The organism is Aestuariicoccus sp. MJ-SS9 (genome assembly GCF_032586235.1).
Classification (GTDB): Bacteria; Pseudomonadota; Alphaproteobacteria; order Rhodobacterales; family Rhodobacteraceae; genus Aestuariicoccus.
Window position 1 is genome coordinate 1 of record NZ_JAWHTD010000011.1, and the last position, 57,015, is coordinate 57,015.

Consider the following 57,015-nt stretch of genomic DNA (forward strand, 5'->3'; position numbering starts at 1 on the left):
CCGATGCCCGGCCCCGCATCAACGCCTCCCCGAATTGCCTCAAATCAATGATGGCAAATTTGGTTCCGGGTGACTAGCGTCTCTCGACATAAGGTTCGATCAGCGCGCGCACCGGCACCCGGGCGCGCAGGCGCGTGGCCAGCAGGAAAAGCCCCGCCATCTTGCGCTGCAGGAACAGCGCGTCGATGGGCGGGATTTCACGGAACTCTTCCTCGACGCCCAGCCGCATCCCCTCGTCGCGCAGCCGCGCGATCAGGGCGGTGTCGCCGAAATCGAACGACGCATGCGAGGCGATCATCGGCAGCGCCATGTCGGCCATGCGCAGGATCGCCTCTTGCTGGCGCGAGGGCGTGGTATCGCGGAAATAGCCGATGGCGATCATCGCCGCGCGGATCGCCTCGCGTTCGCGCGCCAGCCCGGCGCGCAGCAAGGCGCGGAAGCGTTCGGTCAGGGGTTCGTCGAACGACCGCGCAGCACCGAAATCCAGCAGCACGATCCGGCCGCTTTCTGGGTCGACGCGGTAATTGGCGAAGTTCGGGTCGGTCTGGACCATTCGCCAGTCGAAGAGCTCTTTCAGGAAAAGGCGGGTCAGATCGGTCATCGCCCGGTCGCGCGTGTCCTGGTCGGCCTGGGCCAGATCGTCGATGTCATGCGACGGCTCGAACGACATGGCGAGGATGTCGGACGTGCTGAAATCGGCGTGATGCCGGGGCACGCGGAAAGCGGCATCGTGCTTCAGGAGATCGCCGAAGCGGGCCAGATAGCGCGCCTCGCGGGCGTAATCGGCCTCGTCATGCAGCTGTTTGCGGGCCTCTTCCAGCAGCGGGGCCAGGTCCAGCCCTCTGGGCAGAAGCCCCGACATGCGCAGCAAGGTGTCGACGTTGCGCACATCGGCGTCGATGGCGGCGCGGACACCGGGGTACTGGATCTTGAGCGCCAGGTCGCGCCCGTCGTGGGCGGTGGCGCGGTGGACCTGCCCGATGCTGGCGGCGGCGATGGGGCGGACGTCGAACCGGGCGAAGCGTTTCAGGAAATCCGCGCCGTAATTGGCGGTCAGCACCCGTTTCAGCTGGGCGGGCGGCATGAAATGTGCCTGCGCGCGCAGCGGGGCGAGGATCTGCGCCAGCTCGGGCGGAAGCAGGTCGCCGGCCTCCATCGAGATCAGCTGCCCCATCTTCATCGCCGCGCCGCGCATGGTGGCCAATTTCTCGGTGATGCGCCGGGCATTGCCCGGCGTCAGCAGAAGGTCGCGCGCGGCGGGGCGCTGGCCGCCGGCCAGCCGCCGCGTGCCTTCGACAGCCATGGCGCCGAGGATGCCCGAGGTCAGGCCGCCCAGCCGTGCGGCGCGGCCCAGGCGGCCGGATGGCACGGCGAGGCCGCGGGGTTCGTAAGGTTTGCTCATGCGACGTGAGCTAGAGCGCGGCCGCCGCGCGGACAGGGGCGATGCGCGGTCCCGGGCCTGACCCGGGACCATCCGGTCCGCATTGCGTCCGACGGCGGCGGGTTATTCCGCCGCGAGTTGCTTGTTCTGCGTTTTGGTGTCGAAATCCGACGCGTCGTGGCGTTCGTGCAATTGCATCGCCGGGTCGCCCGACGTGCGGTTGACCATACGCCCGCGCTGCACCGCCGGCCTCGCGTCGATCTCCTTGGCCCAGCGCTGCACGTTGGTGTAGCTGTCCACATCCAGGAAGGTGCCCGCGTTATAGAGCCGCCCCAGCGCCAGCTGGCCATACCACGACCAGATCGCGATATCGGCGATGGTGTAGTCGTCGCCGGTGAGGAAACGGCGATCGGCGAGCGCGCGGTCGAGCACGTCGAGCTGGCGCTTGGCCTCCATCGTGAAGCGGTTGATGGGGTATTCCATCGGCTCGGGCGCATAGGCGTAGAAATGCCCGAAGCCGCCGCCCAGATAAGGCGCGCTGCCCATCTGCCAGAAAAGCCACGACAGCATTTCCGCGCGGTGTTCCGGCGCGCCGAGGAAGGCGCCGAATTTCTCGGCCAGATGCAGCAGGATCGCACCGGATTCGAAAACGCGCACGGGCGTGTCGCCCGAGCGGTCCATCAGCGCGGGGATCTTGGAATTGGGGTTCACCTCGACAAAGCCGCTGCCGAACTGGTCGCCTTCGTGGATGCGGATCAGCCAGGCGTCGTATTCGGCCCCGGTGTGGCCCGCGGCCAGCAATTCCTCGAAGAGCACGGTGACCTTCACCCCGTTAGGCGTGGCCAGGCTATAGAGCTGGAACGGGTGCTTGCCGACGGGCAGCGCCTTGTCGTGCGTGGCCCCGGCGACGGGGCGGTTGATGCTGGCGAAGGCGCCGCCATTCTCGGTGTCCTGGGTCCAGACTTCGGGCGGGGTGTAGACGTCTTTCATGTACGCTCCTTTTGTACCTCGTCCGTTGAGGTAAGTCTCGCGCGCACGATTACAACCGGTGGCGAGGACGCCCGCAAGGGCGGAGGAGCGGCCCCTCCTCAAGCCCTTGCGGGCTTTCCTCGGGACTTACAGAACGCCGATGTCGGCCAGCGCGCCGGCGAGTTCGGGGGGCAGGGCGTCCTCGCTCTGGCGGTTTTGCGGCAGGTCCGGCGGCGCATCGGCCGGATCGAGATAGCGCCAGCCCTGGAACGGCCGCTTGGGCACCGCCGTCGTGCGGATCAGCTGCGGGTCCAGCACGATACCGCAGCGGCGGATGCCGTCGTCGCCGACGATCTCTTGCAGCCGCAGGATGCGCTGGCGCGCCTGCATCACGCCCTTGACCACCCAGTAGATCGACCCGCCGTTCAGCAGCTCGGCCTCGCGTTTGGGCCACATGCGGGTCAGGTGGTAATAATCGCCGTCCGCCCGCTGCCTGGAGCGGCGCTGCTGCCAGTCCTCGATCGCCTCGACGCTTTCGGAGCCGACGCTCAGTTTCATCAGGTGAACGAATTTATCCACAGATTCTTCCCCATTTGCCGCAGGATATGGTATAACACCGGCCCACCGCTTCAAGCAGTTGTGGACTTTGTCGCAGTCAGGCTATCTTTGCCTTCTGCCTCTCTCCGACCGCACAGGGAATCACCTGATATGACCCGTTTTGCCGCCCCTATCGCCGAACAGATCTGGGACATGAAGTACCGTTTCAAGGAAGCGGACGGCACGCCCATCGACATTACCGTCGAGGACACCTGGCGGCGGATCGCGCGCGCGCTGGCGCGGGTTGAGAAAGAGCCCGCCCTCTGGGAAGACAAATTCTACGCCGCGCTGGAGGATTTCAAATATCTGCCCGCCGGCCGGATCACCGCCGGGGCGGGGACGGCGCGGTCGGTCACTCTTTTCAACTGTTTCGTGATGGGCACGATCCCCGACAGCATGGGCGGCATTTTCGAGATGCTGAAAGAGGCCGCGCTGACCATGCAGCAGGGCGGGGGGATCGGCTATGATTTCAGCACCATCCGGCCCAAGGGCGCGCCGGTCAGCGGGGTGGCCGCCGATGCCTCGGGGCCGCTGTCGTTCATGGATGTGTGGGACGCCATGTGCCGCACCATCATGTCGGCGGGCAGCCGGCGCGGGGCGATGATGGCCACCATGCGCTGCGATCATCCGGATATCGAGGATTTCATCGGCGCCAAGGCTGACAGCGCGCGGCTGCGGATGTTCAACCTCAGCGTTCTGGTCACCGATCCGTTCATGGAGGCGGTCAAGACCGACGGGTCCTGGGATCTGGTCTTTGACGGGGTGGTCTACCGCACCGTGCAGGCGCGCGATCTGTGGAACCGGATCATGCGGGCGACCTACGATTATGCCGAACCCGGCGTGATCTTCATCGACCGCATCAACGCCGCCAACAACCTGCGGTATTGCGAGACGATCTCGGCCACCAACCCTTGCGGCGAGCAGCCGCTGCCGCCTTATGGCGCCTGTCTTTTGGGGTCGATCAACCTGGCGCGGCTGGTGGCCGATCCGTTCGGCGAGGCCGCGCAGCTCGACGAGGGCAAGCTGACCGATCTGGTCGCGACCGCCGTGCGGATGATGGACAACGTGGTGGACGCGTCGAAATTCCCGCTCGAGGCGCAGCGTGCCGAGGCGCAGGCCAAGCGGCGGATCGGGCTGGGCGTCACGGGGCTGGCCGATGCCTTGCTTATGGTCGGGCTGCGCTACGGCTCTGAGGAGGCGGCGGAACAGACCGACCGCTGGCTGCACATGATCGCGCGCGCCGCCTATCTGGCCAGCGTCGAGCTGGCCAAGGAAAAGGGGCCGTTCCCGCTTTTCGAGGCCGAGGCCTTTCTGGCCTCGGGAGCGATGCAGCACATGGACGAGGACGTGCGCGCGGCCATCGCCGAGCACGGCATCCGCAACGCGCTGCTGACCTCGATTGCGCCCACGGGCACGATCAGCCTTTACGCCGGGAACGTCAGTTCGGGGATCGAGCCGGTCTTTGCCTACAGCTACACCCGCAAGGTGCTGCAAAAGGACGGGTCGCGGACCGAGGAAGAGGTGGTCGATTACGCGGTGCAGATGTGGCGCGACCTCAAGGCCGACGCGCCGCTGCCCGACCATTTCGTCAACGCCCAGACGCTGGCCCCGCTCGATCATGTGCGGATGCAGGCTGCGGCGCAGGCATGGGTGGACAGCTCGATTTCCAAGACGATCAACTGCCCCGAGGACATCAGCTTTGAGGCGTTTAAGGATGTCTACATGCAGGCCTACGAGACCGGCTGCAAAGGCTGCACGACCTATCGTCCGAACGACGTGACGGGGTCAGTGCTGAGCGTGGCCGAAACCGCTGCTAACGACAAATCGCTTCCCGAAAAGCTGAAGAGCGCCATTGCAGCACAAGGCACGACTGCTGCAGCCGTTTCTAAGAAAGCGGGGCTGAACGCACGAGCCGTAACCGATATTATTGAGGGGCGCTCAAAAAACCCGCGCATTGACACATTGAAGGCGTTGGCTTCGGCCTTGAAAGTGGAACTCAATTCGCTTCTCACACCGGCAAGTCCCGAAGTCATCGCCACTCCCGCCGCAGAGCCCAACCACCCCCACGGCGACGTCATCTATATGTCCGAACCGCTGGACCGGCCGCAGGCGCTGGAGGGGGCGACCTACAAGCTCAAGTGGCCGGACAGCGAACATGCCATCTATCTGACGATCAACGATATCATCGTCGGCGGGCACCGGCGGCCCTTCGAGGTCTTCATCAACTCCAAGAACATGGAGCATTTCGCCTGGACCGTGGCGCTGACGCGGATGATCTCGGCGGTGTTCCGGCGCGGGGGCGACGTGTCCTTCGTGGTGGAAGAGCTGAAAGCGGTGTTCGATCCGCGTGGTGGGGCCTGGGTCAACGGCAAGTACATCCCCTCGATTCTGGCCGCCATCGGCGGGGTGATCGAGCGCCACATGATCGCCATCGGTTTCCTGGAAGGCGAGGGTATGGGGCTGAAATCGGACCCGCAGGCACAGGTCGTGGGGCTCGATCTGCCGCGCGGCAAGGCCTGCCCAAGCTGCGGCCAGTACGACATGCGCATGGTCGAGGGCTGCATGACCTGCGCCAGCTGCGGCTTTTCGAAATGCGGATAAGACGGCCCGCAGACCAGGCCCGCCGTCGCCCCCTTTGATCCCTGGCGACCGGCGGGGTGGGAAAGTTCGCGTGCCGCGCGACCGAGGTCGAGCGGTCGAAACGCGGAACGTTCACCGGCGGGGTGAGGGCGATTGCGGCCCAAGGCATCCCTTGGGTGCCTGTCGTGACGGGGTTCGGGCCGTACCCCTTTGGTTTCCAACGCGTTTTCGGAGCGATCAGAGCCGTGGTGCCGGCCTATTGCCGGACATAGGTCACGTAGAACCCTTTCACCATGCGGTGTTCCTGTAACCGGTCGCCGAGGCTGAAGCCCTCTCGGCGGATCGGGGCCTGAAAGATATCCAGCCCACGGTCCAGCACGATCTTCCAGCCGGTATCCGTCACGATATCGCGCGCATGTGCCGATCCGGAGGTGTCGAAGGCCCAGGTGAAATCGACACCCGAGCCGGTGCAGGCCTCGGCGATGCTGTCGAGCAGATCGCGTTGCTTTTGGATGTCGCCGTCATGCGGGCCTGTGACGAGATGGATTGCGACCTGATCCTCGGGCGATTTGCGCCGGATGATCATCTCGGCGAATTCCATCATGTTCTTGATCTGGTAGAAAAAGCGGATGTAGGGGTCGGTCACCACGATCCGCGAGGCGCCGTCGGTGTAGGGGCCGAAAAGCGTTTCGTAACTGACACCCTTGCGGTTCTCGGCGAAGGTGACATGCCCTTCCTCTGGCGCCGGTCGCGGCGGCGTTTTCGTGGATGACGGCGCCCGGGCGTCGGTATCGTTTTCGATCACCTCCCCGCCTGCGTCCTCGGGGGACGGTTCTTTGGGGTCGCGCGCTTGCTTTTTGTAATAGAACTGAGGGAATTCCTGCTCTTCCACGGTCTCGACCCGCCGCTTTTCGCCGTCGGAGCCGGTGTAGTAGCAGTCGACCTCGGGATAGGTCGCGTCGATGCGGAAAAGCTGATCCTTGACCCTCTTGCGGCTTTCGAGCGCGAGTTGCAGCAATTCCTCGACATCCTCGGCGGTTTCGCCGCCGGCCGGGAAGAGCACTTTCAGCAGGCCGGACATGGTCTTGTAGACGGCGTCGCGGTCCCTGGTTGAAATATTCTCGGCGATGCTGAAATGCAGGTCCGGGCGGTTGGAAAAATCCTCTTGCCGCAGGTGCCGCAGGATTTCGGCGAGATAATCGACGATGAAGCCGTAGCCGCGGGTGAACATCTCTGCGCGGATCACGTCCACCTCCCAGCCGGGCAGATAGGCGTGCAGGCGGTCGATGAAGGCGGAATCGTGGAACTGTGGGGGCAGGGCCTCGAAGAGGTCGCTGTTCTTGAGCATGAAGGGCACGTTGTGGTCGGTATTGCCGACGAAGGCAAAGCTCGCCTCGGCGCCCATGGGGTTCACCCCGCGCGAAAAGGTCTTGTTCGCCATGTAGTTCTTCATGATGTCGACCAGCGCCTTGTTGGCGGTCTTTTCGCGGCCGGCGAATTCGTCGAAGGCGACCACGTCCCAATAGCCGACCAGACCGATCCGTCCGTTGGAATTGTTCACGAAGAGCTTGGGGATGGTGACCTCGCCGCCCGAGATCAGCTGCCCATGGGGTGAGAATTCGGAATAGATATGCGACTTGCCGGTGCCCTTGGGGCCAAGCTCGATGATGTTGTAGTTGCGTTCCACGAAGGGGATCAGACGCATCAGTTGCAGCAGCTTGCTGCGCCGCCCGAAGGCTTGGGGCTCGAAACCGATGGACTGCATAAGCAGGTCGATCCATTCGTCCTTGGTGAACTCGCTGCGGGCCTCTTTGTAGCCCTCGTAATCCACCTTTGCGATCTGGATCGGCTTGATGGTTTCCAGCATCCAGGGGGATGTGCGCGTCTCTTCCGAGAATTCGTACTGGACGTCGGCGATGCACCAGACGCCGGTGACCAGCAGCTTGGGGTGGGCCTTTACCGTGCCGCTGTCGACCGCCACCTTCTTGATGCCGAGATTGTCGAAGACGGCCTCGTAGCTGTCGGTCTTTTCGTTCAGGGTGACGCTGATCTGGTCGATGACCTTATAGCGGCCCTTTTCCTTGATCGTGGACTGGATCAGCCCGGCCTCGTTGCGGTGGACGTAATGTTTGCGCAGGATCTCCTTGACGGTCTCGATCCCGCTCTGGATCGAGGCCTCGTCATCGGTCGCGCAGTATTGACCGAGCAGGTATTCAAGCACGTAGGTCGGGACGATCGCATTGCCCTTGACCGCCTTGACCAGGTCCTTTCGGACGACATAGCCGGCGAAATGTTCGTTGATCTTGTCGTCGAGAGAGCTCATGTCCGCTCCTTAAAAATCGAAATCGGTCGGGATGCCGCGGCTCAGCTGAAAGCGGTGCTGCGCGTAGTCCTCGAAATGGCTGGTCTTGCCGACGCGTTCGCGCAGCTTCAGCAGGACATCCTGCTTGTTAAAGCGGTCCGCCTCGCGCGAGAGCAGGAAGGTGACCGGCATTTCGCGTTCGCGCGGGTTCTGCGCCGTGAAGTCGAAGACGACCTGATGCTCATCCGAGATCAGCGTGCCGTCCTGCGCGTAGATACCGGCCGTCAGGTCGCGCGGCTGTTGCTTTTCGGAAACCGGCTGCGCCTGATACAGCACGACAGAGGTCTGCCCCGAGGAAATCAGGTTCCGGTTCGGGGCGATGATCTGGACATCGACCAAGCCGACATCCGCCTCGCGCCGTTTGCCGACCCGCAGCACCGGTATGACGATTTCCTGCAGCGTGGCACCGCCGTGGACAAAGCGGCTGCCGGCGCCCTTGATCCGCATCCGGTTGATCGAGTTGGGGATCAGCACATCCAGATCGCCCCCCAGGCCAAGCTGTTCCGGCGTGAACTTCTTCATCCCGGCGGTTTCGTCCAGACCGCGCCCGATCACGAACCGGCGGTTCCTGAAGAGGATTTCGGCTCCGCGTGGGTCGGCGAGGGAATATTCGGTCTCGTCCAGGGGGCGATGCTGGTAGAGGAACCCGTGATCCGCGGTGATCAGGATGTTCGAGAAATTCGCGGTCGTGAGCTTGCGAACGAGCTTGGTCAGATCCTCGATCGCATCCTCGGCGGCCTCGGTCGTGCGTTCCTCGGTCGCCAGTTTGTCGCCGACGATGTCGATCCGGTTGTGGTAGAGGTAGAGGATATCGTGTTCGCGAAACAGCGTCTTGCCGTCCTCGGTTTTCATGCTCGTGAAATCGTTGGCTTTCATGGCCACCGCCCTGTCGCCGCCGCGCCCCATGCCGAGGATCTTTTCGCGGTTCGCGGTGCCCTGGGTGGGGTTTCCGAAGGATGACACCGACGCGTTGCCCGACAGCGTCAGATCCCGGTTCGGCAACAACGCGGCCATGCCCAGCTGCGTGTAGCTCGGCAAGGCCGCGATCATCGGTCTGAGCTCTGCTTCGAAGCGGTTCAACTTGCGGATCTCGCGCAGGCATTCCTCGGCGACCTCGTAGCGCAGCGCATCCGAGACGATCACGACCACCTTCTGGTCGCGACGGCGAAACTCTGCCGCCTGATCCATGTAGAAATCCGACTGCCTGGGATAGCCCGGCACCGACCAATCCGTCATCCTGGCGATCTGGTCCTGCCAGGCGTCGTTCACGGCCAAGAGGAAGTTGGTCGTATACCGGTTCTCGACGCTTTCGAAGAGCGCCCCCAAAAGCGACGCCTGACCGCTTTTCTGCATGTGATGGATGAACTTGCGGTAAAGCTGGTCGATCCTGAACCAGCTCGCCACATAGCGTTTCACCCCTTCGGCGGGCGAGCTCATGCCCAGCGCCGCCTCTGACAGCGCCTGCTGGAATTCGGTGGCGTATCCGATGGCCTCGTAGACATCCGCATAGGTCGGATACCAGTGGCTCTGACGGCGTTCGCGGACGGTCTTGAGCACTTCGGCCGCGGTGACGGTCTGGCTGGACATCTCTTTCACGAGGGTCCGGATGATCTGGCGGTCGATCTCTTCGAAATGGTCGATCGGGCGGAGAGCCTTGATCTCGCGGTCGCTCAGATCCTCGGGGATGCGCAGGTTGTCCTGGTACTTGCGGCTGAGGGTCGCGAAGGCATCGCCACCCAGGCGGTTGTTCTTCCAGCGGCGAAAGACCAGCAGGGCCTCGGCGTTCAGCTTGCCGTCCTCGCCCAGGGCGCGGGCATAGCACGACTGAAAGAGCGTGATCGCGAAATCCTCGAAATCCGGCGCGTCCGAAACATAGCCATAGGCTTGCGACACCTGCGTCCAGAAGAACCCGGTCAGACCCGCCCGGTCGATCAGCCGAAGGGCGTCGTCGCGGCCCTCGGCCAGCTCGCCCAGCAGCGCCTCGATCACCGTGTCCAGCGCGCCGTCCGCATCCGCGCAGACGGCCAGCATCTTGCGCCGCACCGCCGAGACGGTGTCGGACGGCTGTCCGGCCTCCAACGCCTTCAGCCGGTCCAGCCGCGCCGCCGAGCGGTAGAACGCCATGTGCTCGCGCACGGCGGCCTCGTGTTTGCCGGGCAGGCCCAGCTCGGCCAGCCAGATCGCCGCCTGGTCGGCCTTGAACACGGCGGTGGCCAGTTGCAGGTCGAGCAGCCAGTTGTCGGCCATCGCGGGCTCGGGACCGTCCTTGTATACCAGGAACTTCTGCCTGGGCTCTTGCCGCAGCATCCGGTATTTCAACCCGAACTCGTTGTTGGCGATCTCGACCTTCTCGACCTCCGGCAGCGCGACCGCCTCATAGGCGTCGCGCATGTCCCGCGCGGCGTCGTACCAAAAGACCACCCGGTGCTCGTCAAAGAGCCGCGACAGCCCCGCCTGGATACGGTCGGACATCAGCTCAGCCCCGGGATCTTCTTCAGCGCCGCGCCGAATTTCGGATAGTTCGCCTTGACCCCGTCATCGAGGTCGATCTCGATCTTCTGCTGCGCCAGCGGGAAGATCACCTCGCGCTCCCACTCGTTCAGCTCGTCGATCTGTTTGGCCACGACGCCCGCCTCTTTCAGCGCCTTGGTGCGCTGGCCCTGGGTCGCGGCCGCGTCGTCCGACAGCTTTTCCAGCCGTGCGCGCTCGGCCTCCAGCTTGGTTATGAACTCGCGCAGGTAGTCGTTCAGTAGAACCGACACCGTGTCGCCGCGATAGCGGTGCATGTAGACCGCCGCGTTGAACGTGCCCCTGGGGCTGGAGAACATCCAGTAAATCGGGCGTTTTTTATAGCGCTTGACGTGGTCGGCATAGAAATCGCGGGTGAAGTACTTGCGGATGTCCTTGCCCAGGCTCTCTTCGACAAAGCGCAGGTTCTCGCGGAAATGCGCCTCGCCGAAGGTCACCCGCAGGAACAGGCGAAAGCGTTCGGTGATGTCGTCGGCAAACCAGTCGCCGTCGAGCACGGGTATGACGTTGTCTTCGTCGGGCAGAAAGCGCGGCTCGGGGATGCGGGCGAGGTAATCCGCCAGCGTCTCGCCCTGATTGGCGAGGATCAGACCGGGGTCGTCGAGGCTGTAACGCCCGAACATGCAGCCCACGGCGTAATGCAGGAACTCGGCCATGGTGTCGGCGCGCAGGCGTGTCTCGCGGTCGGCCTCAAGGCCCTTCACGCCATAGCGATAGGCGGGGTTGCAGGTGAGGGTGATCTCCTGGATCGGCACCTCGGGCGTCAGCTCGTCCTGCAGGCCGTAAGCGTCGATGAAGATGCGGTTGTTCTCTTCCTCAAGGGCTTTCATGTCGTCCGTCATGGACTGCCAGTGGGCGCGGAGGGCGGCATAGCTCGCCTCCAACGTCGCGCCGCGATGATCCTCGGAGAGCAGCGGGAGCGTGGTGAAATCCCAGGAGGTTTCGTAGGCGTCCCAGTCGGAGCGAGAGAGCGCAACACAACCTTGTGCGGGCCTTTGATTCATATTTCGGGACAAGGCTGGCACCGGTATCTTAGAAACATGCCCACTTTGGAAGTCCAATGATGGTGCGAGCATTCCAAGTACAAGCTTTGAGAAGTTGCTATTCAGCAGGCCAAGTGCAACGAACGTGGGAATGTCATTCGCGAATACACACGGCCCGGTGGATTCAAAAATCTGTCCCTCATCAAAGGCTCGAAAGGCCGGTGGAGCGCTGGAAACCCGCGTCCAAGAAATCCCAGAGCGCATATAATTCTGTGAGTTTCGAAGGTTAGCCTTTGGAAAGTTCCGGAGCGCGGTTCCATTATCGGCCCAGTCGATCACAACATCATTGTTACCATACCATTTCCGAAAAGGGCCTTTTGGCACGGAACCCAGCGTTGGTCATACTGCCCGACTTCAAACCATTGCCGAAGAAATTTCTCGTTGTCGCCAGTGTCCAAGCCTTTTCCAACGGACGCATGGTTTGTCAGAAGTTGACTGTTACCGAATGCATGGTAAACACCATCGCTCGCCCAATAGGCTAGAGGACTGCCGGGGATATTGCGAAAATTTTCAGGAGCTGGCGTAAAGAAGTCCGATGTTCTAATTTTCTCAAGATAAACAAGGCGTTTATCCGCTGATTGAGGCGCATTGTTGAGGTTAAAGAAAATTCCGCGTCCAGCGTTCTTCCTCTTTTCAATCACAAAAGCAGCCGCCTGAGCGACCTTAGAGTTCATTTCGGGGAAGCTATTGTATCCAATTTGACAGAGGTTTCGCAGAGTTCGCTTAGCCAACAGATCGTCACGAAGTAGTTCGAATGAAGAAAGGAACATCCAGTTTTGCATCGTAACCATGCCAGAAAATCCGGATGGCAGATTTAATGTGCCGGTTCTCTCAATGAACATTGAAAAAGCATCGGAAAAGCTATTCGAATAGTTTGCTTCGGCCCATGACTTCATAGCGGCGTTCATACCGCCTACGCTCATATAAGGCGGGTTGGCCACGACCACGTGATACTTGGGCGACAGCGCCTCGGCCATGCGCAGCACGGTGACGACGCGCTCCTGCACGGACCGGAGCAGCAGGTCGGGGCCGAAGTCGCGGGCCTCGACGGCCCGGAGCGTCTCGGACGGGTCGCGCAGTTTCGGCACGATCAGCGAGCCGAAGTTCGTGGCCTCTTCGAACTGCCCAAGCGTCTCGCGCAGCTCGTCGGTCCAGAGATCCTCGCCCACCACTCTGGCCACGTCCTGCATCTCGGCCTCGGTGAAGCGGACGTTTGTCAGGACGCGGATGTCGGGCCGCGCGGTCATCCTGAGGGCCCGCCGCCGCCCCAGCCGTGCATAGGCCTTCATGGTCAGCGCAAAGGCCGCGAGCGCGCCCGCGCGGGCGTCGATCTCGACCCCTGTCAGGTTGTGCGTCAGGATCAGCGCGGGGATCGTGGCGGGGTCATACCCCTCTTCCTCGTAGATCGCGTAAAGCAGGTCGAACGCATAGGTCAGCATGTGGCCCGACCCCGCGGCGGGATCGCAGATGCGGATCTCTTCGGGCGCGTTCAGGCGCAGAAAGTCGGATTCGGGCTCTTCGGGGGCGATGTAATAGTCCATCCGCTCGGCCAGGCGGCTTTGCTGCCGGTTGAGCAGCCAGAGCCGGCCCAGCGAGTTTTCGACCAGGTAGCGCACGATCCAGTGCGGGGTGAAGAGCTGCGTGGCGGCGGGGATGTTCTCGGCGGTGATCTTGACGTTCTTCTTGAGCCCGGCAAAGACCTGATCCTTCTTTTCCGAGATGTAGAACTGGTAGAGCCAGCCGATGATCTCGACGTCGCGGCAGGCGTCCTCGGTCATCACCTCGCGCAGGCGAGCGAGGATGGAGGATTGCGACAGCAGGTCCTCGGGCATCAAAAGTTCGGTGTAGTCGTCCAGTTCTTCGAAGAGGAAGGGCATGTGAGCGTGCCAGCCGTTGCAGGCATGCACCAGCAGCAGGCGATAGGCCTCGGCCTGCGGGTCGTTCGAGGGCGTGCGCCCGTCGAGCAGCGCCTGAACGGCGGCGGGGGCGCCGTCGGGCAGGTTGCCGGCCATGGCCTCGGACAGGATCTCGGGGCGGGTGGCGCCCTGGGCGGGCGAGACCACGCGGACCTGCGTATAGCCGCCCGCATCCATGAAGCGCAGCGCGGTGAAGCGGTTGAACCAGGTATAGGCGACCTGTTCGACGACCTGCGTCCGGCCGTCCTTGCGGATGGCATTCTCAAGCTCTTTGACGCCCGCCGGGTGTTCGCGCCGCGCCGTTGCGCCGTCGGCCAGCACGAGGTCGAGCTTGGCGGAGACCTGATCCATCAGAAGGGTCCGGGCCGCCTGGGCGAATTTCCTGAGCGCGTTGGTGTCCATGTCAGACGATCACTTTCTTGCCCGAGCGGATCTCGGCCATCAGGGTCTTTTTCAGCTCGTCGACATAGGCGTCGACATCGGTGTCGTCCGACAGATAGGCCTTTGTGAACGGCACCTTGATCTGCGAGGCATTGACATAGCTCGGCGCCTGCGGGGCGGGCGCGGGCGGGTCCTCGACGCCGGGGGCGGGGTCGAACCTTTGCTGGGGCGGATGGGCGAGGCGATCCACCTCGGCGATCGTCTCGGCCAGCAGGCCGGTGCGTGCATGGTTGGCCTTGTTCTGGAGCAGGGGGATCAGGGCCACGGTGTCGAGCCCGGCCTTCTCGCGGTCCAGCCGGCCGGTGATGCGGGCGCGCTTGTCGGCGTCGAGGCCCTGGAATTCGGGCATCTGCGTCACCTTGCCGGCGACCTCGTCCACCGCGGCGATGACCGCCTTGCGTTCCTCCAGCACCCTCAGGTCGACCCGTTCCTTCAGATCGTAGAGCGCGGATTTGACCGCCTGAATGGCGTTGCCGGTGTGGCAGGACGGATCGAGCAGCACCGCCTCGATCTTCTGGCCGGCCTCTGGGTCGACGCAATCGATGTTGGTCTTGTGCCGGGTCAGCGTGTCGCGTGCCTCGTCGTAGATTCTGCGCTGCGCGCCGCCCATGAAGGATTTGACCTTGTCCAGGATGTCTTCCTTGGGGGGCAGCAGATCGTCCTCGTGTCGCGGCGCATCGGTTATGAACCATGCGGCGGGTTTGGTCCTCATGCCGCGCAGCCGGTCCCGGAACGGCTCGAGCGCCGCGAGGAACGGATAGTCGCGGGTCTGGCGTGTCAGCTCGTCCACCTCGGCGTCCAGCTCGGCCAGGCTGTCCGCCCATTCCGCGCCGAGGCTGCGGGCGTCGGTTCCGGACACCGGTTTCGAAAAGAGCTCTTGATAGAGCTCTTTCGAGCGGCGGATTTCGGCCGCAGTGAAATCCTGTTGCGGGGTCAGCAGGATGTTCGGCAGAGCGTGCGAATTGTTCAGGGCCTTCGCCAGGTCGGCGCCTTCGACCGGTGTGCTGTCGACGCGGGCCTCGATCCTGCCCTTGGCCGAGAGGCTGCCCGCGAGGCACAGGACCGCGACCGTCGGCCAGCCGTAGGGTTTCGTCGTGAACTTCTCGACCAGATACTTGACCGAGACCTTCACCCCGTTCCGGGCCTGACCGTTGACAAAGCTCAGCACGTCCTGTTCCGCCTCGCCAAGCCCGGTGCCGCCCGGGCCGAAGAGCCCGCTGTCGGGCTGGACGGATTTGGTGATGTCCGCCTCGGCATAGCCGACGCCACGCAGCATGGGCAGGTTGGTGTAGACCTTGTCCACCAGCGTCTGGAACGCCTTGGTGATCCGATCCTGTACGTCCTCGCCGCCGATATCGAGCTCGTCGCCGCGCACAAAGAGGCGCGCTTCGCCCATGAGGCGGCGCAGGCGCATCTCGAGGTCCCTGGAACGGCGGGCGTTCTGCTCGCCCTTCTCGGCGATGATGCGGTCGCGCCCGGGCTGCGGCGATCCGGTCCGGGACTGGCGAATGAATTTGACCGTCTGCTTGAAAAGGATCAGGTCGCGGACGAAGGCCGTGTCCGGCTTCAGCGCGACGGCCAGCTCTTCGCGGGACATCGTCTTCATCCGGACGGCATCCGGACTGTCGGCATCCTCGCTGAACGGCGACGCGATGTTGATGGCGAGCTCGTGCTCGCGGCCCAGCGTGTGATCGTCGAGCCGCCGTGTGAAGGCGTATTCATTGCCCGTAGCCGTGTGCCAGAGGCGGCGATGGCGCAGGATCGTGTCGAACGCGAGGGTCTCGAGCTCTTTCGACAGCTCCGACGGGTCGATCCCAAGCGACTTGATTTCGGCCTCCACGTCCTTTTCCTCGTCGGTCAGAAACTCGTAGACCTCACCGTTTCGCTGGATCAGCGTGTTGCGTTCGAGCAGGCCCCGCGCCTCTTCGATCCTGCGGCGCTGCGCGGTCTGATCGGTGTCCAGTTCGGACAGCAGCAGGATCGAGATGTTGCGCACCGACGGTTTGAACTCCTTGACGTATTTCACCAGGAACAGCGCCTTGAGCACGCGCACGGCGAAATCGTCCAGGTCCTGGATCTGACGTTCGGCGAGGTGGATGGATTGCTGGACGTTCGATTTCAGCGCTGTACGGATCCCCTCGAACATCAGATCGAACGTGGCCAGCCCGCCGACCGGACTGTCCATCAGCTTTTTCGACACTTCCTGGAACACGCCGAGCATCGAGCGTTCCCCGACCGAGCTGTGCTTGCCCTCGAAGGCGTTGTGCTGCGACAGCGACCGGATGGCCATCTGGAACAGCGTGAATTGATAGGGCGGGAACGGATAGCTGGCGATAAAGTGGTCGCGGTCGGTGTAATTCTTCAGCTTGATCGACTCGTCCGCAAAGTCGAACAGCGTCTTGAGATTGTTCTCTTCGCGGTCATGCAGGTTGCCGAGGGTCACCTGCGCCTCTTGTGTCTTCGAAAGCAGGCGTTTCTGGATCACCTCGGCCACGTTCTGCGAATCCAGCGGCATCCGGATCGCGAAGCGGGCCATGATCTTGGAAAAGTCCTGGCTTTGAAAGGCCTTGGTGTCGCCGACGATGGCCTCCATGTCCTGCTGCGAGGTCACGATGATCCAGGCCCGGCCCTTGCAGCGGGTGTTCAGGGTTTCGGCGACCGTCTGCAGGTTGGTCATCAGCTTGACGTTGTCGGCGATGTACTGGCCCACCTCGTCCACGAAGAAATTCAGCCGAAAGCCCTTCGGCTGTTCGTCGATCCAGGCTTTGACCGTGTCGGCGAAATCCTCGATCGAGACCCGCGTGTCCTTGCGATACTGGGTGAGGATGTCCTTGGCATCCGCCGGATCGCCGCCTGTCGCCTCGGCAAAGGCCGTGGCGATGTTGCGGGCCTCTAGAAGCGCCTGTTCGCGGCCATGCTCCCAGGGTTTTCCGGATGCCTGGCGGAACGCGGCGCGGAACGTCTCGAGTTGGCCGCGCTGGTGCAGGTCGCGCTCGAACTGGGCGATATGCGGCTGCTTGCCGTAAAAGCCGCAGGCCTCGTCGAACACCTTCTGGAACACGGCCAGCAGCGCGTCGACATCCGTCTTCGAGATCACGTCGGCCTTCTGGTCGATGTTGAACAGGATGGATTTCGACGGAATCGAGACGGCCTTGTCCAGGGCGCCCCTGAGCATCGGCTCTTCCTTCAGTTTCGCCGCAAAGATTTCATGTGCCGAGGCGCCGTCCACCTCGCGGTTTTCCAGCAGCAGCGCCAGCATCTTCAGCAGGTGCGATTTGCCGGACCCGAAAAACCCCGAAATCCACACCCCGTTCGCCGTGTCGTAATTGTTGTAGGCCTCGAGAAACCGGTCCAGCTTCTGGCCGATTTCGCCGGTGATCACATATTCGTCCAGCTCGACGCGCAGACTGGCCTCGTCATCGGCCTTGATCACACCGTCGATGGCGCGGTCGACCGGTTTCTCGAAAATGTCCTTGAGCAACTCGTACATGGGTCAGACCTCGTAATTCAGGATATTGAAGGCGCGGTAATACTTGTCGTCGTGCAGCTGGCCGAAAAGGTCCAGTGACGCGCCCGTCGCCAGGGCGTGGGTGTAGCTGCCCGGAAAGAACAGCACCGTCGGCGCGGCCTTCGCGGTGCTTTGCAGATTGTTCAGAACGTTGTGGGACCGGATGAACGGGTAGACCTCGCCGACGCCGGACAGAAAGATCACATCGTGCGGCGCGGCTTCTATGGCGGCGCCGATCCGGGGCACCAAGTGGGTCTCGGGATCGAGCACACCTTGCAGAAGCTCCTTGATCTCGGATTTCTCGCTGTCGGGCTCGATCTCGACGATCCGCTCGAGGATGCCGCGCTCTTCGAGGATGTCCAGCGCGATGTAATAGAGACTGAGGTCGAGCACGCGCACGCCGGAATGGCCGGCGCGGGACACCAGATCCCTGCGGTCCTCGATCATGCTCAGGCCTTCCGAGGCTGGGAACGGGCAGATGAAGAAGGGCACTTCGTTGCCGAGCCCCTGCTTGGTCAGGAACCGTTCGCTGGTGACGACGCGATGAAGGCGCTCGGCACGCTCCTTGCGATTCAGTTCGGGCTTCACGTGTTACGCTCCATCAAGGGAATACCGGGAAAAAACGCCAGCTCGCCGGGGGTTTCCGACTGGACGAGGCCTGTCAGACGCGGCGAAAGAAGGGCTGATTGAATGCGGCCGTCCGCGGACAGGATGTCGGATTCGCGCAGCATCCGAAAGAGCGCCTGGCGCAATTTCTTTCGCGTCGAGGCGCTGAGCCCGGCCAGCCACTCATCCCATTCCGCCTTGGCGTCGAAAAGGATGTCGAACGTCTCGAGCGGCAGGTCGAACTGGTAGGAAAGGTACCGCTCCCGGATCACCTCCAAGGCGAATTCGCCCACGAAGCGGTAGGCGCGGCAGGCCGCCAGCCAGAGCAGCGCCCGCTGGTCCGTGCGATCAGCCTCTTGCAGCAGAAAGCGGCGCTCTTCGGGGCTGAGCCGCTCGAGCCGGTTGGTGATCTCGCGCAGGGTCCGGCGGTTCGAGGCGATCTTCGGCAAGGACGTGGCGCCCTCGCCCATGGCGCGGCCTATGGTCCGTTTCCAGGGCTCGCCTTCGACATGAAGCCGGGCGACGATCAGGCTTTCGTTCACCAAGAGCCCGCCCAGGCCGAACGACATGAGATACCGCTGCCGCCGCTCGCCGCTCATGTGAGGTGCCTTTTTGGTGCGGATCGTGCCGCTGGCCCGGTGACGGGGACGTCGCGCCCGGTCAACGGGGTCAGGCCGCGCGCCGGGGCCGCCGATGCGGGGCTGCCGGCAAGATCGACCACCCGTGCCGGCGTCGGTGCCACGCCCGCGCGCGCGATGGCGGCGCGATGTTTCGCGGGGCCGGTCGCGCGGTCATACGCCTCATTGCCGAGCCCCGTGACATAGGTCCGGGCGCTCTTGTCGTAAGGCAGGGGATCGGGGATATGCCTGCTCGGCTCTCTGATGGCCCGGGCGCGACCGATGTCCAAGACGCCCCTCGGCTCCGCCGGACCCATCGCCCCGTGCCGACAGTTGCGATGCCAGATAAAGGCGCGGCATTCCCGCTGCCAGCGCATCGTCTGGTGTGAGCCCTGGGTCGTCATACGCCACGGGTAATCCGAATGACCTGGACGGTCCACCGAAAAGGCCCCTTGGCCGGCCACCCCGCAACGATGTTTCGCAGGGATGGGGGGCGGTCATTCGTCCACCTCGCACCAGACGGGGCGCCCCCCCGCCCGGGGGGCGTTCGCGGTTTGCTTTATGCGACAGACGCGGCTGGCGCGCACGGCCTGGGGGCGCTATCAGGAGTGGCAACACCGGTCGGAAGGGGGATGAGATGAGCGTATTCGACGAGGATCTGTTTCTGAAGGGGCTCGAGCAGCGCAAGGCGACGCTGGGCGCGGAGTATGTCGAGCGCAACCTTGCCGCCGCCGACGATTTCTCTCGGCCCTTCCAAGAGGCGATGACGGCCTGGTGCTGGGGGTTCGGCTGGGGCGACGACGTGATCGACCCCAAGACGCGGTCGATGATGAACCTGTCGATGATCGGCGCGCTGGGCAAGATGCACGAATGGGAAATCCATTGCCGGGGCGCCATCAACAACGGCGTCACGCCCGAGGAAATCCGCGCGATCCTGCATGTGATCGGGATTTATTGCGGCGTGCCGCAGGCGCTGGAATGCTTTCGCGTCGCGCGCAAGGTGCTTGACGAGGCCTGAGGCAGGGCGGCCCGTCAGCCGGGCTTCGGCACCGGGCCGAGCGAGTCGCGCATTGTCAGCGTGGCCTGCAGCAGCGTCGGTTCCGGCGCAGGCCCGCCCTCGAGCGCGGCCACCAGCATCCGCGCCGCGCGCCGGCCCATATCGCGGTGCGGGACGTGCACGGTCGTCAGCGCCGGCAGCGCCACCTGCGCCAGTTCGATATCGTCGAAGCCGGTGATCGACACGTCGTCCGGCACCTCAAGCCCCAGCTCGCGCGCGCGCCGCAGCGCGCCCACTGCCAGAACGTCGTTGGCGCAGAGCACCGCCGTGGGCGGCGCGTCGCGCTGCATGAGCGTATCGAAGGCCTCGGCCCCGGTTTCGATCCCGTAGGGCGTCTCGATCACGGTCAGGGCGTCCCGGGGCAGGCCCGCCGCCGCCATCGCATCCAGAATGCCGTCGCGGCGGGCCCGGGCGCGGTCGTTGCTTGCGATCTCGGCCGAGATCAGGCCCAGATTGCGGTGGCCGAGGCCGATCACCCGGTCGGCCAGAGCGCGCATCGCGGCACGGTTGTCAAAGCCGACCGAGGGGCGCGGCGCCGCCGGGTCAAAGGCCCATGTCACCAGAACGGGGATCTGGCGGGCTTCGAGAAAGCGGTAGATTTCGGGGTCGCGGTCGTGCCCGATCAGCAAGAGCGCGTCCGCCCCACGAGCGACAAGCGCCTTGATCTGGTCACGCTCGAGATCGGCCCGGTAGGACGAAGAAGCCACCAGCAGCGTGTAACCGTGATTGCCCAGCTCTTCCTGGAAGGCCTGCAAACCGCGGGCGAAAATGGCGTTCTCCATCGTCGGGATGATCGCGCCCACGGTCATGGTCCGGCGCGCGGCCATGACCCTGGCGCCGAAATTCGGGGAATACCCAAGGTCGTTGATCGCTTCGGTCACGCGCTGACGGGTGTCTTCGGCAACGCGGTCGGGAAAGTTGATGCATCGCGACACGGTGGCGGTGGAGACCTGCGCGCGCGCGGCGACGTCGGCCAGCGTCGGTGCCTGTCTGCCATCATTCATCTGCGTCACCCATCTTGTTCAATTGCAACGTCTTTTCCAAAGGTTAGAATAGTCATCCCGGTAAAAAACGGCCAGTGCTACAAAAAACTCTTGTAAGACTAGCATGTAAGCGCTTACATTCAAGGGGAATCGCATTCCGGAACGAAAGGCACGGAATTATGGCATTGATCGGCGCTATCATTTTCTTCGTAATCTTCGCAGCGAATGTGGCGTTGGGATCGGCTACGGGAGAGCCGTTTCTAAGTGACATCGGTGAAATGCTGGTTCTGATGGTGGCGGCGGTTCTGTTCGTTGTCGCCATTCTCAAAAAAGAAGCGGACCATAAAGCCGCGCAACAGAATCCAAAGGGAGGACAAGACATTGACTAAGGAAATCGAAGAGCTGAAGTCGGCCGAACGGCGCAACTTCCTCAAGCTGGCCGGCATGGGCAGCTTTACCGCGGCGCTGGTCGCGGGTGCGGCCGGGACGCTCTGGTCGTCCGAGGCGGCGGCGCAGACCGCCAATGAAGAGCGCGAGCGCGAGAATGCGGCAGAGCACGTCATGACCATCGCCACGGCCTATGTGCTGGGCGCGACGCGCAGCTATCCGATCATGCAGCTCGACCTGAAGGAAAACATCCAGAACGCCACTAACGGCAAGGTCTATGTCAAGCTGGCCCCGGGCGGGCAGCTGGGCGCTGGCGGCGCATTGGCGCAAAAGGTTCAGGGCGGCACGATCCAGGCGGCGCAGCATTCGCTGTCGAACTTCGCACCCTTCGCGTCGGTGGTCGACCTGATCAACATGCCGTATCTCTGCGGCTCGAACCAGCGTTTCACCAACCTCGTGCATTCCGACATCTGGGCGCAGGAAGTGAACCCCAAGGTCGAGGCGGCGGGCTTCAAGGCGCTGTTCTATGTCAACATCGACCCGCGCGTCGTGGCCCTGCGCGCCGGTGGCGGCGGGCCCGTTCTGACGCCGTCCGACCTCGATGGCGTCAAGTTCCGCGTACCCGGTTCGGCAATGCTGCAGCAGTATTACCGCATGGTTGGCGCCAACCCGACGCCGGTGGCCTGGGGCGAAACCCCCTCGGCGATCAAGCAGGGCGTGGCCGATGCGCTCGACCCCTCTGTCGGCGCGCTCTACGTCTTTGGCTTCAAGGATATCCTGAGCCACGTGACCTTCACCCAGGCGGTACCGGACAGCCAAGTCTATTCGTGCAACCTGGAATGGTTCAACTCGATGCCCGCCGACGTTCAGGACGGCATCATGGAGGCGGCCGAGATCACCCGTCACCAGAACCTGGCCAAGGTGCCCTCGGCGCGCAACTACGCCATGGCCGAGCTGCGCAAGGCGGGCGTCCAGTTCCATTCGCTGAGCGACGACCAGTTGGCCGAATGGCAGGCTGCCGGCGGTTACCAGAACTCCGAGTGGGACAGCTTCAAGGTCGAGCTGGCCGGGTCGATGGAGACCTTCGCCAAGCTCGAAGAGGCTGCGGGCACCATGGGCCGTTACTACGTCCACGACGCCTGATCGTGACAGGCGGGCGCCCGGGGCGGCGCCCGCCGCTACTTCTGTCTTTCACAGGGTTGCGCCCGCCGGCGCGATGCCATTGGCGTGGTTCCGCGCCTGACCGAAAGGGCCGTCATGTCACTTCTCAGAACGCTTGACCGCAACGCGGAACGCTGGCTGCTGCTGGGTTTCTACGTGATGCTGGTCGCGACCATGGCCATCGAGGTGCTGCGCCGCGAAATCTTTGCCTATTCCTCGATCTGGGGCGAAGAGATCGTCCGCTACGCCTTCATCTACCTCGCCTGGATCGGCGCCGCCGTCGCGGTCAAGGAGCGCGGGCACATCCGCATCGACGTTCTGATGCATTACGTGCCGCCGCGCGTGAAGGCGCTGCTTTATATCTTCGGCGACATCGTGATGTTCATCGTCGCCGTCATCGCCGTCTACTGGTCGTTCGAAACGGTGCACGTTTCGTGGAAATTCGGCTCTGTCAGCCACGGGCTGCGGGTGTCGATGGTCTGGTTCCTGATGGCCGTGCCGGTGGGCTTCAGCCTGATGATCCTGCGGCTGGTCCAATCCTTCCTGCGCGACCTGCGCAGCCTTCGCGACGGCACCCCCGTCTACGAAGGCGACAAGATGTTTGATTGAGAGGATCTGAACGATGCTTTGGCAACAACTCAATCAGACCGTCGAGCTGGGGTGGGATTTCTATATTCCGGTGATCATGTTCGTGGGTCTCATCGCGCTTGCGGTGCCGGTCTGGGCCGCCATCGGCGCGGCCGCAATCACCATGCTGATCATGTCCGGCGACATGCCGCTGTCGGCGGTGGGCGAGAGCCTCTTTACCGGCATCGACGCCTTTGCGCTGACGGCCGTGCCGCTCTTCATCCTGACCGGCGACGTGCTGGTGCGCACGGGGCTGAGCCGAAAATTCCTCGACGTGGCCGAGGCGCTGACGCAATTCGCCAAGGGCGGGTTCGGGTCGGCCACCGTTCTGGTCTGCGGCATGTTCGCCGCGATCTCGGGCTCGGACGCGGCGGGGGCCGCCGCCGTGGGCCGGATGACCATCGACCGCCTGGTCGAGAGCGGCTATCCGCGCCCCTATGCCTGCGCGCTGGTGGCGGCGGGGGCCTGTACAGGTATCCTGATCCCGCCCTCCATCGCCTATATCATCATCGGTCTGGTGCTGGGCATATCTGCCTCGACGCTGTTCCTGGCGGCGCTGATCCCCGGTATCTGCATCCTGGTGTCGATCCTGATCACCAACATCGTGGTCAACCGGATCTACGGTTACGAGGGCGGCGGCAACATCACCTTTGGCGAATACCTGGCGAACCTCTTGGCGGCGCTGAAATCTGGCTGGTATGCGTTCATCGTGCCGGGGATCATTTTCTACGGCATCTTCTCGGGCCGACTGACCCCGACCGAGGCGGGCGCGACCGCCGTCGTGGTGACCATCGCCATGGGCTTCATCCTGCGCACCCTCAGACTGAGCGATTTCCCGGCGATGCTGCTGGGCTCGGCCAAGGTCAACGGCGTGATCCTGCCGATCATCGCCTTTTCCGCCCCGCTGGCCGAGGCGCTGGCGATCATGGGCGTGCCGCAGGGCTTCGTGACCGCCGTCACAGGCCTCACGGATGAGCCCTGGGTACTGATCCTTCTGATGATCGGCATTCTGATCGCGGCGGGCTGCGTGATGGAAACCACGCCCAACATCGTGATCCTGGCGCCGATCCTCAAGCCGCTGGCCGACAACATCGGGATGAACGAGATTCAGTTCTGCATCATGATGATCACGGCGCTGGGGGTGGGCTTTATCACGCCGCCGCTGGGGCTGAACCTGTTCGTGGTGTCGGGCATCACCGGGGAATCCATCCTCAAGATCGCGGCCCGCGCGGTGCCCTTCGTCTTCTTCATGCTTCTGGTCGTGCTGATGATCGCCTACATCCCGGCGCTCTCGACGACCTTCCTTCCAGACATCTACAAATAGGACCCTTTCAATGGCGCGAGAGTACCTGAAAAAAGCGACGCTGACCTCGAAATCCGGGGCATCCGACGTTACTGCGACGGTGCAAGGCATCCTCGACGAGATCGAGGCCGGCGGCGACGCGGCGGCGCTGGACTATGCCAAGAAGTTCGACAAGTACGAAGGCACCATCCTGCTGACCGACGAAGAGATCGCCGCCGCCGCGGCGCTGGTGCCGGAAAAGCTCAAGGCCGACATCCGCTTTGCGCATGACAACGTGCGCCGCTTCGCCGAGGCACAGAAATCGACAATGACCGATGTCGAGGTCGAGATCGTGCCGGGCCTGATCGCGGGCCAGAAGGTGATCCCGGTGGATGCGGCGGGCTGCTATGTGCCCGGCGGGCGCTACAGCCACATCGCCAGCGCGATCATGACCGTGACCACCGCCAAGGTGGCGGGCTGCAAGCACATCACGGCCTGTTCGCCCCCGCGCCCTGACGTGGGCGTCGCCCCGGCGATCGTCTATGCCGCGCATGTCTGCGGTGCCGACAAGATCATGGCGATGGGCGGCGTGCAGGGCGTGGCGGCCATGGCCTTCGGTCTCTTTGGCCTGCCCAAGGCGAATATCCTCGTCGGACCGGGCAACCAGTTCGTCGCCGAGGCCAAGCGCACCCTCTTCGGTCGCGTCGGCATCGACATGATCGCGGGCCCCACCGACAGCCTGATCCTGGCGGATTCCACCGCCGATCCGCTGATCGTGGCCACCGACCTGGTGGGGCAGGCCGAGCACGGCTACAACTCGCCGGTCTGGCTGGTGACGGACGACCGCGCGCTGGCCGAAGAGGTCATGCGCCTGGTGCCGACGCTGATCGACGACCTTCCGGATGTGAACCGCGAGAACGCCACCGCCGCCTGGCGCGATTACGCCGAGGTGATCCTTTGCCCCGACCGCGAGGAAATGGCCGCGACCTCGGACGATTACGCGCCCGAGCACCTGACCGTGCAGGCGCAGGATCTGGACTGGTGGCTGAACCGGCTGACCTGCTACGGCTCGCTCTTTCTGGGCGAGGAAACCACCGTGGCCTTCGGCGACAAGGCCAGCGGCACCAACCACGTGCTGCCGACCTCTGGGGCGGCGACCTATACCGGCGGTCTGTCGGTGCACAAGTACATGAAGATCGTCACCTGGCAGCGCGCCACCCGCGAAGGCTCCAAGCCCGTTGCCGAGGCGACCGCGCGCATCTCGCGGCTCGAAGGGATGGAGGGCCACGCCCGCACCGCCGATGTGCGGCTGGCGAAATACTTCCCCGGCGAAAACTTCGATCTGAGCGCCGATGGCTGACCCCCGCGCCCTTTTCGACCTGACGGGCCGCGTGGCCTGTGTGACCGGGGCCAGTTCCGGCCTCGGGCGTCATGCCGCGGCCGCGCTGGCCGCTGCGGGCGCGCAGGTCGTGGGTGTGGCGCGCCGCGCCGAGGCGCTTGACGTGCTCAAGGCCGAGGTCGGGGACGGTGTGGCGGCGGTGGCCGCCGATCTGTCGGACCGCGACGGTCTGGCGGATGTGGCCCGGGCCATCGCGGCACCCTTCGGCGCGCCGGATATCGTCGTGCATGCGGCGGGGCTTAACACCCGCCAACCCGCCGACGATGTGACGCCCGAAGGCTGGGACGCGACGCTGGCCATCAACCTGACCGCGCCGTTCTTTCTCAGCCAGGCGCTGGTGCCGGCGATGAAGGCCAAGGGCTGGGGGCGGATCGTCAACTTTGCATCGCTGCAGACCTGGCGCGCCTTTCCCGGCGGCATCGCCTATGGCGCGTCCAAGGCCGGGGTGGCGCAGATGACCCGCGCCATGGCCGAGGCCTGGTCGCCCAGCGGCATCACCGCCAACGCCATCGGGCCGGGGTTCTTTCCGACCGAACTGACCGAGGCGGTGTTCGCCGACCCGGACCGCGCCGCGCGCAACGCGGCGCAGACCTGCATCGGGCGCAACGGCACCATGGCGGACATGGACGGCCCGCTGCTTTTCCTCTGCTCGGAGGCGTCGGGATACGTCACCGGGCAGGTTCTGATGGTCGACGGAGGGTTCACCGCGAAATGAAAGCGCTGGTCTATGACGCACCCGAAACGCTGGTCTACCGCGACGCGCCCGATCCGACGCCAGGCGCGGGCGAGCACCTTGTGCGCATCGACGCGGTGGGGATCTGCGGGTCGGACATGCACGCCTATCTGGGCCACGACAACCGCCGGCCCGCGCCGCTGATCCTGGGTCACGAGGCGGCGGGCGTGGTCACCGGCGGGCCGATGGACGGCCGCCGTGTCACGATCAACCCGCTGGTCACCTGCGGCACCTGTCCGGCCTGCGTGGCGGGGCGCGACAACCTGTGTTCCACGCGGCAGATCATCTCGATGCCCCCGCGCGAGGGCGCCTTTGCCGAATGGGTCGCCATGCCCGAGCGCAACCTCGTCACCGTGCCGGACGGCGTGCCGCTGGCCAAGGCCGCGCTGGCCGAGCCCATCGCCTGCGGCTGGCACACGGTACGGCTGTCGCTGGCGGCGTTGGGAGAGGACCCCGGCGGACTGCGGGCGCTGGTGATCGGCGGCGGAGCGATCGGGCTGGGTGCGGCGCTCAGCCTGACGGCGCAGGGCGTCGGCGACGTCACCATCCTGGAACCGAACCCGGCGCGGCGCGCGCATCTGCAGCTGCATTGCGACCAGAACGCGGTGGACCCCGAAAAGCTCGAACCCGACGCGATGTTCGATTTGGTGATCGACGGGGTCGGCTATGCCGCCACCCGCGCCACCGCCTCGGCCCATGCGCGGCCGGGCGGGGTGATCGGCCATATCGGGCTGGGGCAGGACGAAGGCGGGCTCGACGTGCGGCGCATGACGCTGCAAGAGATCACCTTCATCGGCACCTATACCTACACCGCCGAGGATTTCCGCCAGACCGCCGCCGCCATCTTCGATGGCCGTCTGGGCGCGCTCGACTGGACCGAAACCCGGCCGCTCGCCGATGGCGCGCGTGCCTTTGCCGACATCCGTTCCGGGGCCGCCGCGGCCCCGAAGATCATTCTCGACCCCGCGGGCTGACCGCCCGCCAACCGACAGGAGTGGCCCGATGTATTCCAAAATCCTGGTTCCCATGGCGCTCGATCATGGCTTTGGCGACACCGCGCTCGACGTGGCGCGCAAGCTGTTGTCCGAGGGCGGCACCATCACCGCGCTGCACGTCTACGAGGCGCCGCAGGGCTCGGTAAGCGCCTATCTCGACGAAGAGGCCGTGCGCGCGTCTTTCCTGGCGGTCCAGAAGCGGCTCGAGGAGCGCATGAAGGATCAGCCCGGCGTGACGCCGGTCACGATCAAGGGCCACAGCGGCCGGACGATCATCGACTACGCCGAGAAAGAGGGCGCGGATCTGATCATCATGGGCTCGCACCGGCCCGGGCTGATCGACTATCTGCTGGGCTCGACCGCCGCGCGTGTGGTGCGCCACGCGCCCTGCGCGGTGCATGTCCTGCGCCATCCCTGACACCCGCACATTCTCATCCGTTTCACTTCGCCTTGCCGGGGCATCCCGCCGAAGGCACAGCATAGGAAGACCAAACCTTGGATATCAGCAAAAGGATCGTGGACGACTTCGTGGCCAACGATGTGTCGTTCATCACAACGGTGCCGTGCAAACAGCTTGCCGGCGTCATCGACGAGGTCGAGGCCCGGCCCGAAATCCACCATGTCCCCTCGAACAAGGAAGACGAGGGCATGGGGCTTTGCGCCGGGGCCTTCATGGGCGGCAAGCGGCCCGCGATCATCATGCAGAACACCGCCATCGGCGTGACCATCAACACGCTGGCCACCCTGACCCAGTTCTACCGGATGCCGCTGCCCATGCTGATCAGCTATCGCGGCGAGCTGCGCGAACCGGTGGCCTGCCAGGTGGAAATGGCCGTGCACACCAAGGCGCTTCTGGCGCAGATGCATATCCCGACCTACCACTTCCACTGGCAGAAGGATGTCGAAGAGCTCGACAACATCCTGAAATACACCTTCATGTGCAACAAGCCCGTCGCGATCCTGACCGACGCCAATTTCTGGGGAGGCTACGGCGACCAATGATCCGTTCCGAAATCCTGCGCGAGATCGCGCCGATCCTTAATCCGCACCTTGTCGTCTGCAACATCGGCCTGCCCAGCCAGGAATTGCACATGATCGACGACAACGAGCGCAATTTCTACATGCTGGGCACCATGGGGCTGTCGTCCTCGATCGGTCTCGGCCTTGCGCTGGCGCAAGACAAGACCGTCATCTCGATCGACGGCGACGGGTCGGTGCTGACCAACCTCGGCACGCTGCCCACCATCGCCAACAACGTGGCGGACAATTACATCCTGCTGGTCATCGACAACGGCTCTTACGGCTCGACCGGCGACCAGCCGACCTATGCAGGCAAGAAGACCAAACTGGAAAACGTGGCCAAGGCCTGCGGCTGTGAAAACGTCGTGACCTGCCAGGCCGAAGAGACCGGCAAGGTCCTGCAAGAGGCCATCGACAGCAAGAAGATGACCGTGATCGTCGCCAAATGCGAGAGCGGCAACATCAAGCTGCCGGTGATCACCAAGGATCCGGTGGTGATCCGCGACCGGTTCATGACCGCCGTCGCGAGCTAGGGCCTTGGCCCCGGCGATCCATTCCAGCGCCGACGCCCGCCGCCTGGCGCGGCGTCGGCTGCCGTGGATGGTGTTCGATTACATCGACGGCGCGGCGGGGGGCGAGGCCGGGGCAGGGCGCGCCCGCGCGGCCTTTGACGCGCTGGAATTCCGCCCGCGCATCCTGCGCGACGTCAGCCAGCGGTCGCTGTCGGTGCCTCTCTTCGGGGGGCAGACCAAGGCCCCGTTCGGGATCAGCCCGATGGGCATGTGCAACCTGTCGGGCCCCGGCGCGGACATGATGCTGGCGCGGCTCGCGGCGCGCGAGAAGGTGCCGCTGGGGGTCTCGACCGTCGCCTCAACCGCGATGGAGCCCCTGATCGAAAAGGCCGAGGGCAACGCCTGGTTCCAGCTTTACTTCAGCGGCGACGGCACCGGCACCTTCAAGCTGGTGGAACGGGCGCGGGCGGCGGGCTACGAAACCCTGATCCTGACCGTCGACGTGCCCGAGGTCGGCCGCCGCCCGCGCGAGCTGCGGCATGGGTTCACCATGCCGTTCCGGATCGGGCCCTGGCAGTTCCTGGACTTCGCCCTGCACCCGCGCTGGTCGATCTCGTCACTGCTGGCGGGCAAGCCGCAGATGGCGAATTTCCAGATGGAGGGCTATGCCTTCGACCGCACCGAAAGCCGCGCCAAGGCCGATTGGGACACGCTGAAGCGGCTGCGCGACATGTGGCCGGGCAAGCTGGTCATCAAGGGCGTGCTGGATGTCGAGGACGCGCTGGCGCTCAAATCCGCCGGGGTCGATGCCATTCAGGTCTCAAGCCACGGCGCGCGCCAGCTGGAAGGCGCGCCCGCGCCCATCGCCATGCTGGATCCGATCCGCCAGGCGGTCGGCCCCGACATGCCGCTCTTTTACGACAGCGGTCTCAGGACGGGCGAGGATGTGCTCAAGGCCTATGCGCAGGGCGCGAATTTCACCTTCCTGGGCCGCATCCTGCAATTCGCCATCGCGGCGGGCGGTGAGGACGGGCTGAAAGAGCTCTGGCGCGTTCTGACCAGCGAGCTGAGCATCGCCATGGCGCAGGTGGGCCTTACCGGCCTGACCGGCGCGGCCGTGCGCGACGTTGTCAGGCGCTGAGATAGCTGCGCAGCGCCGCCTCTGTGCCGTCCGCCCAGATCATCCGCAGCCAGCGCGTGAAGGCCTCGGCAAAGCGCGGCTCGCCTTTCAGATCGCCGTAGATATGATCCTGCGCCAGCCAGGCGTTGGGGTCGTCTTTGGCGGCCAGCGCCGCCGCCTGAAGCGTGTCCCAGAACGGATCGTTGGGCTCGATCGTGGTGCCGTCCTCGCGGGTGCCGGCGCACATCCGCGCCCAAAGCGCCTCGACCAGCGCCAGCCCCTCGACCGGCACGCCACCGGCCAGGCCATCGCGCAGGATCGGCAGAAGGAACCCGGTGTGCCGCGACGAGCCGTCAAAGGCCACCCGGCGGGTCGTGTCGACAATGGCCGGGTTGGAAAACCGGCTGTCGATCAGGTCGACATAGGCCTCGGGCGTCATGCCGGGCACGGGTTTGACATGCGGGGCGATCTCGGTGCGTTCGACCTTGCGGAAGAAATCGCCGATCAGGGGGTGCGCCATGCAGTCCGAGATGGTCGGCACGGACAGGATCTCGCCCGGGTTGGCGATGACCTGGTGCCCGGCGTTGAGGATGCGGATCTTCATCGCCTCGTAGTCGTGCACATGGTCCGAGAACGTCGCCCCTGCAAGGTCCCAGGCCGGGCGTCCGGCGCAGAAATCGTCCTCGATCACCCATTGGCGAAAATTTTCATGCGTCACCGGCGCGGCATCGTCGATGCCAAAGCCCCGCGCCAGCGCGATTTCCTTGGGGCCGGTGGCGGGGACGATGCAATCGACCATGGAATTGGGGAAGGTGCAGTGCGTGTCGATCCACTCGGCCAGATCGGGGTCTGACATCCGGGCCAGAGACACCACGGTCTGGCGCAGGATCGCGCCGTTGCCTTGCAGATTGTCGCAACTTTGCCCGGTGAAGGGCCCCGCACCGCTGTCGCGCCGCCGCTTCAGCGCGGCGACCATCGCGCCGAAGGCCGTGCGCGGGGCGTCGGGATGCGCGGCGTCGTGCTGGATATCGGGATGCGCGGCGTCGAAGCGGCCCGAGACCGGATCGATGTAATAGCCGCCCTCGGTCACGGTCAGCGCCACGATGCGGATCTCGGGCTCGGCCATCTTGGCAATCAGCGGCCCGTTGCCCTCTTCGATGGGCAGATAGTCGATCATCGAGCCGATCACCTCGGCGGAGCTGCCGGATGGGTCGAGCTCGATCAGCGTGGTCAGGCAATCCTGCGCCAGCAGCTTTTCGCGCTGTGCTGCGTCGTAGGGGCGGACACCCGCACCGACGATGGCCCAGTCGTGATCGCGCCCCGTCTCGAACACCCGGTGCAGATACCAGGCCTGATGGCCGCGGTGAAAATTGCCCAGCCCGATATGCACGATCCCGGGGGTCAGTTCGTACCGGTCGTAGGTCGGGCGCTTGACCTCTGGAGGGAGGGCGGAAAGCGTGGCGTTCGACAGTTTCATCAGCTCATCCATTGGCCGCCATCGACGTTATAGGTTTGCGAGACGATGTAATTCGCCTCGTCCGAAGCCAGAAAGACCGCCATGCCGGTCAGATCCTCGGGGTTGGCGAAGCGCCCGTAGGGCACGCCCGCCTCGACCTCGGCCTTCTTCTGGCCCGGCGGCTTGCCTTCGAGCTTGGCGAACATGCTGTCCACATGTTCCCAATGCGCGCCGGCCACGACGCCCGGGGCGATGGCGTTCACGTTGATGCCGTGCTGGATCAGGTTCAGACCGGCCGATTGCGTCAGCGAGATTACCGCCGCCTTGGTCGAGCAATAGACGGCGACAAGGCTTTCGCCCCGGCGTCCGGCCTGGCTGGCCATGTTGATGATCTTGCCGCCGTGGCCCTGGGCGATCATCTGGCGCGCGGCGGCCTGCAGGGTAAAGAGCGTCCCCGCGACGTTGACCGAATACAACCGCTCATAGCTTTCGCGGGTGATGTCGACGATGTTGGCCGCATCGAAGAGCGCCGCGTTGTTGATCAGGATGTCGAGCTTGCCGCCCTCGGCCACGACCGCGGCGATGGCGGCGTCGATGCTGTCCTGCCGGGTGACATCCAGCTCGACGGCAAAGGCGGCGTCGCCGATTTCGGCCGCCGCTTCTTCGGCGGCGGCCAGGTTGATGTCGCCGATGGCCACCCGCGCGCCCTCGCGGACATAGGCGGCGGCAAAGGCCTTGCCGATGCCGCGCGCCGCGCCGGTGATCAACGTAACCTTGCCGTTCAGCCGTGTCATGCCAGCCGCATCCCGTCCTTGTCGAAGCGGTGCAGATGCTCGGCATCCGGCGTCAGGTAGACGGTGTCGCCATAGTGGATATCCACCTCGCCGCCCGCACGCACGGTCAGCGGATCGCCGAAGCCGTCGACGGTGACATGGAAGAACGTGTCGGAACCAAGATGCTCGGACACGCCGACCTTGCCTTTCCAGGCACCCTCGGTGGCCGACACCGCGATATGCTCGGGGCGGATGCCGATGGTCGCGGCGTCGTGCTTGGCGGCCTCCGGCCCCTCGACGAAATTCATTCGCGGCGAGCCGATGAACCCGGCCACGAACTTGTTGCGCGGGTTGCGGTAGAGCTCGAGCGGGCTGCCTACCTGCTCGATCACGCCAGCCTGCAGCACCACGATCTTGTCGGCCATGGTCATGGCCTCGACCTGGTCGTGGGTGACGTAGATCATCGTCGTCGCCAGGCGCTTGTGCAGCTCGGATATTTCCAGCCGCATCCCCACCCGCAGCGCCGCGTCGAGGTTCGACAGCGGTTCGTCAAAGAGGAAGGCCGCCGGTTCGCGCACGATGGCCCGGCCGATGGCGACGCGCTGTCGCTGGCCGCCCGACAGCTGGCCGGGGCGGCGGTCGATATAGTCGGTGAGGTTCAGCACCTCGGCCGCGCCGTTCACCCGGCGGTCGATCTCTGCCTGGTCGAGCTTGGCCATCTTCAGCGGGAAGGCGATGTTCTTGCGCACCGACATATGCGGATAAAGCGCGTAGGACTGGAACACCATCGCCAGACCGCGCTTGGCGGGGGGCAGTTCGGTGGCATCCTGACCGTCGATGCTGATCTGGCCGCCCGACACGTCCTCGAGCCCGGCGATCAGCCGCAGGAGGGTGGACTTGCCGCAGCCCGAGGGGCCCACGAACACCACGAACTCGCCGTCTTCGATGGTCAGGTCCAGCGGCGGAATGACTTCGACTTCGCCAAAGGCCTTCCGCACTTTTTCAAGAGTGATACGTCCCATTATACGTTCCTCACTTAACCGCGCCGAAGGTCAGGCCGCGGACGAGTTGTTTCTGGCTGAACCAGCCCATGATCAGGATCGGCGCAATGGCCATGGTCGAGGCCGCGCTGAGCTTGGCAAAGAAGAGGCCTTCGGGGCTGGAGTAGCTGGCGATGAAGGCGGTCAGCGGTGCCGCGTTGACCGCGGTCAGGTTAAGCGTCCAGAAGGCCTCGTTCCACGCCAGGATGAAGTTGAGCAGCACCGTCGAGGCGATCCCCGGAATGGCCATCGGCGTCAGTACATAGAGCACCTCTTCCTTCAGCCCGGCACCGTCCATCCGCGCGGCTTCCAGGATTTCGCCCGGGATTTCGCGGAAGTATGTGTAAAGCATCCAGACGATGATCGGCAGGTTGATCAGCATCATCACCACCACAAGGGCGATGCGGCTGTCGAGCACGCCGAGCTCGACGCAGATCAGGTAGATCGGATAAAGCACACCGACCGCCGGCAGCATCTTTGTCGACAGCATCCAAAGCAGAATGTCCTTGGTCCGCTTCGACGGGACGAAGGCCATGGACCAGGCCGCCGGCACCGCGATGATGATGCCGAGGATGGTCGAGCCGCCCGCGATGATCACCGAATTCCACAGGAACCGCACATAGTTCGAACGTTCCTGCACGATGGCGTAGTTTTCCAGCGTCCAGTCGAAGAACAGGAAGACCGGCGGGTTGCTGATGGCCTGGGCCTCGGTCTTGAAGCTGGTCAGGATGGTCCAGAGGATCGGGAAGAAGATGATGAACCCGATCGCCCATGCCAGCCCGGTATTGAGCGTCTTGCGACGGTTGGTGACAGCGCGTGCCATGATCGTCCCCCCTCAGGTGTCCAGGTTCTTGCCGACGATGCGCATCAGGAAGATGGCAACGATGTTGGCAAGGATGATGGCATAGACGCCGCCCGCCGATCCCAGCCCGACGTTCTGGCTTTCCAGAACCCGCTGGAAGATCAGGTAGGTCAGGGTCCGGGTGCCGAAGGCGCCGCCGGTGGTGACGAAGATCTCGGCGAAGACCGAAAGCAGAAAGATCGTCTGGATCAGGATCACGATGGTGACCGCCCGGCTCAGGTGCGGCAGGATGATGAACCAGAACCGCTTGAGCGGCGGCGCACCGTCCATCTCGGCGGCTTCAAGCTGCTCGCCATCCAGCGACTGGATCGCGGTCAGCAGGATCAGCGTCGCGAAAGGCAGCCACTGCCAGCTGACGATCATGATGATCGAGGGCAGCGAGGCCTCGGAGAGCCAGGCAATCGGCTCGGCCCCGAAAAAGCGCCACAGATGGGCGAAAAGACCGTTCACCGGGTCCATGAACATGTTCTTCCAGACCAGCGCCGACACGGTCGGCATGACGAAGAAGGGCGCGATCACGAGGATGCGCACGACACCCTGGCCCCACATCGGCTGATCCAGCAAGAGCGCCAGCAGGATGCCGAGGACAACGGTGATGAAGAGCACGCCCAGCACGATGACGAGGGTGGTCTGAACTGCCGGCCAGAACGAGCTGGAGCCGATGAACCGGCCGTAATTCTCGAACCCGACCCAGTCGAGGCTCGGGAAAAAGGTGAACCAGTCCCAGCCGCTCTCGATCTGATCGCCGCGCAGCGGCAGGAACTTCTTGAACGAGAACGTCAGCGTGAGAATGAGCGGGATCAGCATCCACCCCAGAAGCAGCACCACGGCGGGGGCCATCATCAATCGGGCGGCGGATCGGGAAGCTTTGGTAGCCATGAGGAGTCACCCCCTTCTTCGCGCCAATGCGCAGGGTCTGATGAAAGGGCAAAAATCGGAAATTGCGTGGGGGCGGCGGCATGCGCCGCCCCCGAACCGGTATGGAAACCTTAGCGGTAGCCCGCTGCTTCCATGGCCTCGTTGGTGATGGCCTGCGCCTTTTCAAGCGCCTCGTCGATGGACTGCTGGCCAGCGTAGACAGCCGAGAATTCCTGGCTGACTTCGGTTGCGATACCGGCGAATTCCGGGATGGCGACAAACTGGATGCCGACATAGGGCACCGGCTTGACCGTCGGATCCGTCGGATCGGCCGCGTTGATCGAGTCGAGCGTCATCTTGGCAAACGGGACTTCCTGGTACTCAGGCGTCTCGTAAAGCGAGGTGCGCGCACCCGGGGGCACGTTGGCCCAGCCTTCGTTCGCCGCAACCAGCTCGATGTAGTCTTTCGAGGTGGCCCATTCGATGAACTGCTTTGCCGCGTCAGCCTTTTGCGTACCGGCGGGGATCGCCAGCGCCCAGGCCCAGAGCCAGTTCGAACGCTTTTCGACACCTTCGGAATTCGGCGCCAGCGCAAAACCCACGCTGTCGGCCACGGTCGAGTCGTTGGGGTTGGTCACGAAGGACGCCGCCACAGTGGCGTCGATCCACATGCCGCACTTGCCCTGCTGGAACAGCGACAGGTTCTCGTTGAAGCCGTTGGTGGCATAGCCCTCGGGGCCGTAGCTGTTCATCAGGTCGACGTAGAATTCCAGCGCCGCTTTCCACTCGGGCTGATCGAACTGGGCGTTCCAATCCTCGTCGAACCAGCGCGCGCCGAACGAGTTCGCCGTCACGGTGATGAAGGCGCCGCCCTCACCCCAGCCGGCCTTGCCGCGCAGGCAGATGCCGTTGATGTCGTTTTCCGGGTCGTCCATCGCAGCCGCGGCTTCGCGGATGAACTGCCAGGTCGGCGCATCGGGCATTTCCAGACCGGCCTGTTCCATCAGGTCGGTGCGGTACATGATCATCGAGCTTTCGCCATAGAACGGGGCCGCATAAAGCGTGCCGTCGTTGCTCAGACCGTTGCGCATCGCGGGCAGGATATCGTCGACGTCGTATTCGGCGCTCAGATCGTCCAGCGGCACCAGCCAGCCGTTCGCACCCCAGATCGGTGTTTCGTACATGCCGATGGTCATGATGTCGAACTGGCCGCCCTTGGTGGTGATGTCGGTGGTCACGCGCTGACGCAGCACGTTTTCCTCGAGGGTGACCCACTCGACCTCGTGGCCGGTCTTGGCTGTGAAGTCATCGGTGTAACCCTGCATGCGGATCATGTCGCCGTTGTTCACGGTCGCGATGGTGATGGTTTCCGCGTGAGCTGCGCCGCCTGCAATCAGCGCAAGCGCAGAAGCCGCACAAAGTGCGTTCTTGAAAGACATCCGAATCCTCCCTGTCTTGGATGTTATGGCTTTACGGTAGTTGCAAATCTTCGCCCGCGTCAACAATTTTTTTACGCGCGCAAACTTTCGCGGATTCAGGCCGATTCCCGCAGGATCATCTTGGCGGGAAAGAGCGTTTCGGTCCGGGTGGCCAGCCGCCCGCCGCTTTCGATCACCTCGAGCAGCGTCTCGACGCTGCGATTCGCCACCGAATCGTAATCGTGCGCCGCCGTGGTTAGCGGCGGGCAGGTGAATTTCGAAAACGGGTGGTCGTCGTTCGACGCCACGCGGATCGCACAGCCTTCGCCCGAACCGACGTTGATGCCCAGAGCGTAACAGGCCGACAGGAAGCCGATCGCCAAACGGTCGTTGCTGCACAGGATCGAGTTGGTCGGCAGGGACCCGTCCTGCAGCACCTTCAGCGCGCCGCGCCGCCCGATGTCCTCGAAGGCCCAGCCTTCGCCCTCGGCCTTGACGATGTGCGGCTCAAAGCCGAGGCGGTCCATCATCTTGATATAGGCCAGCCGCCGCTTGTTCGCGTTGGGGTTGGCGGGGATGCGCATCTCGAAGAAGGCCGGCGGTTCGCCGGTGCGGGTCAGATATTCGACGGTCTGCGAGACAAAGCTGAAATTGTCCGACCCGACAAAGGCTTCGCCGATCCCCTCGATGTTGCTATCGAAAAGAACCGTGGGCACGTCGCGGCAGAATCGCTCGACCTGGGACCGGTCCGACGCGCGGCCCAGCGGCGCCATCAGCACCCCTGCGGGGCGCAGGTCGCGCAGCGCGTCGAGGATGTCATTCTCCAGCGCCTGCTGGCCATGCGCGCTGTAAAGCGTCGGGCGCAGCCCCGCCGCGATGCACCGCTGTTCGATGCGCCGGGCGATCTCGGCGAAGAAGGGATCGGCGAGGTAGGGCACCACGATACCCACATTCTTGGTCAGCCGCCGGTTCTGGTTCACTGCGAAAAGATTCGGGCGGTAATCGTACCGCTCGAGCGCCGCTTCGATGCGCGCGCGGGTGCTGTCGCGGACGCTGCTGGGGTCGTTGAAATATTTCGAGACGGTCGGACGCGAAATGCCGCTCACCGCGGCGAATTCTTCCATGTTTTTAATCTTGCTGAATTTCATGGTCTCGTCCGAAGGGGCGCGGGCCGGAGGGTCCGCAACTTCCCGCGCGTAAAGAAATCATATAGGAAGGTAGGCACTGCGCCCATGGTCCGTCAAGGGGCGGCACCCGATTGACCTGCACCGGGCACCAGAACCGCCGCACCCTGCAACCGGCCGCCGCGCAGATCGTCCAGCGCGTCGTTGGCCGCCTCCAGCGGATAGGCGGTGGTTTGCGTCTGTACATCCGCCTGATCGGCAAGAGGAAAGAACTCCTCCCCGTCGCGGCGGGTCAGGTTGGCGACCGACAGGATCCGCCGCTCGTGCCAGAGGTCGTGGTAGGGGAACGACGGGATGTCGCTCATGTGGATGCCGCCGCAGACAACGCTGCCGCCCTTGCGCAGGGCCTTCAGCGCCACGGGCACCAGCGCGCCGACGGGGGCAAAGAGGATCGCCGCGTCCAGCAGGACCGGCGCGGGCTGGTCCGACCCGCCGGCCCAGACCGCGCCGGTGTCGCGCGCGAAATCCTGTGCCGCGATGTCGCCCGGCCGGGTGAAAGCATAGACCTCGCGCCCCTGCCAGACGGCGATCTGCGCCAGGATATGCGCCGCCGCGCCGAAGCCGTAAAACCCCAGCCGCCGCGCATCCCCGGCCATGCGCAGGCTGCGGTAGCCGATCAGCCCGGCGCAGAGCAGCGGGGCCAGCGCCACCGGATCGCGGTCCTCGGGCAGGGGGAAGACATAGTGCGCGTCGGCCACGCATTGCTCGGCATAGCCGCCGTTGATCGTGTAGCCGGTAAAACCCGGCGCGTCGCAGAGGTTCTCGTGCCCCTCGAGGCAATAGGGGCAGGCGCCGCAGGTCGCTCCCAGCCAGGGCACGCCGACCCTTTAGCCCGGGGCAAAGCCGGTGACGCCGGCGCCAAGCTCGGCCACTCGCCCGACGATCTCGTGGCCGGGGATCAGCGGCAGCGCGGGCTCTGTCAGATCGCCATCGACGATGTGCAGGTCGGTGCGGCAGACGCCGCAGGCCTCGATGCGGATGCGCAGCTGGCCCGGCCCGGGCCGCGGCGCGTCCAGCCGTTCGGGGCGCAGCCTGCGCTCGCCGGCATGCAGAACCATCGCGCGCATCGTCACATCCTTTCGCATCCCTTCGCCCGCCCCCAGTCAAAGCGGCCCCGCCGCGCGCCGCATTGATTGACGTCAAATCGGCCCCGGCGGCACGGTGGTTAAATGGACGCAGCAGATAAAGCTTTTCGCCGGAAAGGAGCAGACCCCGAATGGCAGGCCCCCTATCCCTATTACGGCGCATCGTTCTCGCGGCGCTGACCCTGGTCTGCGCCTTTCTCATGGCGCTCGCCGCCGCCGCGCAGGAGGACGGCGCGGATCCGCCGCGCTCGGCCTTTCAGCGGTTGCTGGATCGCAACGCGATCCCCTATCGCGTGCCGCCTGTGGGCAAGGCGATCCTCGTCAACATCCCCGCCTTCGAGCTGGTCACGTTCCAGGACGGCACACCGGTCTTTCGCAGCAAGGTGATCGTGGGCACGCCGTGGAACCGCACGCCACGCCTCAGGACCTACACCACCGCCGTGCGCTTTCGCCCGACCTGGCGGCCCACCCCGTCGATGATCGCCAGCGGCGAGTATCGCGACAGGGTCTGGCCCGCGGGGCCGAGCAATCCGCTTGGGCTGGCGGCGGTGCGGATGCAGCCGGGGCTGCTGGTCTACATGCACGACACCAACCACCGCGAGCTGTTCGAGCGCGAAGAGCGGGCGCTGTCGCATGGCTGCATCCGGGTGCACCGCTGGGATGATCTGGTGGCCTGGGTGCTGGACATGCCGCTGGCCGAGGTGCACGCCCATGCCAACGGCACACGCACCTTCGATGCGCCCGCGCCGCCCATTCCGGTCCGGCTGGGATACTTCACGCTCTTTCCGGATGCCGATGGACAGATCGTCCAGCACGGCGACATCTACAACCTCGGCCGGTTCGGCGAGGCCGCGCCGAAGCCGGGGTCGGAGGTGATCGCGAAGGCGTCGCTGGATCAGCCGCTCAGCTGCGGATCGTCGGGCGGCTGACCGGCTCCTTCCTGTGCGTCAAGACAGGTGCGCGCCGCCGCGGCGCTGGTCTCGGGATCGCCCGAGGCATCGGCGCGGGGCCAGTCCCCGGGGGCCTTGGCCGAGGCGATCTGGGCGCGCAGCACAGCCTCGGTCGCGTCTGACGCGTCCGCCGCGCGGGTCCGGATGCGGCGGGCGAGGATGTCGGGCGGGGCGGTCAGCCAGACGGGCTGAAACGGCACACCCGCCCGCGCGGCGACCCGCGCCGCGGCGGCGCGGTCTTGCGCATCAAGGAACGTCGCGTCCAGAAGCGCCCCGTGCCCCGCCGCCAGCGCCTCTGCCGCGCGCGCGAAAAGCCGGACGTAGGTGCGTCGGCTGGCGGCCTCGGAATAGGCCGAGGGCGGCAGGGGCTCCAGCGGGGCCGCGCCGAAGAGCGCCTTGCGCTCGACATCGCTGCGCAGCACCAGCGCGCCGGGCGGCGGGCCGATCCCGGGCGCGATCAGCCGCGCGACCGTGGTCTTGCCGGTCCCCGACAGCCCGCCGATGGCCACCAGCCGGGGCGGCGGTGGGTCCAGGAAGGCATTGGCGTCGGTCAGGTAGGTGAGGGCGTTGCGCGTCAGCGTCGCGTCGCCTGTCAGCCGCCAGGTCTGCACATCGACCATGGCGCGGATGGCCGAGCGGATGCCCAGAAAGAGCGGCAGCGCGGCCAGCCCAGAGATATCGCCGGTGACCGACACATAGGCCGACAGCATCGCGTTGGCCTGCACACGCAGCCCCCGGTGCCAGAGGTCCATGATCAGGAACGCGAGGTCGTAATAGACATCGCAGGTGCCCAGCCGCTCGTCGAATTCCAGCGCGTCGAAGGGCACCGGCACGCCGTCGATCATCACCAGGTTCTTGAGGTGCAGATCGCCGTGGCAGCGCCGCACCCGGCCCTCGCCGCTGCGCCGGTCCAGCAGCGCCCGGTGGCGCTGCAGCTGCGCCCGGGCGGCCATGCTGAAATGCGCGACAGGATCCGCGCCCAGCGTGTCGGTCATGCCGGCAAAGACGCGCTCCAGCTCTTCGATGATCTCGTGGATCAGCACCGCGCCTTCGCCGGTCCGCAGGACCTCTGCCGCGGCGTGATAGCCCGCGACCGAGCGCCCCAGCGCGTCGGCTATGGGAATGGTCAGCCCGCCGGCCTCGGCGATATTGGCCAGCTCGTCCTTTGCCGGAAAGCGGCGCATGACCAGCACGTATTCCACCGGATCGCCCGGCCCGTCGAGCGCCAGCGCGCCAGAGCTGTCGCGGGTGATCGGCACGACGCGGTCGTAGATCGTCGGGGCGGCGGGCTTGTTCAGCGCCAGTTCGCGGCGCAGCACCGCCTCGCGCGCAGCAAGCGACAGGAAATCCAGATAATCGTATTTCACCGCCCGCTTGATCTTGTAGGCGTGGCCGCCCGCAAGAAAGACGATGGCGCTGTGGGTCTGGATCACCTCGACCGGCCCGGCGATGCCGTGGCTCTGAGGATCGGACAGAAAGGCGATGACCGGCTCCTGCATCCGGGCCTCCAACATCGGTATCGGCCCTGAGCGTAGCAAGGCGGCCCGCGGGCCGCCTTGACCGAAGTCAGAACCCGAGGCGTCAACTTGGCCGGTCCCTGTCGGGCCAGCGCAGGGTGTAGGTGACGCCGCCAACCGGTTCGCCGCGGATCCTTTGCGTGAAATGCACCGCGCGGGTGGGGCGCAACGCTGCCTTGATCTCGAGCTTGACGTGCTTCGGCCTCCGGCGCGCGCGGTGCCGGACGGTGACCCAGACGCCGGTCAGGGTACCGTCCTCGGTGTTCAGCTCGCCCTCGAACCGGCCCTGAAGCTTGCGGTCCCTGCGCCGCAGCCGCCCGGCGAGAAAGCCCTCGACATGCACGGTCCGGCGCGGCGCCACCTGTCTGACGGTGCGGACGTCGCTCAGTTCGGCGTCGAACCAGGCGCCGTTCAGCAGATCGCCCGCGATCCGGCCCGTCACAGCGCCGTCGAAGGGCGGGCGGAACCAGTCGGCGTCACGCAGGGGCGCCTCGACCTTCCAGTGCAGCGCGACCTCTTCGCCGGGCTCCAGCCGCCGGTCCTTGAGATCGCCGGGGCCTTCGAAATGCAGCCGCACGCCGTCGGGCAGGGCGCGGTCGTCGATCTCGAGATCGAGCGGCACCGACTCCTTTTCCCAGTTGGCGACGATGAAACGGATGCCCAGCCCGTCGGCCAGCGACAGCGGGGTATAGCTGACGTTGGATTGCACCCGGTAGGGGCAATCGTTGTCGTGATTGGCGGCCCCGGCGACCTCGATCTCGGCGCGGAGGCAGAAGTGGTCGACACCGGCCACGATTTCCGACGCGGGCAGGAACCACTTGACCGCCTGGCTTGCCGGCGGGCTGGCGGGGTTGGCGATGTTCATCGAGCCCGCCGCCAGCGTCGGGATGGTCAGTACGCAATCGGTGCCGGTGCTGTCCTGGCAGGGTTTCCACGCGGTCGAGCTGGGCGGCAGTGCTGTGCCGTGAGCGCGGAAGTAGAACCGGACGACGACGTTGGTCAGGTCCTGATCGCCGATGTTGCGCACCCGCGCGAAAAGGTCGTTTTCCGCCCCCACATCGGCGTCGTATTCCACCCCCGACCCGTTGTTGACGAACAGATCCGGCGACCGCCACCAATGCGCGGGAAATCCCAGGTAGGGGCGCGAATGCTTCCAGGCGACGGTCCAGGGCAACATGCAGGCCTCGCCGCCGTAGCTCTGCTTGACGAAAGAGCTGTCGAACGGGAAAAGCCCCACCGCGTAGAACGCCCGCCGCAGCATGTCGTATTCACAGCTGCGCGTGTCGCCCGCCGCCGCCTCGGCCGCGTCCAGGATCAGGTTGGCGGCCTCGATCATTGTCTGCACGCCGGTGGAGTTGGCCGGGATGCTGTCGAAATAATCTGTCACCGCGTCATGCATGACGGCGAAGATATTGGCGTTGCCCGCGCCGGGCACGGGGATCAGCTCGGCCGGGCGGCTGGTGCGTTCGTGCACGCCGCCTTGCCCGGCCAGGAACAGCGCGTGCGACAGGATGGTCGAGTTGGAATAGGGCGCGCCCGCGCCGACCCGGTCGTCGTAGTGATCGACATAGGCGGACCCGCTTTTCGTGTCGGTGCTGCGCGGATATTCGATGCGCCGGAAGGGCCGGTCGTTGCGGCAGGCCCCATCGGGCCAGAGCCCCGGCGCGGTCCATTGCCCGGTGCGCAGACCGGCGGCGGAATCCGACAGGCCTTCGTGGAGAGCGCGGTGCCAGCCGCCGGTTTCCAGGTAACCGGGGTCTCCGGCGCTGTCGACCGACCCGAAATAGGTCACCGCGTGCTGGTATTCATGCGCAAAGATCCCCGGATCGCCCGCCATGAAATCCATCGCCACCGACCCGCCCGAGCATTCGCCGTCATAAAACGCCAGATAGCCGAAATGCCGCCCCGACCCATCGACCCAGCGCCAGAAATAGGCGTTGTCGTCGATTCCGATATGCGCCGTCACGCGCACGTCGCAGGCCGATGTGCCCCATTCGCCGTTGTCGAAACCTTCCCAGCCCAGCCCGTCGTAATAACGATACGCCTCCTGCGCGAAGAAATGCGCGTCGGTTTCCGGCTGCTGGCTGTCCTCGCGATCGGTTCCGGTGCAGCTGGTGGTGGTGTCGTTCCAATGCCCGTCGGTGTCGGTCGAAAGATCGGTGCCGTTCTGCAGCTTGGTTTCCAGCCCGGAATCGCTGCCGCCGGCGTGGTGGGTGAAGATGTCGGTGGTGTTGGTGCGGTTGACCAGCAGGCGCTCGGCCATGTCCTCGCGCACCGCCAGAAGCGGGCGGGTGATATAGCCGCCGCCCTGCTGCAGGGTCGAGCGGCCATCCGCGGTCACGTCGGACCACACCCCGATCGGGCCGCCCTGATGGATCGTGCGCCCGGTCAGCAGATCGACCACCATGTCGACCATCTTGATGCTTTTGGTCGTCTCGCCGTTGACGCCCAGCCATTCGGTCGGCTGGTAGGCATAAAGCCGCAAGACATGCCGGAACTCGTCCTTTTGCGGGTAAAGCCAGTGCACCGGCGGCGCGTTCAGCGGAAAGTTCCGTTCTGCGATCCTGTCGTCGCCAAAGCCGGTCTCGATCTTGCGGTCGATGAATTTTGCGCCCGCCTCGTCGGCGCGCAGGTTGCGGATCAGCCGCCGGCGCAGGGTCTGTTCGCGCTGGCCGACATCCACGGGCCGGCCGCGGTATTCCAGCGGCGGCACGTCGACCTCGCGATACCCGCCGCTCTGGGCTCGGTAGACGCCCCTCTCGGCGTCGGCGTAAAGCACCAGGCTCGCGCAGTGGATCGGCAGACCCTTGGCCATCTGCATCGCGCGGATGCGCAGCCGGTCGTCCTTTGCGCCGCTCGCCTTAACAAAGCGCCAGACCTCGGCGCCGTTTTCCGGGCCGACCAGCGGGCCGAGCGCGTCGAGAAAGGCGTCAAGCACCGCCTCGGGCCGTTCGCGCACACGGTCGGGCGGCAGCAGCCGCCCGCTCAGCGCGCTGGCGATGCCGCGGACGTCGGTCCAGCGCACCGAGGCCGAAGTGTCGCGCTCGGTCAGCCGGTCGAGGATGTCGCGTTGCAGTCGGGTGACGTTTTCCACGTCTCTCCTCCCCTTGAGGATCATGCGTGTCGGGGGCGGGCGCGGCGCAGTCCCCTGCGCCGCGCTGTTTCGGCGTCAGGGCGCGGTATCCGGCGCCAGCACAAAGGCGCCGTGGTCGTAGGCGTCGTATTCGCTCAGCCGCCGCCAGCCGTTGGTGGCCATGGCCCAGACGTGGATCGCCTCCGAAAACGCGGCCATGTCGCATTGCGGCAGGCCGAGCGCGGGATAGGCCATGGTCAGCGTCTGGACCGAGGCCGTCTGCCCATAATCCCCCGGCGGCGCGGCGCGCGGGTTGGTCAACGGGCTGACGCCGCCGATGGTTTGCCCGCCAAGCAGCGTCACACCGCGTTTCAGCGTGAACTGGTAGGTGGCGAAACCGTTGTCATGGAGCGCCGTGAACGGCATCGACACGATGGAGGATATGTTCGCCAGAGAATAAGCCAGCACGCCGCAGGCGTTGGCGGGCAGCAAGCCGCGCTTGGCCGGTTCGATCGCCGCCTCGCACGCGGTGTTGTCGATATGCAGGGTCAGGACGAAACTGCGCTTGCCGTCGCCGTCGTCGTCCACCACCATTCCCAGCGGATCGGCATCCTTGGTGTGCACGGTCGCGGGTTTCGAAAGATCGAGCTCTTCGGGCACCACGAAGATCGCCTTGGTCGCGGCGGCGTCGATGTCGACCAGCGTGCCGGACGCATCGAAAAGGTCGATCTTCAGCTGGAACTTCCCGGCCTTCGCCGCGGGGGCGTGGGTTTGCGAGGGGAATTTCGCGCTCGTGTGGTTCTCGACCAGGTTGGGATAGACCCACTTGCCCTTGGGCGGCAGCGCCGGCGGTATCCTGAAGAGCGCCTTGCCGCCGACCACGAAAGGGCCAAGCGGGTAGACCTCCATCGTCGGTTCGCTGGCGCCCGGGGCCTCGTAGGAATAATGCCGGTGGACCTCGTGGTCGAGCGGCTGGAAGGCGCCCGTCGTGCCCTCGCGCCAGGAAAACTGATAGTATTCGATGCCCTTGGCGCGCAGGCCGTTGTCGAATTCCATATGCGGGCGCAGAAGTCCGCCCATGGGCCGGCCGTCGAAGGTATCGGCGTGCAGCGCCTCGTTTTCGTCGATAAACACCAGGCCCTCGTTGCCGGGCGTATCGCTGTCGATAATGCCCTGATTGGGCGACGCGCCGCGGATGCGGCTGAGCGGCAGATTGCCGATATGCATCACCGCGACCCAGTCGTCCGCCGGGGCCTCGATCGGCTGGCAGGGCGCGCAGGTGGGCGCCAGCGCATGGGTGGTGACCAGGTCCACATGGGTGCCGCAGACATAGTTCCAGCGGGTATAGCAGGCCACCGGCGTGGGCGCGTAGATGGTGATCTCGAACGGCCCGAAATGCCGTTTGGCCTTGAAGTAGAGGTCGGGCGCGTCGGGGTTCTTGCAGCCGCGAAAGAACACCGCGTGGAAATTGCCGCATTCGTCGGTCGTGGCGGTGGCGACGAGCTGCTTGCTGACACCCGCCGGGAAATAGCGGCAGATCAGAAAGCGGCTCAGGTCGGGCGCGCGCACCAGCGCGTCGCGAAATTGCGGCAGCGTGGCGACCTGCGCGGCGATCTTCAGTTCCGCCGGAACCGAGGCCGGGGCGTTGCCGGCAAAGCCCGCCTCTGCCGGCGCTTCGGGCTGATCCATCTCGGACGCCAGCGCCAGCGATCCGCCGAAATCCGGGCGCGGCGGGCGCGGAATAGGCACACGGCGTGCCTCGGGCAGCAGGATTTCCCAGGGCCAGGGCTCGGGTTCGACGATCCAGCGGCGGAACCGCTCGAGGATGTCGTCCGGAATGCGCGCGACGATCAGCGGGATCGGGTCGACCTCATAGACCTCGACCGTGGCGTTGCAGACCGGCAGGTCGATCTTCATCCCGTCCAGCTCGGTCCGCTTGACCAGTTTGCCGGGCACATGGCAGCGCGACGCGAACCAGCAAAGCCAGTGGTTGGGCAGAACCTCGAAGGCGACCTCGGCCTCGGCCGCATCCGCGTCGATGCGGACGGTCCGGCGCGCCCCGCCCCGGCGCAGAAGCTCGGCAAGGCCCGAGGCGTCGTCATCGACGGACGGCCCGGCGACCACGTTCAGCGACATCGCCTCTTTGGGAACGGGAATCGGCAATACGGCGGCGCCGTCCCGGCCCAAAGGCGCGCGGGCGATCACGCGTCCGCCCTTGGAAAAGGCGTAGACGGCGGCGCCCGGCCCGTCCTGCGGGGGCTGCCCGTCCAGCAGATCGACCCGCACCTTCAATGCGATGTCCTTGCGGTTCTTGCGGTCCTTGCGTTTCGGTGTGTCTTGTGGGGTCATGACGCGTTCCTCGAAAATGATTGGCTTTTGCCGAACCAGGACTTTCACAGGCGGGACGCACGATGGGCGCGCCTCCCGCATAGGGAATCGGAAACCGTTCGTAGATCAACTACTGCGGGAAAATTTTGCGGCCGATTGATATTGCTCAATCGGTCCTGACACCCGCCGAAGCGGGCGCGACAGGCAGGTCAGGCGCGGCGGGCCCAGCGGCCCCGCGTCACTCCGGGGTCAGCATGGCCTGGATCCGGCGGGCCAGATCGGCGTGGTGATAAGGCTTGTGGAGGATGTCGTAATCGCCGTCGAGCATCGCCTTGCCGGACACCACGTCGCTGGCACAGCCCGAGGTCAACAGCACCTTGACCGACGGAAATTCCTCGGCCAGCCGCGCGGCCAGTTCGAACCCGTTGAACCGCCCCGGCATCACCAGATCGGAAAAGACCACATCGGCCCGGGTTCCGGCCTTGAGCATCTCGTAGGCCTGCTCGCCGGTCTTGGCTTCTTCGGTGCGATAGCCGATGTCGCGCAGGCGGGCGACGGCAAAGCCGCGAACCTCTGGATTGTCCTCGACCACCAGCACCGTTTCGCCGTTGCCTCTGGGCGGGGCGCTGATTTCGACCGCGTCGGGCGACGGGTGCCCGGCCGCGTCGCCCGGCAGGACCGGCAAGTAGAGGCTGACCGTCGTTCCGTGCCCGGGTTCGCTGTAAAGCGACAGATGCCCCGCGGACTGGCGCACGAAGCCGTAAACCATGGCCAGCCCCAGCCCGGTGCCCCCCTTGTCGAAGCGGGTGGTGAAGAACGGCTCGAACGCGCGTTTCTGAGTTTCCAGTGACATGCCGATGCCATTGTCGCTGACGCTCAACCGGACGTAATCGCCTATTCTGACGGCGGTTTCCTGCGCCATATAGGTGTCGTCGATGCTTACGTTCTCGATCGAGATCAGCAAATGCCCGTCGTTTTCCATCGCGTCGCGCGCGTTCAGCGCAAGGTTGACCAGCGCAGTCCGAAGTTGAACCGGATCGACCAGTACGTTGTGCAGATCCGGCGCGATGCTGACCTTGATGGTGTTGCTCTCGCCCAGGGTGCGTTCCAGCAGCGGCAGCGTGTCTTTGCAAAGCACGCCCAGATCGGCCTCGACCGGTTTGAGCGCGCTTTGGCGGGCGAAGACCATGAGCTGGCGGATCAGCTCGGCCCCAAGCTCGGCCGCCGACAGCGCGCCATCGACCAGTTCCTCGTGCTTGTCGTCGCCGCCGCGCATTTGCAGCAATTGCAGATTGCCGATGATCACCGTCAGCAAGTTATTGAAATCATGTGCGATCCCGCCGGTCATCTGGCCGATGGCGTCCAGCCTTTGGGACCGTTCCAGCGCCCTTTGCGTGTTCTGCTGGCGCGTCAGATCGTGCAGGATCGCGACGAAATAGGTCTGGCCGGCGTAATCCGCGCGACCGATGGAGATGTGCATGGGAAAGACGCTGCCATCCTTGCGCAGCCCTTCCACATCCCGGCCTTCTCCGATGATCCGGGTCTCGCCGGTTTCCAGATGATGCGACATGAATTGGTCATGTCTTTCGGCCAGCGCGCGGGGCATCAGCACATTGACGTTCTGCCCTTCCAGTTCGCCCGTGGCATAGCCGAAAAGCTCGGTCGCGGCGGGGTTGAGACGCAAAATTCGGCCCTCTTCGTCTGAAACGACCACCGCATCGGCGCAAGCATTCAGCAAGGCACGGAACAGGGCGGTTTCTTGAGTGGCTTCGTCCATACCGGGCGCGCCTTTGCGGGTCAGACAGGTACAGGGGTCCGGCGACCATGACAAAAGCAATTGATGCGCGTCAATGCGCAACGGCTACGCCGTGCAAAAAATCGCCATGCGACCAAAGCAGGAGAACACGATGACACCGACCGTCGCATGGGTGCTGCTGGCCGGCCGCCGCGGCCCCCGCGTGTACGAATACCACGGACCCGATCGCGGGCTTTGCGCGCTCAAGCACGCGATCCGGATAACCGCGCCGCCGCCCGGACCGGACACGCCGGAACTGGCGCGCGACATCGCCGCCGCGTTGGAAGAGGCACACCGGAACCGCGCGTTCGACAGCCTGATCCTGGCTGCGGGGCCGCGGATGCTGGGGCTGCTGCGCAGGGCGATGAGCGCGCCATTGCGCGCGGTCGTGGCGGCAGAGCTGTGCAACGACCTGACCACGCTTTCCGACGAAGAACTGGCCAGGCATCTCGGCGGCGCCATCGCGCTCTGATCGCCCTGTGCGGGAATGGTGCGGTCGCAGGGCGGATTGATTCAGGTCAATGAAAGGCGCGCCCCGAAGGTCACACTCTGCCCGACCGCAGGCCAACCGGAGGACGACAGATGACCGCCAAATCCAACCCCGACAAGACCGCGCCCGAAACCCCGGCAAACCCGTTCGCCCAGTTGCAGGAGGCCGGTTTCGGCAATTTCGCCGCGATGGGCACCGCGTGGATGGAAGCCATGAGCGATATCGGCGCCGAGGCCATGAGCTTTGTGGCCGAGCGGCTGAAGGAAGACGTCAAGACCCAGCACGAGATGCTGCATTGCAAGGACATGGACCAGCTTCAGCACATTCAGGCGGAATTCGTGCAAAAGGCCATTGACCAGTACCAGGAGGAAACCGGCAAGCTGGTCGAGATGAGCACGCAGGCCTTCCAGCCGCCCAAGAGCGAAGACTGACCGCGGCAGTCTTGGGCCCCGCCCGGTTCCGGTGGAGGCCCGCAGGGGTCAGTGCGGCGCGATGCCCGCCTGCACCGGACGCTTCAGACAGGTCGATAGCGCCACGTGACACTTGGTCGAGAGGACGTCGGGCCGGGCATAGAGCCTGGCCAGCAAAGCCTCTGTCCCCCGGGCGCTTTGCCTGCACGCCTTCAGGATCGTGCAGGTGTCGCCGGTGACAGAATGGATTTCCTCGACCTCGGGCATCTTCTGAAAGCGCATCGGCGCGTCGGTCTTGCTCCAGCCGGTGGCGTTGACATGGGCGAACGCGGGGAACCGCTTGCCAGTCATGTAAGGCGAGCGGGCCGGGACGCCGGGGGGTGTCGTTGTTCAGCTTTGACGCCGCGCGCCCGGCCGATGACATCAGGGTGAACCGATACCGGCGAATATGCTAGAATGGCTAAGGCTCCGGATCTGCAGAGGAGGAGGGCACATGCCATTCGATCAAAGGCTTCCACAATTGAACGGCCATCACATGACCTGCGGGGGCGGGTTTGAGACCTGGCTGCAATATGTCGACGGGTTCGAGCTTAGGCATTTCTGCGCTTTCGAGCTGCTCAACGACAAACGCGGGCGCGCGTGCCTGGCCGATTATCAGCGCAAGCTTGTCGAAGCTGCCGTGGAAAACGGGTTCGGGGTGATCAATGAGGGCCTGCACTATCGCGCCAGCCGCGATTGGGGCGAATTGATCGGGTTCGACAAGCAGGCGCTCGAAGAGATCAACCTGCGCGGCATCGAGTTCTACAAGGACTTCGCCCGCGAATACGACAGCCCCGGCACCCCGATGACCGTCGGCGGCGTGATCGGCCCGAGGGGCGACGCCTACAACGTCGGCCGCACCCCGGATGCGGCCGAAGCCGAGGAATATCACGCCGAACAGATCGAGACGTTCAAGAAGGCCGGGGCCGATCAGGTCACCGCGGCGACGTTTTCAAGCGTCGAAGAGGCAATCGGTCTGGCACGGGCCGCCAAGGTCGCCGACATGCCGGTCGCGATCTCGTTCTTCGTCGCAAAGGGCGGCAGGCTGAAGGGCGGCGAGACGCTGGAAGAGGCGATCGCCGCCGTCGACGCCGCAACCGACAGCGCCCCCGCCTACTACATGATCAACTGCACCCACCCGACCGAATTCGTGCCCGGCCTGACGGACGGGGACTGGAGCCGGCGGTTGGGGGGCTTCATGCCCAACGCTGTGGCGATGGAAACGCTCGATCTCTGCAAGCTCGGTCATCTCGAAGACGGCGACCCGAAAGAGCTCGGCGGGCAGATGGCCGACCTTGCGCGCCGTTTCCCCCACATCAACGTCTGGGGAGGCTGCTGCGGGACCGACGGGCGCCACATCGGCGAGATCACAAGGCAGGTTGCCGAGGCGCGGCGCGAGAGGGCCGCCGGTTAGCGGCCCCGTTGGTCCCGCGCCCCGAGGGCCGCCTTGGCCGGGGCGGCCCCCGTGTCAGCGGCCGCCTTCGCGGATGGCGAGGAATGCCTCGATAAGCCTGGCCGCCTCTTCCGGTGTGATCCGCGCGTGTCCGCGCATGAACATGCCGATGTTGCGCCCCGAATAGCGGTCGACCAGCATCCCGTCCTTGACGATCATCTTTTTGCGCACGAAGACCCGCGCCCGGTCGTGGCAGAGCGCGCAGCGTTCGCGGAAAAAGCCCTCGGCGCGGATCTGCTGTTCGGCGGTTTGCAGAAAAACCGCCAGTTCGTCAGTGTTCAGACCGCCCTCGTGCTGGCGCAGAAAGGCGGCAAGGTCGGGGGTTGCCGCGCCGGTCAGCACATCGTTCTCGAGCCGCAGATGGTCTTCGACGAAGGGGCCCATATGCCCGTGACACTCCAGGCAGCGCTCTTCAAAGACGGCGTGAATGTCTTGTGCCCGCGCCGTGCCCAGCGGCACGGCGAGCAAGAGACCGAAAAGAACGGCGTAAGGTTTCATCCTGTCGCGTCCTCCGTACCGCCAGATATCTCAGACCGGCCGCGCGCGGGGTTGATCCGCGTCAAACACGCGGACGGATCGCGGCGATTGATCGAGGTCAAACCGCCAGAGCGCCCAAGCGTCCAGAATGGACCCCGGAATAATGCCTCGATCGGAGCCCGTCATGAAACCTGCCGCTTTGCTTGCCCTGGTGCTGTCCTGCCTTGCCCTGACCGCCTGCACCGGCCCCGACCAATACCCGGTGTCGGGTCAGGAATGCGGGCCGAACGATCCGGTCAAAGAGCTTGACGCGCCGGATTGCCCGCCGGCGATCTGACCGGGCGCGCGTCAGCGCAGCGTGAAGGCCAACAGCACCAGCACCACGATGGCGTTGACGATCCAGACAGTCAGCGCCAGCCGCCGCTGCTGTGTCATGCGCCGCCAACGGTCAGTCATACTCGAACCTTTCCGACAGAATGCGCCCGGCCGCGACGCCGCGGGCCAGCAACGCCTCTTCGACCGAGGTCAGCATCGCGGGCGGCCCGCAAAGGACAAAGAGCCACTCGGCGAACTGGCCGGGTGTAAACGTCCTGTCGAGCAGATCGGCATCAACGAATCCCACCTCGCCGGTCCAGCCGGGGCTGGGTTCGCACAGGGTGTGCACCAAGGTAACCCGCGCGTCGCGGGCCATTTCGTCGAGCTGCGCACCGAACGCGATCTGCGCGGCGCTGCGGTTGCCGTAGATCAGCGTGACGGGGCGCGGGTCGTTGGCCAGGCGTAGCTCGCGCAGGATGCCCAGCAGGGGGGCGATGCCTACCCCGCCCGCGATCAGCGCGATCCCCGGCTCGGCCCGCCCGTCCGCCGTCAAGGTGCCGTGCGGCCCGTCGATATAGGCTGTGGTGCCGGGCGCGATGCTGTCCAGGCTGCGGGTGAAGTCGCCCAGCCCTTTGACGATGAATTCCAGTTCGGGCCCGCTGCGCGGCGCCGAGGCGATGGAGAACGGGTTTTCCCGCAGCGAAAACGGCGAATGGCCGATGTTGAGCCAGACGAATTGCCCGGCTTCGTAGGGCACACCCGCGTGGCCTTTGGGCGCGATGCGGATGCGCCATTGGTGCGGGCTCAGCCGCTCGATCAGCGACACGCGCCAGGGATGCAGGTGCTGGTAGGCGGGCTTCAGCACATAGACGAAGAGCATCGACAGGACGGCAATGGCGGTCATCGTGCTCCAGGTCCAGACCAGCGGTGGATGAGCGCTGTAGCGCCCGGCCTCCAAAGCATGGTGCAGCAGCAGCCCCGCGATCAGCAGCGCGCCCAGCCCGTGCAGCAGGCGCCAAAGCTCGTGCCGGTATCCCAGCGCGTCGCGGTTGAAGGCCAGCATCACCAGCGACGGCAGCAGCACGAAGGCCGCGATGCCGCTGGCCAGCGCGGTGAAATCGGTGGTCAGCGTCAGCTGTCGGCTAACGTCCCAGGGCCTCTGCGGCCCCGGCAGCCAGCGGTAAAGAAACGGATGCGCCAGGGCAAAGACCAACGCCGTGCGCGCCATCAGCTGGTGAAACCGGATCGTGTGATCGAGCCCCACCCCGCCCGAGATCGTGCGGAACCGCCCCGACAGCACGAACTCCGCCAGGATCATCGAAAAGGCCAGCATGCCAAGGCCCGAGGCAACCTCGTGCCGCAAAGGGCGCGGCGGCAGGCCCAGCATCCACGACAGCGCGAGTGGCAGGCAGACCACCGCCAGATAAAGCAGGATCAGCGGTCCGGCCCGCATCGGCCTAATGCACCAGGAACACCGGAACGTCCGATTGCGCCAGCATGCTCTGCGTCGTCCCGCCCAACAGCAGTTGACGCGCCCGCGACCGGGCATAGGCCCCCATCACCAGCAGATCGGATCCGGTCTCGGTCACTTCTGCGCGGATCGCGGTCGCCACGTCGCGCCCGCCGCCGGGATATTGCTGCACGGTCACTTTGCAGCCGTGGCGAGTGAGCCAGGCGGCCAGGTCGACGCCGGGGTCGCTGGACACCTCGCCGTGTTTCATCCTGGGGTCGATGACGGCGACGGTCACCTCTTGCGCGCGGCGCAGGATGGGCAGGGCGCGGTGCACCGCCCGGGTGGCGGGCAGGCTGCTGTCCCAGGCCACGAAGGGGCGTTTCGCGGCCAGCACGCTCATGGTATTCGCCGCGTTCACGATCAGCCCCGGCGGGCTTTCATAGATCAGCCCGGCGACGATCTGGTCGAAATGCGGCGCATCGGCGTTCAGCGACGGCGGCAGAAAGACGAAATCCGCAAGCTGCGCGCGCACCGCGACCTCGTCGTCCAGCAGGGCGGGCTCGCAGAAGATGGTGGTGACATCGCCCTCAAGCCCCGCTTTCTGCAAGAGCTGTTCCAGCGCGTTGCCCCGGTCTGTCACGTGCTGCGCGGCCTCTTGATAGCTTTGCTGCCAGTCTTCGGGGAATATCCCCGGGCCGTAAGGCTGGGCGGCATAGGCATAGGCCGGAAACGGCGGCGCGGCGCCCGCGACCAGCAGGGCGACGTGATATTTGTCGACCGGAAGGTCTTCGATCATCGCCTTGATCTCGGCATCCGGTGTGGCGGGCTCCGCCACGATCAGAAGGGTCGTCTTGTCCATGGTCTGTCTCCGCGTCATGGGGTGGCGCGCGCCTGCCGGGTCCAGGCGGACGGTGCCTGCGTTCAAGCCCCGAGGCGCTTTTCCGCCTGCGCCCGGTCAGGGCACGTAGCCGGTGGGCGCCGGGTTCTGGAGGCTTTCGAGGTAGTTCGCCAGGGCGATCAGCTTGGTCGGGGTCGGGGTCTTGACGCCGTTGCCGGTGTCGAAGAGCACGATGTCCCCCTCGAGGAAATCGCCAAAGACCGGCATGTCCTCGCGCGGGTTGGTGCGGCGGGCGTAGCCGTCGACGATCGACATCACCTCGAGCATCGGCCAGTTGCCGCCACGCCGTGCGGCGATCCGCGTCAGATCGGCGGGAGGGGTGTTCAGGCTGGCGGCATGCGGGCCATCGCCGCGCCCGCCGGGGCCGTGGCACGAGGCGCAATTTTCGGCAAAGAGCATCCGCCCCACCCGCGGGCTTTCCAGCGAGCATCCCATCACCAGCAACGGAACCAAAAGCATAAGGTATTTCATATCCGACCTGTTTTCCTTTCCATCGGCCCCAAGGTGCCGCATCGGTGCATCTTTCGTCTTGATCCTGATCAAGGCGGCGCGGGTCATGTGCCGGTTGCCAGACGATCGAGGGCAGTCTGCATCATCCGCTCTGCCGCGTCGTCGCTTTCGGCGATGGCGGCCAGGTTTGCGGAAAAGCCTTCGGCATGGGGCGGCGGGGACAGGATCCCGATGCCGCCTTCCGTCTGTCCAGGCCGGAGCAGCAGGTCGTCCAGAACCTCGACCATCCAAGTGACGGGCCTTGGGTCGCGCGGCAGGATTTCCTGCACGATCAGCATGGCGCGGTCCCGTTCCCCGGGAACCAGCCGCCCAAGCGCCGTCATCGGGATCGACACGCCGCCCCAGCGCCCGTTGCACTCGATCCAGTGGATCGCCGCTCCGCCTTTGCCGCCGTGGCAGAGCACGGCGTCGAAGCTGCATCGTCCGAAAAACCCGATCCGCTGCAGGACGGCGGCGATTCTCAGCGCCTCGGCGCCGATCCGGTCTTGCAGCGCGCGCGGCAAGGGGCTGCGCCGCGCTCCGACAAAGGTCGCGGCCGTGCCCTGCACCCGCTGTTCAAAGATACCTTCGATGCGGGGCGGACCCTGATCGAGGTGCGGCAGCCACATCTGAACCGAAGGACTGTGCGTGACATGCGCATCCCAGACCCCGACCAGCAGCGGGTAGACGTCGCGCCAGCCCGTCGCGCGCAGCCGCGCCAGCAGAAACCAGCGCAGGGCGGCCAGCGGCAAGTGCCTGACCGCGGCGCTGGGCAGCCGGATGTTCCCGGCCGAGCCTGCGCTGTCGGGCACCTTGACGATCACCTGATCGGCGCTGCGGCCGATGCGCGCCACCAGACCGGCGGCGGCGGCGGGGCCGAAGGCGGCAAAGGTCGGCGGCGTGGCCTCCCCGCCGATGACGCGGCGGGCGAGATCGGCGAACCACAGCTTGTCATTGGCGCGGCGCGCGGCCCTCGGCGTGGGGCCGTTCACATGCACCGGGCGGCCCGCGCCTTGGCCGATGGCCTGCGCCAGACGCCAGACGTGGCCGGTGGTCAGATACGGTGTCAGCGTCAGGCCCCGGTGCCGCTTGCACAGGTCCACGCAGGCCTCCAGCAGCGGCGGCGACAGGCGGATCTGCGCCGCCGCGGGGGCGGGTCCGTGCGCCTCGGTCTCGATGAAGGCGATATCGGCAAGGCCCAGGATGTGCTTGAGGTAATCCTCGAACCCCCGGTCGCGGCGGCGCACGGCGACCATGTCGCCCGGCCGCGCCAGAAGCGCCATGCGGTGGTCGAAGCGCGACAGGGGCGCGGTGCGCAAGAGCGGGATCTCGGACTGGTCGCCGACCAGCAGCGCCGGGCCTGGGCCCGCGCCCTGCCGGACGAAATCCCCGAACCCGGCCGAGGACAGCAGAGCGGGCTCGTCGCGCAGCAAATGCGCGGCGATCTCGTCACAGGGGTCTGGGCAGAAAATCTCCGACATGGGGAAAGATTAGGCGCGGGCGGCCCCGCCGCCTTGATCCGGATCATCCCGCGCGCGCGCCGATCTGCATAGCTGGGCGTGCGAAGACGCGGAGAAGCCGAATGTGCCGATTGTACGCCATGCACGCCAATGAGCCCACGAAGGTGGAATGCGGCCTGGTGCGGTCGCAGAACGCGCTCATGGCGCAAAGCCGAAGCGACATGCAGGGCTATGCCCATGGTCACGGCTGGGGCGTGGCCGATTACGCCGACGGTCTGCCGATGATCGAACGCCAGGTCTGGGCCGCCTTCGAGGGCGAGCATTTCAGCCGCGCCGCGTCGCGGGTCTATGCCCGGACGGTGGTGGCCCATGTGCGCCGCGCCACGGTGGGCGGCACCTCGATCGAGAACACGCATCCCTTTCACCACGGGCGCTGGATCTTCGCCCATAACGGCACAGTGCCGAATTTCGAGCTTGTCCGCCCAATGATGCTGGCGGCGATGGACCCGCTGCACCGAAGCGAAATCCGCGGCACGACCGACAGCGAACATGTGTTCCGCTATCTCATGACGCTCTTTCTGCAGCATCCCGAACGTGGGCTCTTCGACACCGTCAAGGCCGGGCTTGAGCAGGTGCTGCGTTGGTCCGCGCAGATCGACGCGGAGGCGCGCGTGGGGCTGAATATCGTTCTGACAGATGGCGACCGGATGATCGGATCGCGGCTCAACCGGTCGCTCTACTACCTGCGGCGCGACCACATCTATCACTGTCCGATCTGTGGCGCACCGCATGTGCACCACGACCCCAAGGCGCATTACCATTCGGTCGAGATCGCATCCGAACCGGTGAGCCATGGCGAGGATTGGTACGAAGTGCCCAACGGCACCGTCTTCAGGGTGGCCGAGGATTACCGGCTGGACATGGAGCATCTGGAGCAGCCGGAGAACGGATCTCAGACCTCGACGACACCGACGACGTAATTCTCGCCGTAGGCCTTCGCGCAGCGGGGACAGGTGGTGTAGAACATGTAGACCGTCTTGGGCTCTTTGCCGTTGGCGCGGGCGGCGACCTCCATGTCGTGCATCCAGTCCTTCGCCTGGCTGTAGGGGCCCTCGAAAACCCGCGTCATGTAATCGCCCGACAGGGTGACCATCTCTTCGTCCTCGACCTCGCGGGTGACGGCAAAGAAATGCTCGCCCTCCCAGGGTGACAGATCGTGGCTGAGCACGATCATCTGTTCGGGATCGAAGGCGGCGCTGTCCTCGATATGCTCCTGCACGCGGGTAAAGACCGTGCCCATGTTCAGCGGCACATGCATGGCGCTTTTGGTCAGGGCGCGGACGAAGGGCTTGTCGCGGAAATGCAGC

General features: G+C 65.2%; 48 protein-coding genes and 1 pseudogene (1 of these 49 only partly in view). 19 read left to right on the forward strand and 30 right to left on the reverse strand.

The window, feature by feature from the left end; all coding sequences use genetic code 11:
• Nucleotides 1–73: 73 nt before the first annotated feature.
• The 3 genes from RXV88_RS09860 to RXV88_RS09870 all read right to left on the reverse strand — a co-directional run bounded on the left by RXV88_RS09860 (nt 74) and on the right by RXV88_RS09870 (nt 2,929).
• Nucleotides 74–1,402: an AarF/ABC1/UbiB kinase family protein gene (locus RXV88_RS09860; protein WP_316292412.1), complete on the reverse strand. Its 1,329-nt coding sequence runs from the start codon at nt 1,400–1,402 to the stop codon at nt 74–76.
• Between the two features lie 102 nt (nt 1,403–1,504).
• Nucleotides 1,505–2,371: a glutathione-dependent disulfide-bond oxidoreductase gene (gene yghU / locus RXV88_RS09865; RefSeq protein WP_316292413.1), complete on the reverse strand. Its 867-nt coding sequence runs from the start codon at nt 2,369–2,371 to the stop codon at nt 1,505–1,507.
• Between the two features lie 126 nt (nt 2,372–2,497).
• Nucleotides 2,498–2,929 carry a DUF1489 domain-containing protein gene (locus RXV88_RS09870; RefSeq protein ID WP_316292415.1) on the reverse strand — a complete coding sequence of 144 codons (432 nt, stop codon included), beginning with the start codon at nt 2,927–2,929 and terminating at the stop codon, nt 2,498–2,500.
• A gap of 129 nt (nt 2,930–3,058) precedes the next feature.
• Here RXV88_RS09870 and RXV88_RS09875 point away from each other — a divergent pair, with 129 nt between their 5' ends.
• On the forward strand, nt 3,059–5,548 hold the full coding sequence (locus RXV88_RS09875) for an adenosylcobalamin-dependent ribonucleoside-diphosphate reductase (protein WP_316292417.1): 2,490 nt from the start codon (nt 3,059–3,061) through the stop codon (nt 5,546–5,548).
• A 235-nt stretch (nt 5,549–5,783) separates the two neighbouring features.
• On the opposite strand, the gene brxL is transcribed toward RXV88_RS09875, so the two are convergent.
• From brxL to RXV88_RS09910, 7 genes are read right to left on the reverse strand one after another with little or no spacing between them, the layout of a single operon-like run.
• Nucleotides 5,784–7,850, reverse strand: a complete 2,067-nt coding sequence (brxL, locus tag RXV88_RS09880; RefSeq protein ID WP_316292419.1) for a BREX system Lon protease-like protein BrxL — start codon at nt 7,848–7,850, stop codon at nt 5,784–5,786.
• Between the two features lie 9 nt (nt 7,851–7,859).
• Entirely contained in the window at nt 7,860–10,361 is a 2,502-nt protein-coding gene (gene pglZ / locus RXV88_RS09885) for a BREX-1 system phosphatase PglZ type A (protein ID WP_316292420.1), read from the reverse strand.
• The gene (gene pglX / locus RXV88_RS09890; RefSeq protein WP_316292422.1) at nt 10,361–11,785 is read right to left on the reverse strand and encodes a BREX-1 system adenine-specific DNA-methyltransferase PglX; all 1,425 of its coding nucleotides are present in this window, start codon (nt 11,783–11,785) and stop codon (nt 10,361–10,363) included. The genes pglZ and pglX (RXV88_RS09890) overlap by 1 nt, the downstream gene beginning before the upstream one ends.
• Nucleotides 11,737–13,779 carry a BREX-1 system adenine-specific DNA-methyltransferase PglX gene (gene pglX / locus RXV88_RS09895; RefSeq protein WP_316292423.1) on the reverse strand — a complete coding sequence of 681 codons (2,043 nt, stop codon included), beginning with the start codon at nt 13,777–13,779 and terminating at the stop codon, nt 11,737–11,739. The genes pglX (RXV88_RS09890) and pglX (RXV88_RS09895) overlap by 49 nt, the downstream gene beginning before the upstream one ends.
• Nucleotide 13,780: 1 nt before the next feature.
• The gene (gene brxC / locus RXV88_RS09900) at nt 13,781–17,308 is read right to left on the reverse strand and encodes a BREX system P-loop protein BrxC (RefSeq protein ID WP_316292425.1); all 3,528 of its coding nucleotides are present in this window, start codon (nt 17,306–17,308) and stop codon (nt 13,781–13,783) included.
• A gap of 3 nt (nt 17,309–17,311) precedes the next feature.
• On the reverse strand, nt 17,312–17,902 hold the full coding sequence (locus RXV88_RS09905; protein ID WP_410468816.1) for a DUF1788 domain-containing protein: 591 nt from the start codon (nt 17,900–17,902) through the stop codon (nt 17,312–17,314).
• 8 nt (nt 17,903–17,910) lie between these two features.
• Entirely contained in the window at nt 17,911–18,531 is a 621-nt protein-coding gene (locus RXV88_RS09910) for a DUF1819 family protein (RefSeq protein ID WP_316292429.1), read from the reverse strand.
• Nucleotides 18,532–19,186: 655 nt separating this feature from the next.
• Here RXV88_RS09910 and RXV88_RS09915 point away from each other — a divergent pair.
• Complete coding sequence (locus RXV88_RS09915) at nt 19,187–19,567, forward strand: carboxymuconolactone decarboxylase family protein (protein WP_316292431.1); 381 nt, start codon at nt 19,187–19,189, stop codon at nt 19,565–19,567.
• Nucleotides 19,568–19,581: 14 nt separating this feature from the next.
• On the opposite strand, the gene RXV88_RS09920 is transcribed toward RXV88_RS09915, so the two are convergent.
• Entirely contained in the window at nt 19,582–20,610 is a 1,029-nt protein-coding gene (locus RXV88_RS09920; protein WP_316292432.1) for a LacI family DNA-binding transcriptional regulator, read from the reverse strand.
• Between the two features lie 158 nt (nt 20,611–20,768).
• Between RXV88_RS09920 and RXV88_RS09925 the strand changes: the two genes are divergently transcribed.
• The 11 genes from RXV88_RS09925 (at nt 20,769) to RXV88_RS09975 (ending at nt 29,846) form a co-directional block, all read left to right on the forward strand.
• Nucleotides 20,769–20,978: a hypothetical protein gene (locus tag RXV88_RS09925; protein ID WP_316292434.1), complete on the forward strand. Its 210-nt coding sequence runs from the start codon at nt 20,769–20,771 to the stop codon at nt 20,976–20,978.
• A gap of 55 nt (nt 20,979–21,033) precedes the next feature.
• Complete coding sequence (locus tag RXV88_RS09930) at nt 21,034–22,119, forward strand: TRAP transporter substrate-binding protein (protein ID WP_410468817.1); 1,086 nt, start codon at nt 21,034–21,036, stop codon at nt 22,117–22,119.
• A gap of 114 nt (nt 22,120–22,233) precedes the next feature.
• Nucleotides 22,234–22,746 carry a TRAP transporter small permease gene (locus RXV88_RS09935; RefSeq protein ID WP_316292440.1) on the forward strand — a complete coding sequence of 171 codons (513 nt, stop codon included), beginning with the start codon at nt 22,234–22,236 and terminating at the stop codon, nt 22,744–22,746.
• A gap of 13 nt (nt 22,747–22,759) precedes the next feature.
• Nucleotides 22,760–24,088, forward strand: a complete 1,329-nt coding sequence (locus RXV88_RS09940) for a TRAP transporter large permease (RefSeq protein ID WP_316292442.1) — start codon at nt 22,760–22,762, stop codon at nt 24,086–24,088.
• Between the two features lie 10 nt (nt 24,089–24,098).
• Nucleotides 24,099–25,406: a histidinol dehydrogenase gene (gene hisD, locus RXV88_RS09945; protein ID WP_316292444.1), complete on the forward strand. Its 1,308-nt coding sequence runs from the start codon at nt 24,099–24,101 to the stop codon at nt 25,404–25,406.
• Complete coding sequence (locus RXV88_RS09950) at nt 25,399–26,160, forward strand: SDR family NAD(P)-dependent oxidoreductase (protein ID WP_316292445.1); 762 nt, start codon at nt 25,399–25,401, stop codon at nt 26,158–26,160. Before hisD ends, RXV88_RS09950 begins: the two co-directional genes overlap by 8 nt.
• Nucleotides 26,157–27,152 carry a zinc-dependent alcohol dehydrogenase gene (locus tag RXV88_RS09955; RefSeq protein WP_316292446.1) on the forward strand — a complete coding sequence of 332 codons (996 nt, stop codon included), beginning with the start codon at nt 26,157–26,159 and terminating at the stop codon, nt 27,150–27,152. Before RXV88_RS09950 ends, RXV88_RS09955 begins: the two co-directional genes overlap by 4 nt.
• Nucleotides 27,153–27,180: 28 nt before the next feature.
• On the forward strand, nt 27,181–27,591 hold the full coding sequence (locus RXV88_RS09960) for a universal stress protein (protein ID WP_316292448.1): 411 nt from the start codon (nt 27,181–27,183) through the stop codon (nt 27,589–27,591).
• Between the two features lie 77 nt (nt 27,592–27,668).
• The gene (locus RXV88_RS09965) at nt 27,669–28,175 is read left to right on the forward strand and encodes a thiamine pyrophosphate-binding protein (protein ID WP_316292449.1); all 507 of its coding nucleotides are present in this window, start codon (nt 27,669–27,671) and stop codon (nt 28,173–28,175) included.
• Nucleotides 28,172–28,726 (forward strand): sulfopyruvate decarboxylase subunit beta, encoded by a 555-nt coding sequence (gene comE, locus RXV88_RS09970; protein WP_316292450.1) that lies wholly within the window; start codon nt 28,172–28,174, stop codon nt 28,724–28,726. The genes RXV88_RS09965 and comE overlap by 4 nt, the downstream gene beginning before the upstream one ends.
• A gap of 4 nt (nt 28,727–28,730) precedes the next feature.
• Complete coding sequence (locus RXV88_RS09975; protein ID WP_316292452.1) at nt 28,731–29,846, forward strand: alpha-hydroxy acid oxidase; 1,116 nt, start codon at nt 28,731–28,733, stop codon at nt 29,844–29,846.
• On the opposite strand, the gene RXV88_RS09980 is transcribed toward RXV88_RS09975, so the two are convergent.
• The 8 genes and pseudogenes from RXV88_RS09980 to RXV88_RS10015 all read right to left on the reverse strand — a co-directional run bounded on the left by RXV88_RS09980 (nt 29,836) and on the right by RXV88_RS10015 (nt 38,501).
• Nucleotides 29,836–31,314: a mannitol dehydrogenase family protein gene (locus tag RXV88_RS09980; protein WP_316292454.1), complete on the reverse strand. Its 1,479-nt coding sequence runs from the start codon at nt 31,312–31,314 to the stop codon at nt 29,836–29,838. The genes RXV88_RS09975 and RXV88_RS09980 overlap by 11 nt on opposite strands.
• Nucleotides 31,302–32,075, reverse strand: coding sequence for an L-iditol 2-dehydrogenase (locus RXV88_RS09985; RefSeq protein WP_316292455.1), 774 nt, complete (start codon nt 32,073–32,075; stop codon nt 31,302–31,304). Before RXV88_RS09985 ends, RXV88_RS09980 begins: the two co-directional genes overlap by 13 nt.
• A complete protein-coding gene (locus RXV88_RS09990) occupies nt 32,072–33,076 on the reverse strand; it encodes an ABC transporter ATP-binding protein (RefSeq protein ID WP_316292457.1) in 1,005 nt (334 codons plus the stop codon). Before RXV88_RS09990 ends, RXV88_RS09985 begins: the two co-directional genes overlap by 4 nt.
• Before the next feature lie 10 nt (nt 33,077–33,086).
• Nucleotides 33,087–33,917, reverse strand: a complete 831-nt coding sequence (locus RXV88_RS09995; protein WP_316292459.1) for a carbohydrate ABC transporter permease — start codon at nt 33,915–33,917, stop codon at nt 33,087–33,089.
• 12 nt (nt 33,918–33,929) lie between these two features.
• Nucleotides 33,930–34,835 (reverse strand): sugar ABC transporter permease, encoded by a 906-nt coding sequence (locus RXV88_RS10000; RefSeq protein ID WP_316292460.1) that lies wholly within the window; start codon nt 34,833–34,835, stop codon nt 33,930–33,932.
• A gap of 110 nt (nt 34,836–34,945) precedes the next feature.
• Nucleotides 34,946–36,253: a sugar ABC transporter substrate-binding protein gene (locus RXV88_RS10005; protein WP_316292461.1), complete on the reverse strand. Its 1,308-nt coding sequence runs from the start codon at nt 36,251–36,253 to the stop codon at nt 34,946–34,948.
• A gap of 95 nt (nt 36,254–36,348) precedes the next feature.
• On the reverse strand, nt 36,349–37,380 hold the full coding sequence (locus tag RXV88_RS10010; RefSeq protein ID WP_316292462.1) for a LacI family DNA-binding transcriptional regulator: 1,032 nt from the start codon (nt 37,378–37,380) through the stop codon (nt 36,349–36,351).
• 92 nt (nt 37,381–37,472) lie between these two features.
• A pseudogene (locus tag RXV88_RS10015) lies at nt 37,473–38,501 on the reverse strand (zinc-dependent alcohol dehydrogenase family protein).
• A 131-nt stretch (nt 38,502–38,632) separates the two neighbouring features.
• On the opposite strand from RXV88_RS10015, the gene RXV88_RS10020 reads away from it, so the two are divergent.
• On the forward strand, nt 38,633–39,430 hold the full coding sequence (locus RXV88_RS10020) for a L,D-transpeptidase family protein (protein WP_316292464.1): 798 nt from the start codon (nt 38,633–38,635) through the stop codon (nt 39,428–39,430).
• Here RXV88_RS10020 and RXV88_RS10025 read toward each other — a convergent pair.
• From RXV88_RS10025 to RXV88_RS10040, 4 genes are all read right to left on the reverse strand, one after another.
• Nucleotides 39,397–40,950, reverse strand: coding sequence for an AAA family ATPase (locus tag RXV88_RS10025; protein WP_316292466.1), 1,554 nt, complete (start codon nt 40,948–40,950; stop codon nt 39,397–39,399). The genes RXV88_RS10020 and RXV88_RS10025 overlap by 34 nt on opposite strands.
• Before the next feature lie 82 nt (nt 40,951–41,032).
• Nucleotides 41,033–44,062 carry a hypothetical protein gene (locus RXV88_RS10030; protein ID WP_316292467.1) on the reverse strand — a complete coding sequence of 1,010 codons (3,030 nt, stop codon included), beginning with the start codon at nt 44,060–44,062 and terminating at the stop codon, nt 41,033–41,035.
• A 75-nt stretch (nt 44,063–44,137) separates the two neighbouring features.
• Nucleotides 44,138–46,390, reverse strand: coding sequence for a hypothetical protein (locus tag RXV88_RS10035; RefSeq protein ID WP_316292468.1), 2,253 nt, complete (start codon nt 46,388–46,390; stop codon nt 44,138–44,140).
• 217 nt (nt 46,391–46,607) lie between these two features.
• The gene (locus tag RXV88_RS10040) at nt 46,608–48,146 is read right to left on the reverse strand and encodes a PAS domain S-box protein (protein WP_316292470.1); all 1,539 of its coding nucleotides are present in this window, start codon (nt 48,144–48,146) and stop codon (nt 46,608–46,610) included.
• A gap of 73 nt (nt 48,147–48,219) precedes the next feature.
• On the opposite strand from RXV88_RS10040, the gene RXV88_RS10045 reads away from it, so the two are divergent.
• On the forward strand, nt 48,220–48,636 hold the full coding sequence (locus RXV88_RS10045; protein ID WP_316292472.1) for a host attachment protein: 417 nt from the start codon (nt 48,220–48,222) through the stop codon (nt 48,634–48,636).
• 110 nt (nt 48,637–48,746) lie between these two features.
• Nucleotides 48,747–49,085, forward strand: a complete 339-nt coding sequence (locus RXV88_RS10050) for a phasin family protein (RefSeq protein WP_316292473.1) — start codon at nt 48,747–48,749, stop codon at nt 49,083–49,085.
• Between the two features lie 48 nt (nt 49,086–49,133).
• Here the strand turns inward: RXV88_RS10050 and RXV88_RS10055 are convergent, their stop codons facing one another.
• Nucleotides 49,134–49,415 carry an Lrp/AsnC ligand binding domain-containing protein gene (locus RXV88_RS10055; protein ID WP_316292474.1) on the reverse strand — a complete coding sequence of 94 codons (282 nt, stop codon included), beginning with the start codon at nt 49,413–49,415 and terminating at the stop codon, nt 49,134–49,136.
• Nucleotides 49,416–49,557: 142 nt separating this feature from the next.
• Here RXV88_RS10055 and RXV88_RS10060 point away from each other — a divergent pair, with 142 nt between their 5' ends.
• Nucleotides 49,558–50,517, forward strand: a complete 960-nt coding sequence (locus RXV88_RS10060) for a homocysteine S-methyltransferase family protein (RefSeq protein WP_316292476.1) — start codon at nt 49,558–49,560, stop codon at nt 50,515–50,517.
• A gap of 54 nt (nt 50,518–50,571) precedes the next feature.
• On the opposite strand, the gene RXV88_RS10065 is transcribed toward RXV88_RS10060, so the two are convergent.
• Nucleotides 50,572–51,054: a hypothetical protein gene (locus tag RXV88_RS10065; RefSeq protein WP_316292477.1), complete on the reverse strand. Its 483-nt coding sequence runs from the start codon at nt 51,052–51,054 to the stop codon at nt 50,572–50,574.
• A 163-nt stretch (nt 51,055–51,217) separates the two neighbouring features.
• Here RXV88_RS10065 and RXV88_RS10070 point away from each other — a divergent pair, with 163 nt between their 5' ends.
• Nucleotides 51,218–51,370 carry a hypothetical protein gene (locus RXV88_RS10070; protein ID WP_316292479.1) on the forward strand — a complete coding sequence of 51 codons (153 nt, stop codon included), beginning with the start codon at nt 51,218–51,220 and terminating at the stop codon, nt 51,368–51,370.
• 111 nt (nt 51,371–51,481) lie between these two features.
• Here RXV88_RS10070 and RXV88_RS10075 read toward each other — a convergent pair whose 3' ends face one another.
• The 4 genes from RXV88_RS10075 to RXV88_RS10090 form a co-directional block, all read right to left on the reverse strand.
• The gene (locus RXV88_RS10075) at nt 51,482–52,801 is read right to left on the reverse strand and encodes a ferredoxin reductase family protein (RefSeq protein WP_316292481.1); all 1,320 of its coding nucleotides are present in this window, start codon (nt 52,799–52,801) and stop codon (nt 51,482–51,484) included.
• 4 nt (nt 52,802–52,805) lie between these two features.
• On the reverse strand, nt 52,806–53,660 hold the full coding sequence (locus tag RXV88_RS10080) for a universal stress protein (RefSeq protein ID WP_316292483.1): 855 nt from the start codon (nt 53,658–53,660) through the stop codon (nt 52,806–52,808).
• Between the two features lie 96 nt (nt 53,661–53,756).
• Nucleotides 53,757–54,170: a cytochrome c gene (locus RXV88_RS10085; RefSeq protein WP_316292484.1), complete on the reverse strand. Its 414-nt coding sequence runs from the start codon at nt 54,168–54,170 to the stop codon at nt 53,757–53,759.
• An 83-nt stretch (nt 54,171–54,253) separates the two neighbouring features.
• Entirely contained in the window at nt 54,254–55,669 is a 1,416-nt protein-coding gene (locus RXV88_RS10090; RefSeq protein ID WP_316292485.1) for a hypothetical protein, read from the reverse strand.
• A gap of 101 nt (nt 55,670–55,770) precedes the next feature.
• On the opposite strand from RXV88_RS10090, the gene RXV88_RS10095 reads away from it, so the two are divergent.
• Nucleotides 55,771–56,628 carry a class II glutamine amidotransferase gene (locus RXV88_RS10095; protein WP_316292487.1) on the forward strand — a complete coding sequence of 286 codons (858 nt, stop codon included), beginning with the start codon at nt 55,771–55,773 and terminating at the stop codon, nt 56,626–56,628.
• Here the strand turns inward: RXV88_RS10095 and RXV88_RS10100 are convergent.
• On the reverse strand, nt 56,601–57,015 hold the 3' portion of the coding sequence (locus RXV88_RS10100; RefSeq protein WP_316292488.1) for a hydrolase. 92 nt of this gene lie beyond the right edge of the window; only the last 415 of its 507 coding nucleotides appear in the window; the start codon falls outside the window, past its right edge; the stop codon is at nt 56,601–56,603. The genes RXV88_RS10095 and RXV88_RS10100 overlap by 28 nt on opposite strands.

What these genes read in the sequence shown, in the direction of transcription:
- RXV88_RS09930 (WP_410468817.1), top strand. Translation starts at nt 21,034, where the DNA reads ATGGGCAGCTTTACCGCGGCGCTGGTCGCGGGTGCGGCCGGGACGCTC.
- pglZ (WP_316292420.1), bottom strand. Translation starts at nt 10,361, where the DNA reads ATGTCCGACCGTATCCAGGCGGGGCTGTCGCGGCTCTTTGACGAGCAC.
- RXV88_RS10020 (WP_316292464.1), top strand. Translation starts at nt 38,633, where the DNA reads ATGGCAGGCCCCCTATCCCTATTACGGCGCATCGTTCTCGCGGCGCTG.
- RXV88_RS10000 (WP_316292460.1), bottom strand. Translation starts at nt 34,835, where the DNA reads ATGGCTACCAAAGCTTCCCGATCCGCCGCCCGATTGATGATGGCCCCC.
- RXV88_RS09940 (WP_316292442.1), top strand. Translation starts at nt 22,760, where the DNA reads ATGCTTTGGCAACAACTCAATCAGACCGTCGAGCTGGGGTGGGATTTC.
- RXV88_RS09875 (WP_316292417.1), top strand. Translation starts at nt 3,059, where the DNA reads ATGACCCGTTTTGCCGCCCCTATCGCCGAACAGATCTGGGACATGAAG.
- RXV88_RS10035 (WP_316292468.1), bottom strand. Translation starts at nt 46,390, where the DNA reads ATGACCCCACAAGACACACCGAAACGCAAGGACCGCAAGAACCGCAAG.
- RXV88_RS10070 (WP_316292479.1), top strand. Translation starts at nt 51,218, where the DNA reads ATGAAACCTGCCGCTTTGCTTGCCCTGGTGCTGTCCTGCCTTGCCCTG.
- RXV88_RS09910 (WP_316292429.1), bottom strand. Translation starts at nt 18,531, where the DNA reads ATGAGCGGCGAGCGGCGGCAGCGGTATCTCATGTCGTTCGGCCTGGGC.
- RXV88_RS09980 (WP_316292454.1), bottom strand. Translation starts at nt 31,314, where the DNA reads ATGGATGAGCTGATGAAACTGTCGAACGCCACGCTTTCCGCCCTCCCT.
- RXV88_RS09935 (WP_316292440.1), top strand. Translation starts at nt 22,234, where the DNA reads ATGTCACTTCTCAGAACGCTTGACCGCAACGCGGAACGCTGGCTGCTG.
- RXV88_RS10060 (WP_316292476.1), top strand. Translation starts at nt 49,558, where the DNA reads ATGCCATTCGATCAAAGGCTTCCACAATTGAACGGCCATCACATGACC.
- pglX (WP_316292423.1), bottom strand. Translation starts at nt 13,779, where the DNA reads ATGGACACCAACGCGCTCAGGAAATTCGCCCAGGCGGCCCGGACCCTT.
- RXV88_RS10040 (WP_316292470.1), bottom strand. Translation starts at nt 48,146, where the DNA reads ATGGACGAAGCCACTCAAGAAACCGCCCTGTTCCGTGCCTTGCTGAAT.
- RXV88_RS09960 (WP_316292448.1), top strand. Translation starts at nt 27,181, where the DNA reads ATGTATTCCAAAATCCTGGTTCCCATGGCGCTCGATCATGGCTTTGGC.
- yghU (WP_316292413.1), bottom strand. Translation starts at nt 2,371, where the DNA reads ATGAAAGACGTCTACACCCCGCCCGAAGTCTGGACCCAGGACACCGAG.
- RXV88_RS09860 (WP_316292412.1), bottom strand. Translation starts at nt 1,402, where the DNA reads ATGAGCAAACCTTACGAACCCCGCGGCCTCGCCGTGCCATCCGGCCGC.
- RXV88_RS09995 (WP_316292459.1), bottom strand. Translation starts at nt 33,917, where the DNA reads ATGGCACGCGCTGTCACCAACCGTCGCAAGACGCTCAATACCGGGCTG.
- brxL (WP_316292419.1), bottom strand. Translation starts at nt 7,850, where the DNA reads ATGAGCTCTCTCGACGACAAGATCAACGAACATTTCGCCGGCTATGTC.
- RXV88_RS10055 (WP_316292474.1), bottom strand. Translation starts at nt 49,415, where the DNA reads ATGACTGGCAAGCGGTTCCCCGCGTTCGCCCATGTCAACGCCACCGGC.
- RXV88_RS09915 (WP_316292431.1), top strand. Translation starts at nt 19,187, where the DNA reads ATGAGCGTATTCGACGAGGATCTGTTTCTGAAGGGGCTCGAGCAGCGC.
- RXV88_RS09955 (WP_316292446.1), top strand. Translation starts at nt 26,157, where the DNA reads ATGAAAGCGCTGGTCTATGACGCACCCGAAACGCTGGTCTACCGCGAC.
- RXV88_RS10050 (WP_316292473.1), top strand. Translation starts at nt 48,747, where the DNA reads ATGACCGCCAAATCCAACCCCGACAAGACCGCGCCCGAAACCCCGGCA.
- RXV88_RS10065 (WP_316292477.1), bottom strand. Translation starts at nt 51,054, where the DNA reads ATGAAACCTTACGCCGTTCTTTTCGGTCTCTTGCTCGCCGTGCCGCTG.
- RXV88_RS10090 (WP_316292485.1), bottom strand. Translation starts at nt 55,669, where the DNA reads ATGTCGGAGATTTTCTGCCCAGACCCCTGTGACGAGATCGCCGCGCAT.
- comE (WP_316292450.1), top strand. Translation starts at nt 28,172, where the DNA reads ATGATCCGTTCCGAAATCCTGCGCGAGATCGCGCCGATCCTTAATCCG.
- RXV88_RS09950 (WP_316292445.1), top strand. Translation starts at nt 25,399, where the DNA reads ATGGCTGACCCCCGCGCCCTTTTCGACCTGACGGGCCGCGTGGCCTGT.
- RXV88_RS10080 (WP_316292483.1), bottom strand. Translation starts at nt 53,660, where the DNA reads ATGGACAAGACGACCCTTCTGATCGTGGCGGAGCCCGCCACACCGGAT.
- RXV88_RS10085 (WP_316292484.1), bottom strand. Translation starts at nt 54,170, where the DNA reads ATGAAATACCTTATGCTTTTGGTTCCGTTGCTGGTGATGGGATGCTCG.
- RXV88_RS09920 (WP_316292432.1), bottom strand. Translation starts at nt 20,610, where the DNA reads ATGAATGATGGCAGACAGGCACCGACGCTGGCCGACGTCGCCGCGCGC.
- RXV88_RS10075 (WP_316292481.1), bottom strand. Translation starts at nt 52,801, where the DNA reads ATGCGGGCCGGACCGCTGATCCTGCTTTATCTGGCGGTGGTCTGCCTG.
- RXV88_RS09925 (WP_316292434.1), top strand. Translation starts at nt 20,769, where the DNA reads ATGGCATTGATCGGCGCTATCATTTTCTTCGTAATCTTCGCAGCGAAT.
- RXV88_RS10095 (WP_316292487.1), top strand. Translation starts at nt 55,771, where the DNA reads ATGTGCCGATTGTACGCCATGCACGCCAATGAGCCCACGAAGGTGGAA.
- RXV88_RS09990 (WP_316292457.1), bottom strand. Translation starts at nt 33,076, where the DNA reads ATGGGACGTATCACTCTTGAAAAAGTGCGGAAGGCCTTTGGCGAAGTC.
- RXV88_RS10025 (WP_316292466.1), bottom strand. Translation starts at nt 40,950, where the DNA reads ATGCAGGAGCCGGTCATCGCCTTTCTGTCCGATCCTCAGAGCCACGGC.
- RXV88_RS10010 (WP_316292462.1), bottom strand. Translation starts at nt 37,380, where the DNA reads ATGAAATTCAGCAAGATTAAAAACATGGAAGAATTCGCCGCGGTGAGC.
- RXV88_RS10045 (WP_316292472.1), top strand. Translation starts at nt 48,220, where the DNA reads ATGCGCAACGGCTACGCCGTGCAAAAAATCGCCATGCGACCAAAGCAG.
- RXV88_RS09985 (WP_316292455.1), bottom strand. Translation starts at nt 32,075, where the DNA reads ATGACACGGCTGAACGGCAAGGTTACGTTGATCACCGGCGCGGCGCGC.
- RXV88_RS10005 (WP_316292461.1), bottom strand. Translation starts at nt 36,253, where the DNA reads ATGTCTTTCAAGAACGCACTTTGTGCGGCTTCTGCGCTTGCGCTGATT.
- hisD (WP_316292444.1), top strand. Translation starts at nt 24,099, where the DNA reads ATGGCGCGAGAGTACCTGAAAAAAGCGACGCTGACCTCGAAATCCGGG.
- brxC (WP_316292425.1), bottom strand. Translation starts at nt 17,308, where the DNA reads ATGTACGAGTTGCTCAAGGACATTTTCGAGAAACCGGTCGACCGCGCC.